Raw genomic sequence first — 55,145 nt, forward strand, 5'->3', positions numbered from 1 at the left:
GGGTTGGCCTCCGGACCGCCGGAGGCCAACCCGTCATCGTCCGGGCGTCAGTACCCATAGACTTTGTGACAACTGAAAGGAGGCGCCTGCATGGCTAGCCAGGACTGGGTCGAGAAGGACTTCTACAAGATCCTCGGTGTCTCCAAGGACGCATCCGATGCGGACATCAAGAAGGCGTACCGCAAGCTCGCGCGGACCCACCATCCGGATACCAACCGGGGGGATGAAGGTTCGGAAAAGAAGTTCAAGGACATCTCCGAGGCCTACTCGGTCCTCTCGGACCCGGGGGAGCGCGAGCAGTACGACGCGATCCGCGCCATGGGCAGCGGTGCGCGCTTCAGCGCCGGGGGACCCGGCAGCGCCGGCGGGCCGGGCGCGGGCGGCTTCGAGGACATCTTCGGCAACCTGTTCGGCCAAAGTACCCGCACCCGCGCCGGCTCCGGGGGCACCGTGCCGCCGGAGTTCGCCGATCTGTTCGGCGGGTTCGGCGGTTTCCCGCAGCAGCAGCAGCCGCCGCGCAGGGGAGCAGACCGCACCGCGACCACCAGCATTTCCTTCGCCGGTTCCATTAATGGAACCACCATCGGGTTGCGCGAGCCCAGCGGCGAGGTGATCGACGTGCGGATCCCGGCCGGGATCAAAGACGGCCAGAAGGTCCGCGTCCGCGGCAAGGGCCAGCCCGGCCCCGCCGGCGCGGGAGACCTGATGGTGACCGTTAACGTCAAGCCCCACCCGTTTTTCCAGCGCGACGGCGACAACATCCGGATCCACGTCCCGGTCACGTTCCCGGAGGCCGCGCTGGGCGCGCAGATCGACGTGCCGACCCTGACCGGTGAACTCGTCAAGGTCAAGGTGCCGGCAGGAACACCCTCCGGCCGGACGCTCCGCGTGAAGGGACGCGGGGTGAAGACCTCGAAGAACACCGGCGATTTGCTCGTGACCATCGACGTGGTGGTCCCGCAGAACCTTGGGAAAGAGGCCCAAGAAGCAGTCAACGCCTTCGCGGCGGCGACTGCCGGGTCCGACCCGCGCGGGAATCTTGCCGCCAAGGCCAGGTTGTAGCGGGCGGAAGTTGCAACCGGCCGGGACAGGCCGGACGGGAAACGCGCGAAGCGCAGGAGGGAGAGCACCATGAGCATCGATATGAATGCGCCGATCTTCGTGATTTCGGTTGCGGCCGAACTGGCGGACATGCACCCGCAGACCCTGCGCCAGTATGACCGTCTCGGCCTGGTCTCTCCGTCGCGCCAGCGGGGCAGGCAGCGCCGCTATTCGCAGAAGGACGTGAACACCCTGCGCGAGGTTCAGCGGCTCTCCCAGGAAGGCGTCTCGCTGGAAGGGATCAAGCGCATCCTCCAGCTGGAAAACGAGGTCGCCGCCCTCAAGGCCCAGGTCCGGGACCTCTCCGAGGAGCTGATGGCCAGGCAGCGCCGGGGCACCGACTCCAGCCGGGTGTTCGCCGCAGGCCTGGCCGGGGACGTGGTGACGTTGGCCCGCGGCCAGCGGCCGCGTCCGCGCAGCCAGGCGCTGATGGTCTGGCGTCCGCAGCGCTGATCCGTTCGGCCGGCGCCCGTGATCGAACGCCCGCAGCTGCCGGTCCCAAGCAGGCGGCTGCGGGCAGGATGGCGGCGTTGAGCTACTTGATCATGTCGCCGTCCGGGGCGACCACGTACCAGACGTCGTTAACGCCCTGGCCGGTGGTGTCTCCCGGGGCCTTGTCTTGGGCCCAGTAGTAGATGGGCATGCCGTTGAGGGTCACCTGCTGCTGCCCGTCGGGGGTGTCGATGAGGCCCACCTCGGCGGTGACACCGTCGAGTTCCGGCTCTTCCTCGGCCAGTACGGGTGGCCACGCGGCCAGGCAGTCGCCCGTGCAGGCGCTTTCGCCGGAGTCCGGGACGTCCTTGGTGAAGTAGTAAACAGTCATGCCTTCGCCGTCCACCACGATTTCGCCCAGGTCGGAATCGGCCGTGGTCAAGGTGGAGGCAGCTCCGGGTGCCTGTGCGCCGCCGGTCTGCCCGCCGTCTGTCTCCGGCGCCGCCGGCGTGGTCATTCCGGGGGTGCCGGCCGTCGGCGTCCCGGCTGCCGGCGGTGCCTCCGGGCCGGCGGGCGTTTCCGTACCCGAACCGCCTCCGCAACCGGCGAGGCCCAGCATGGCAGCGCCCAGCAGGGCTGTCGCTGCTGTCTGTGTGATTTTCATGGGGCTTCCTTTGCCGTCTCCCGGGCGCTGCCCGGAGCGTGGTGCCGCGGGGCGCGGCCCGCTATTGGCAAAGACGCCGGCCGCGCCCACAATGGTTCAACGTTGGGCGAGGAAATCCCGTGGGCTGGATGAACCGGAACGCCGCCGCCGTCGTCGTACCCGGTAGAAAGCCGCGCGGGGACGTTCCGACCGCCGGTGAGGCGGCAGGGGCGCCGGCAGGGAGGAGGCGGCCGTGGCATTGGACGACGAGGCCGTGGCCCGCCTCTACCGCGACCATGCCACGGCGCTGCGACGGTTCGTGCGCGCCGCGACCTCCGACGCGGACCAGGTAGAGGACGTGGTGCAGGAGACGATCCTGCGGGTGTGGAAGCGCGGCCCGGACACCGACAACATGCGCGGCTACCTGTACCAAACCGCCCGGCACGTCATTATCGACGGCTACCGGCGCCGCACCCGGCGGCCGGGCGAGACCGGACTGGGCGAGGACGAGCCGGCCATCGAAGAAGACCAGGTGGAGCGGCTCCTGCTCCGTGTGGTCGTGGAGGAAGCCCTGGCACGGATCAGCCCCGACCACCGCAACATCATCCTCGCCCTGCACTACCAGCGGCTCACCTCGTCCGAAGCCGCCCGGTCGCTGGGCATTCCGCTGGGCACGGTGAAGTCGCGGGCGTTCTACGCGGCCAAGGCCCTGCGGGCCGTACTGGACGAGATGGGGGTGGGGCAGCCGTGAACACCAACGAGGAACAGCACCAACTGCTCGGCCTTTACATCCTGGGTGGGCTGGACCGCCGCGAACGGGCGGGCTTCGAAGAACACCTGGCCTCCTGCGCGGCGTGCCGCAGGGAAGCCGCCGAACTGGAATCGCTGCCCGACCTGCTGGACGCGCTGCCGCGCGACGCAGCGTTGGAGCTGGCGGCGCCGTCGCAGCATGAAGTCGAGGAACGCACCCGGGAACTGGTGGATGAACTGGCCAACCGGCGGCGGAAGGAACGACGGCGGTGGGCCGGGTTGGTGGCGGCCGTGGCGGGCGTCTGCCTGGTCGCCGGGGCGGCCATCGGACCGTTGCTGACCCAGCAGCAGCAGCAGCAGCCGACCGAGAGTTATGTGATGACTGCCGACGGCGGCCTGCAACTGGAGCTGGCGCTGGTACACAAGGCCTGGGGCACCGAGATGCAGGTAGCGGGGGAGCAGCTGCCCCGGGACGGCCTGCTCACGCTGTGGGTGACCGGAGACACCGGCTACACCTACCAGGTGGCCTCCTGGCAGGCGACGCCGGCGGGCCGCGCCACGCTCACCGCAGCCTGCGCCATGGACACCGACGAGATCGTCCAGGTGGAACTGCGCAACGGGGCGGACGCAACGCTGGCGGCCGTGGCCACGGACTGAGCAGAGCAGGCCCGAAAACCCGGTCCCTGCGGATCAGTTCCGGCGGTAGGCGAGGTCGAAGATCATCCGGCCTGCGTCGTGGGCCTTCTGCTCGAAGCTGGTCATGGTGCGGCCGTCGAAGCGGGGTGCCCAGCCGCCGTGCTCGTCCATGCCTTCACCGGTGCTGGCATTGCCGGTACTGACCGGGATCTTGCCTTCACGCACCGGGGCGCCGCCCACCACGCCTTCCACGCCGCTTTCCCAGACCTGGGTCAACGGGCTGTCCTTGCCGGTGCGCTCGCCGGCATGCAGGTTGCGGAAGTCCGGCGAGGCATCCGCGACGCGGCGCATCTGGATCGCGTAGTCGGACCAGTCGGTGGCCAGCCGCCAGATCCCGCCCGGCTGCAGGACGCGGGCGGCAAGGCCCGCGAAGCTCTCCTGCACCAGCCGGCGTTTGTGGTGGCGGGTCTTGTGCCACGGGTCGGGAAAGAACACCCAGAGTTCGGCCACCGAGGACTCGGGCAGCATGGTCGCGAGGGCGTCCGGGGCGTTGACCTGCGCCACACGCACGTTGGACAGGCCGTGCTGTCCGATCCGCAGCAGGGTCTGCGCCAGCCCCGGCCGGTAGACCTCCAGGGCCAGGAAGTTCCACTCCGGGTGCTGCTCCGCGGCATGGCAGACGGCCTCGCCCAGGCCGGAGCCGATCTCCACGACCAGGGGTGCCTCGCGTCCGTAAGCTGCCGCCGCATCAAAGACATAGTTGGGGTCCACGGTGGTGTCGCCGCCGTGTCGCGGGAGGTCCACGGCGAACTTCGGGCCGTATTCGTCCCAGGCCTGCTGGCGGCGGCCCTGCAGCCGTGAGCCGCGGCGCACAAAGCTGACCGGACGGGCGAGGTGGGTGGGCTGCGTGAGGCGCGCACCGTCGTCGTTCACGGAAAAATCAGGGGTGGGGGAGTCGCTGGTCATCCCCACCAGCGTATCGCCCGTGCGCGGGCGGCCCGGACGTGCTGTTAGACTGGTACCACTCGGAGGCGCAGTTTGACGCGTTTCCCTGCGTCGATGAACGCTTTCAATTGCACCGCCGCTATCCGTCTAACGACGTGACCGGACAGATCCGGGCGGTTGGCACTGTCTGATTTTTCTTCGGCGACCCTGGGCTAACCTGCCGCGGGGACACTGACCGGAAGACATTCGCACTTTCTTATGACTACTTTTGTTGCCCTTGGCGTGCCCAAGTCCCTTGCTTCGAAACTCGCTGCCGATGGCATTGAAGCTCCGTTCCCCATCCAGACCGAGACCCTGCCCGATACGCTGGCAGGCCGGGACGTGCTGGGCCGCGGCCGCACCGGCTCCGGCAAGACGCTGGCGTTCGCGCTGCCGCTGGTGGCCAGGCTCGCCGAGCGCGAAGCCGCCCATTTCCGCAAACCCGGACGCCCGCTGGGCCTGGTCTTGGCGCCGACCCGCGAACTGGCCACCCAGCTCAACAACACCATTGAGCCCCTGGCGACCGAGCTGGGCCTGAACACCACGGTGATCTACGGCGGCGTGTCGCAGCAACGCCAGGAAAAGGCGCTGCGCGCCGGCGTCGACATTGTGATTGCCTGCCCGGGCCGGCTCGAAGACCTGATGAAGCAGAAGATCATCACGCTGGAATCGGTGGAAATCACCGTCCTCGACGAGGCCGACCACATGGCCGACTTGGGCTTCCTGCCCGTGGTGAAGAAGCTGCTGGACACCACGCCGGCCGGCGGCCAGCGCATGCTGTTCTCCGCGACCTTGGACAACGGCGTGGACAAGCTCGTGCAGCGTTACCTGTCCAGCCCCCTGACCCACTCTGTGGACGACCCGCAGGCCGCGGTCACCACCATGGAACACCACGTGCTGGTGACCCGCGATGCCTCCGAAAAGAAGCAGGTGCTCAACCGGCTGGCCGCCGGTGCCGGGCGCCGCGTGCTGTTCACGCGCACCAAGCACCACGCCCGCAAGCTGGCCAAGGCCCTCACCGACGCCGGCATCCCGGCGGTGGACCTGCACGGCAACCTGTCGCAGAACGCCCGCGACCGCAACCTCGCAGAGTTCTCCTCCGGAAATGTGCGCGTGCTGGTCGCCACGGACGTGGCCGCCCGCGGCGTGCACGTGGACGACGTGGAACTGGTGATCCACGTGGATCCGCCCACCGAGCACAAGGCGTATCTGCACCGTTCCGGCCGTACCGCCCGCGCCGGTTCCGACGGTACCGTCGTGACCCTGGCGCTGCCGGAACAGCGGCTGGAAGTCGGCAAGCTGATGAAGGCCGCCGGTGTGGACGTAGCCTTCGAAAGCGTCACGGCTTCCTCTGAGCTGCTGGCGAACCTGGTGGGTGAGGTGGCCGCCCCCGTGGATCCGCAGTTGCGGGCCCAGCAGCAGGCAGCGAACCTGCCCCAGCGCGGCGGCGGCACCTCGACCGGCGCCAACGCCCAGCGCAAGCGGGCCATGCGGTCCGGCGGCCGCGGCGGACGGACCCGTTCCGGTGAAGCCCGTTCCGGTGAGGCCCGCCAGGCCTCCGGCGCCGCCCGCGCCGGCGGCCCGGAGAACGGCCAGCGCCAGCCGGCCCGCGGCGAAAACCGCGGCCAGGCCGGCCGGGACGTTGCCGCCCGCAGCCACGGCAGCCACCGCAGCGCCGCAGGTTCGGAGTCCGCCGGACGCCGCGGCCAGTCGGGCACCGCAGCAGGCGGCCGCGGCTCGGGGCCGGCACGTTCCGGCGGCCCGGCCCGAGCGGGCGGCGCACAGCGCACCGCCGGCGGTCCGCAGCGCTCCGCGGCCGGCACCCGGCCGGTCTTCCGGTCGGAGACTCCGGCGGCCGAGCGTCCGGCCCGCCGTGGCCCGCGCCGCGCCACTGCACCGGCTTCGCAGGAAAAGCGCCGGACAAGCTAAGCCGGGCGCACAGCCGAACGCCGCAGGGCGGCCCCCTCCGTACGGAAGGGGCCGCCCTGCGGCCTTTTTGCGTCCGGAGAGGGCGAGGTCCCGTAGTGCTGCTGCCGCGATCCTTCCCCCCCCCCCCCGGTCGCGAGGTCCACGGTTTCCGTCCAAACGACAAACAGGGGGACACTCAGGGGGATCCCGTATGGCGGCCGACCGCCTCACTGGCCAGAATGGTGGGATGAAGGCACTTCTGAACGTTATCTGGCTCCTGTTCGGCGGCATCTGGCTGGCGCTGGGCTACTTCCTGGCCGGCATCGTCTGCTGCCTGCTGATCGTGACGATCCCCTTTGGCATCGCCTCGTTCCGGATCGCGGGCTACGCGTTGTGGCCGTTCGGCCGCATGGTGGTGGACCGCGGCGGGCGCACCTACTTCATGTCCACCGTGGGGAACATCATCTGGTTGCTGGTCGCCGGCATCTGGATCGCGATCGGGCATGTGCTGACCGCCGTGGCGCAGGCAATCACCATCATCGGTATTCCGCTGGCGATCGCGAACCTCAAGATGATTCCGGTGTCGCTGACGCCGCTGGGCAAGGAGATCGTGTCCACCGACCGCGCGTTCCCGGGGTATGTTCCCGGCTATCAGCCGGGCGCCGTTACGTGGCGCTGACCGGCCGAGGATGTTGACCGGCCGAGCTTGTTGGCCGGCGGTCCCAGGGCGGGCTACTCGATCTGCAGGCGGCGGCTGTCACTGAGCCCCGGAATGCGGCGGGCTGAAGCCGGCACCACAAAACGCCGTCCGGTGACCACCGTGGGAACGATGCGGACGAAGTTGTTCTTTTCGCCCGACTGCCACGGGAACAGCGGCAGCATGGCCGATTCCAGGACTTCCTCAATGGTGTCCATCCGCTCGGCGCTGCCGCGCGCCACTGCGCTCCAGGCGACGCCCGTGGTCGGATCAAAGCCGTCCACCTCCAGAACCACTTCGCCGGCAAGGGCGGCATCGAGCTTGGTGCCCGGGGCGGAGCGGAACACGATGCTGCCGTTGTCCACGACGTAATTGACCGGAAAGATCTCCGGGTGGGAATCGACGACGACCCCGAGCCGGCCGAAGTCGGCGCTGCGGAACAATTTCCAGCAATCGGCCACAGGCAGCTGTGTCGTCGATGAAGGCAGCTCGTTCGCGGCGGTCATGGTTTCAGTCTATTGATGCCGCAGCGGCGGGGATAGGGTGCGCATCGCGCCCGCCACGCGCCGCTGCGGGCCGCTGCAGCGGCCCGAAATACACGCGCCGATGTGGTGCAATGCGTCCCATTATGTGTTGCAATTACCACACGAGCCGCACGCGGCTGAAGGGGACGGCCAGGCGCATCCATCTGGCTTTTGGGGAGGGCAGTGCCTGTGCCAGAGGAGGAGCGCTGCCATGTCCGAACTATCTCCTGATCTATCCGGCGAGTGGCGGTTCGATCCGGCGCATACGCGGATTGGATTTTCCACCCGCCATGCCATGGTGACCAAAGTCCGGGGTGCGTTCAACGACGTGGAAGGCATCATCCAGGCCGACGTGGACAACCCGGCGAATTCGTCGGTCAAGGTCACGATCAAGGTTGCCAGCATCGATACCCGCAGCCCGCAACGCGACGAGCATCTGCGCACCAACGACTTCTTCGATGCGCCGAACTACCCGGAGATCACATTCGTCAGCACCCGCATCGACCAGGTGGAAAGCGCAAACTTCATTGTGAACGGCGACCTGACCATCCGGGGCATCACCAAGCAGGTAGCGGTTCCGATTGACTTCATCGGCGTGGAGCGGGACCCGGGCGGGCAGCTCCGGGCCGGCTTTGAAGGCTCCCGGCGCATCGACCGGCAGGAGTTCGGCGTCAAATGGAACACGGCACTGGACTCGGGCGGCATGCTGGTCTCGGACCGCGTGATGCTGGAGTTCGAGGTCTCAGCCGTCAAGGTCGAGGACACAGCCGCGCAGTAAGCAACCGGCGCGATCGGATAATCCGCCCGCACTCAGTTCCCGGCCTGGTAGACCGACACCAGTGCCGCGAAACCGCGCCCGCTGACCTCGGCAGTCCCTGAGCCGACCACGGTGTCGTAGGTATCCAGTGGCCGGGCCGTGCCGTCCGCCGTCGCCTGTGCCTGGCCCTGCAGCAGCACCAGGAACTGTCCGTCGGCCAGCTGCAGCGGCTGTTTCTTGGACAGCTCGACGATCAGCAGGCCGGCGCCCCAGGCCCCGCGGCGGGTCATGACGTTCAGCGCGCGGCACGGTCCCGTGGGCAGGCTGCAGTCCGTGCTGCTCCCGCCGTCGAAGCGGAAGGGGCGGTAGCGTTCCATCCGGTGCTGGCTGCCGTCTACGGTCAGGAAGGCGACGTCGCCGTCCACGACGGTGAATATCCGGTCCACGCCCGGGTATTCGGAGAAGCTGCCGTCCGACGTGATGTCGGCCAGGCTCAACCGCCAGCCGGGGAACCCGTCCGGGCCGACGTCACCGGCCGCCAGATCCCTGGTCACGCCGCCGCCGTTCCGCCACCGCTGTTCCTTCAGCGCGGCTGCGCGAATGATCTCCATGGGACTCCTTGACCGGATGTTAAAGCTGCCGGTCCCAGTTCAACACATAAGCGTCCTGGTAACCGTCCGCGCCGCTGACCGCCGCGGCCGCGTTCCGTTCGAAGCCCAGCGACTGGACGATGCGCAGCGACGCGGTGTTGGCCGGATGGACCAGCGCCAGGATCGGCGGCAGTTCCAAGAACTCGTTGACATGGGCGACGACGGCGGCCACCGCCTCGCGCCCGTAACCGCGGTGCCACAAGGCGGGGTCGAAACGGTAGTAGAGACTGAGCACCGGGCGGCCGTACAGCGCCACGTGCTTGACCCCGGCAAAGCCGATGGGGTCTTCGCGGCCGGGCAGGCGGACGGCGAAGTAGCCAACCCCGTGGTCCTCCCACTGCGCTTCCCAACGCTGGAAAAGGCCCTCGGCCTCCTCGTTCCAGATCAGCGCGTCGGAAGGATTGAACCGCGTGGTGCGCCGGTCGGAGAGGATCCGGAACATGGCGCTGATGTCCTCCGGCGTCGGCTGGTTCAGTAGCAACCGGGCGGTCTCCAGCATGGTTTCCGTCGTGGCCACCTCCGTCCTGCTTCCCGCACGTCCCCGATACAGCCTATTCGCCGGACGCCCTTCCGGGCAGGCCGCCGGAGCGACAAGATGGTTCGTGGGCAAGCAGGCTCCGCAACCTGTGGATAACTTTACTTCCAAACTTGAGTGAGGTAGACTCAACTTAGTTTTCAGGCCAGCACTGAGGGGCTGGCCAGAACCATTCCGGAGCGAACGGAGACAAGAATTGGACGCTAAATTCACCACCAAGAGCCAGGAAGCGCTGTCCGCTGCGGCCATGAACGCCTCGACGGCGGGCAATCCGCAGATCGAGCCCGCCCACCTGCTCAAGGCCCTGATGGACCAGCGCGACGGCGTGGCCGTTGCCGTGCTGAAGTCCGCCGGGGCCGATCCGGACTCGGTGAGTGTCCAGGCGAGCACCGCGATCAAGGCGCTGCCGGCGTCATCGGGCTCCTCCGTGGCGCAGGCGCAGTACTCCCGGGGACTCCTCAAGGCGGTCCAGATCGCTCGGCAGGAGTCGGAGAAGTGGGGGGATACCTATGTGTCCACCGAATTTCTGCTGCTGGGCCTCGCGGCGGACAGCGCCGCCGTCGGAAAGATTTTGCGCGACGCCGGCGCCTCCCATGAGGCGCTCCTCGCTGCCCTGCCGGGCGTGCGCGGCGACCGGAAGGTCACCAGCGCCGATCCGGAGAACACGTTCCAGGCGCTGGAGAAGTTCGGCACCGACCTGACCGCCATCGCGCGTGCCGGGAAGCTGGATCCGGTGATCGGCCGGGACGCGGAAATCCGCCGCGTGGTACAGGTGCTCTCGCGCCGCACCAAGAACAACCCCGTGCTGATCGGCGAACCCGGGGTCGGCAAGACCGCCGTCGTGGAGGGCCTGGCCCAGCGGATGGTGGCCGGCGATGTGCCCGAATCGCTGCGCGGCAAGACGCTGATGTCGCTGGACCTCGCGGCCATGGTTGCCGGCGCCAAGTACCGGGGCGAGTTCGAGGAACGGCTGAAGGCCGTGCTGGAAGAGATCAAGAACTCGGACGGGCAGATCGTCACCTTCATCGACGAGCTGCATACCGTCGTCGGCGCGGGCGCCTCCGAAGGGTCGATGGATGCCGGCAACATGCTCAAGCCGATGCTGGCCCGCGGCGAGTTGCGGCTGATTGGCGCCACCACGCTGGACGAGTACCGCGAGAACATCGAAAAGGATCCGGCGCTGGAACGGCGCTTTCAGCAGGTTTATGTGGGGGAGCCGAGCGTCGAGGACACCATCGGCATCCTGCGCGGACTCAAGGAGCGCTACGAAGCGCACCACAAGGTGTCGATCGGGGACTCTGCCCTGGTGGCCGCCGCCACGCTGTCCAACCGCTACATCTCCGGCCGGCAGCTGCCGGACAAGGCCATCGACCTGGTGGACGAGGCCGCCTCCCGGCTGCGGATGGAGATCGATTCGGCGCCCGAGGAGATCGACCAGCTGCGCCGCGCCGTCGACCGCCTCACCATGGAAGAACTGGCGCTGGCCAACGAGACGGACGCAGCCTCCCGGGAACGGCTCGAGGCGCTGCGGGCGGACATGGCAGACAAGAAGGAGCAGCTGGCGGCCCTGAACACCCGGTGGGAGGCGGAGAAGGCCGGGCTGAACAAGGTGGGCGACCTGAAGGCCAAGCTGGACGAGCTGCGCTCGCAGGCGGACAAGTCCCAGCGCGAGGGCGACCTGGCCGAGGCCTCCCGGATCCTCTACGGGGAGATCCCGACGCTGGAAAAGGAGCTGGCCCAGGCACAGGCAGCCGAGGAGCAGGGCGGCGCCGGCCGGGACCAGATGGTTTCCGAAGAGGTGACCGCCGACGACATTGCCGAGGTCATCTCCGCGTGGACCGGCATCCCCGCCGGCCGCATGCTGCAGGGCGAAAGCCAGAAGCTGCTGCAGATGGAGGAGTTCATCGGCTCGCGGCTGGTCGGCCAGTCCAAAGCCGTTGCCTCGGTCTCCGACGCGGTACGGCGCGCCCGGGCGGGCATCAGCGACCCGGACCGGCCCACCGGCTCGTTCCTCTTCCTGGGCCCCACCGGCGTGGGCAAGACCGAGCTCGCCAAGGCGCTGGCGGACTTCCTGTTCGACGACGAACGGGCCATGGTCCGGATCGACATGAGCGAGTATTCGGAAAAGCATTCCGTTTCGCGCCTGGTCGGTGCCCCTCCGGGCTACGTGGGCTACGAAGAAGGCGGGCAGCTGACCGAGGCCGTCCGCCGCCGCCCGTACTCCGTGGTGCTGCTGGACGAGGTGGAAAAGGCCCATCCCGAGGCCTTCGACATCCTCCTGCAGGTGCTCGACGACGGACGCCTCACCGACGGGCAGGGCCGCACCGTGGACTTCCGCAATGTGATCCTGGTGCTGACCTCCAACCTCGGCTCGCAGTTCCTCGTGGACCAGACGATGGACGCGGACAAGAAGCGCGAAGCAGTGCTGAACGTGGTGAACGCCAGCTTCAAACCGGAGTTCCTCAACCGGCTGGATGACGTGATCGTCTTCGACCCGCTGAGCATCGAAGAACTGTCCCGCATCGTGGATCTGCAGGTGGCGTCGCTGGCTGCGCGGCTGGCCGAACGCCGGTTGACCCTCGAGGTCACGGACGCGGCCCGCGAATGGCTGGCCCTGACCGGCTTCGATCCCGCCTACGGGGCCCGGCCGCTGCGGCGGCTGGTCCAGCGCGAGATCGGCGACAAGCTGGCCCGCGGCCTGCTCGCGGGCGCGATCAGCGACGGCGACACCGTGCTGGTGGATGTACCGGAGATCGACGTCGACGGCGGGGCCGGCGGCCTCACCGTCCAGTCGAAGGTTGGCGCGGTCCGGGGCAGCTGACCCCGAGCCTCGGCCGAGTCCCCCAAAGGAAGTCCGGCGGCCCCGCACAGCGGCGGCCGCCGGACTATTTCATCCCCGGGTCACTGGTCGACGAGCGATCCGGTGATGTCCTGGCCCTCCTCGGCGATCTTGAAGCAGTCGATCCTGCGGTCGCCCTGCGCCCACGTCTCCTTCGAAGGCATGCCGTAGGAGTCCTTGAGATCCGGCTGGTCCGCCGCGGAGTCGTTCAGGGCGACGGCGGTGCAGACCTCCTGCGCCTTGATGTTCAGTTCGTCGGCGCCCGGGAACTCTTCGTCGTCCCCGTAGGAGAAGGTGCCGACCAGCTGCGCCGTATGCGGCGTGTCGCAGGTGACGACCGTCGCTTCTCGCATCACGGCTTCGAATTCGGTGAAGCATTGGCCCTGCTGGAAATCGAACGGCGAGACGTTCTCCGCCACGACGCCGTCCCCGTTGGGCGTCTGTGCGGCGGTTTGCGACGACGCGGGACTGGCCGCCCCGCCGGCGGGCGAGCCGCTGGTCAGGCTGGAAACGATCATGGCGATAATCACGATGGCCACGATGACGACCGCGCCGATGATGACCAGCGGCTTCCAGTCCATTTTCCGCGCCGGGCCCGCGGCGGGATCGCCGGCGTCGTCGCCACCGGCGCCGTTGCGGCGCAGGCCGTTGGCCGCGGTGGTATACCACTTCTTCTCCGGCGCGGAGCCGTCGGTGCCGGGCCGCGCGGAGTCCCAATCCGACGGCGGGACAGCTGGAGCCGGCGACGCCGGTGCCCCCGCTCCGGCGGCGGCCCCATGGGCAGGGGTCCGAGGCGCCGCTGGCTCCGAGGTTTTCGGTGCGCCGGCGTCGTGGGCAGGGGTCGAGGAGGTGTCGGGCTGCGAGGTGTCCGCCGGGCCGGTGACAGGGGTGGCCGGCGCACCGCAAGCCGCGTCTCGGTCGCCGGCTGCTGCACTGTCCGCCGGGACGTGATCGCCCGCGGGTGCTCCCGCAGGCGCGGTGCCGCGGGCCTTGATGGCAGGGTCCTCGCGGGTGCCGCCCACCAGTTGGCCGGCGGCGTCGGCTTCCTTCTCCACCTCTTCGGCTTCGGCGGCAGCCTTGGCCAGGTCGGCCTCGGCCGCGGCATCCTCACTGATGCGGGCCGGGCCCAGTGTCGGCTCGGCCAGCTCTACCTCGTCGGCGCTGACGCGCAGGCTGGGATCGGATACCTCGAGGTCCTCGGGGCGCTCCAGCGGGGGCCTCCCGTCGTCGTCAGGCCGTTTGTCCTGTTCGCTCATGGGGAAACTTGCCTTCCGTGCGTGTTGTCCTCCGGCGGGAGGGGAGAACCGGTCCACGATGACTTTAGCCAACAATCGCGCGTCGCCGCACGATTTCGTCGTATCGGCGACCGGGAGGCCGCCTCGCGGCCACTGTTCGCCTGCCACGAGCGGTCGGGAAAACCATGTACCCTATAGGTACGACAGAATTGATCAATTATTCCGGGGCCTCGTGCGCTAGTCGTGCGACCACTTCCGGATCGACGTACAAAGGGGGTCACGCCATGGGGCGCGGCCGTCAGAAGGCAAAAGCAACCAGGCAGGCCCGGGACATGAAGTATTTCAGCCCGGCCACTGACCTGACTGCTCTCCAGCGCGAACTCGGCGCTGCGAAACGCCATAACTCCGACACGTTTTCCGAGGAGCCATATGAGCCGGACTACTCGGACTACGAGGACAAGTACGCAGATCAATACGACGACGACGAAGGTCGCGGCAGCCGCAGCGTAGGTTAGCCGGCTTCGGTCATTTCCTCCCGAACGGGAGTCTTCCGCCTGCAGCACGTCCCGTGCGCCGATCCTTGTTGACCGCACAGCGGCATGGCAAGCCGCCCCGTCATGCTTCCACCATGACGGGGAACACGCTCATGCCCGCGCGGCGGACAAGCCTTCCACCCTGGCGGTGACAGGCCTTAGAGTTCCTGCAGCAGGATGGGATCGGTGGTCGGCTGGGGCGAGCCCCCGGCTGGTTCTACCGTGAGGCCCACGTGGGTCGCGCCTGAAATGTCCTCCAGCATGTTCATGCTGGTTTGCCCCGTGGCTTGGATAAGACCTGCAGGTATGGCCCCCTCGGCGGAAATCAGCCACAGTTCGTAGGTGCGGTCCTCCGCCAGCGCAGGCAGGCCTTCGGTGATCACCGCTGCTTTGCCGCTCTGGGCCGAGACCGCGATGTTGACCACCGCACCATCCGGCAAGCGGCCCGGTATCACCTTTGCATCCCGGGCCATCAGGACGGACAGGACTTCAGCCTGCTGGTCGGCGAGAGCCTGCAGGTGCTGCTCGGTCCGTGCCTGGTCATTCGCCAGGCCCACGGCCCAGCCGCCCAGGGCAGCCGCGGTGACCAGCAGGATGCCCGCCGCTGCGCCCAGCCAGAGCACCGCCGTCGTACTCCCGGGCGCAGCCTTTTCGCGGCCGGCGCCGGTTTCCCCGGCCTTCCGTCGGTCACCGAGGTCCGTCACGACCTCATTTACCGGCAGCTGCCGGGTGTTCCGGATGGAGGACATGACCTTGTCCTTGAGCTCCGGCGGTGGGGCCACGGCCGGAGTGCCGTAGGCCAGCAGGGCCGCGGTCTCGCTGAGGCCGCGCACCTCCTCGCGGCTGTCCTCGTTGAACAGCGCGTGGCGTTCGAAGGCCGCGCGCTCGTCGTCGTCCAAGGCGTTGAGGGCGTACGCGCCGGTCAACAGATGCAACTGCTCGTCCATCACGCCACTCCCAACTTGTCCCGTAAGCGGATCATTCCGTCCCGGATCCGCGTCTTCACTGTTCCCACCGGAATATGCAGCATGGTGGCCACCTCCCGGTGCGTATGGCCGCCGTAGTAAGCCAGCTTGATGGCTTCGCGCTGGTTGTCCGTCAGCGCATCAAGCGCCTTGGCTACACGTTCAGACTCGAGCCGAAGTTCCACCGTACTGGCGACGTCATCGTAGCTCGCCTGGTATTCCTTGACCCCTTGCCGCAGGTCCCGGTCTGCGCTGGCCTGGCTGGAGCGGACCCGATCCACGGCCCGCCGGTGTGCGATCACCAATATCCACGAGAGGGCCTTGCCCCGATCGGCATCGAATCGTCCGGCCTGCTGCCAGACCTCCACGAAGACTTCCTGGGCAACCTCCTCGCTTTGGGCGGGGTCGCGGACCACGCGCCGCACCAGGCCGAAGATCGTGGGCGCCACGGCATCGTAGAGTGCCTCGAAAGCGGCTTCATCGCCCAGTGCCACGCGGCGGATGAGTTCCTCCTCCGTCGCTGGTCCGGCCGACTCCACCGACCGCAGCCATGGCAATCGCATGGGGTCAAGGTTCTCACGTCCGCCCGCCACGGTGCACCTCCTGACTCCTGGTTTCGGCAGATTATGCCCTGCTGCAGCCGCCTGCTGTTGCCTGGCCAAGGTACGACGGCGGCTTCGGGCCGCCGTCGTACCTTCCCCATCACTCCCCTAAGGGGAGGGCATCGGCCTACTTGGCCGGCGGCATCAGCACCGAGTCGATCAAGTAGACGGTGGCGTTCGCGGTCTGTACGCCGCCGCAAACCACCATGGCGTCGTTGACCATCAGTTCATCGCCGCTGCCGGTCACCTCCAAGGAACCGCCCTGCACGGTGGCGTGCTCGCCGGCGATGTCTTCCGGCGCCAACTGGCCTTCCACCACGTGGTAGGTCAGGATGCTGGTCAACATGTCCGCATCCGCCTTGAGCGTGTCCACCGTTTCGGCGGGAATCTCCTCGAAGGCGGCGTCCACCGGCGCGAAGACGGTGAATTCACCGCTGTTCAGCGTGTCCACCAGATCCACGTCGGGATTAAGCTTGCCGGAGACGGCAGCCGTGAGTTGGGTCAGGATTGGATTGTTGGAGGCGGCGACTGCGACGGGATCGGCGGCCATTCCTTCCACCGAGCCGGCGCCGTCGGGAACCTGTGCTGCGTAGTCGGCGCAGCCGGGTCCGACCAGGTTCGCCATCGGGTCTCCCGTGTCGGTGCCGGAATCCTCCGGCGCCATCGACTCGGTTGTCATGGAGTCGGGGCCGTTGGTCTCTTCGCTGGCGGCGCCGGGAGCATCCGTCTCACCGGAACCGCCGCAGGCGGCCAGTCCCAAGCCTGCAACCGCTACGAGTCCCAGTGCTGCAAACGTCCTGTTGGTGTTCTTCAACATCGCTTTTCTCCTTACCGGGTCGGCGGCAGCTGCCGCCCTGTCCCGGCGGTGAAACCCTCCGGGCTGTCGTCAAGTATTCGGAACGGGACCGGGGCCGGATTGGATATTGAGGAAAAGTTTTCGGCAGGGCAGGGCTCAGGGCTCGACGGTGACGGAGATGGAATGCCAGCCGGAGGCGCCGTTCGGGATGGGGTCTGCCCGTTCCGGGGTCTGCAGCCCCTCGGCGGAATCGTAGGCACGCACCCGCAGGTAATGCTGGCCGGACACCGCCTCCCAGTTAAAGGACCACTGACGCCACGTGTCGACGGTGGCTTCGGCGGCGAGGACGGCCTTCCGCCAGGGTCCGTCATCCACCTGGATTTCAACGCGGTCAATGCCCCGCTGTTGGGCCCAGGCCGTTCCGCCCACTGCCACCTTGCCGGCCGGCACACGGGCGAACGGCCGCGGTGCCTCGATCCGTGACGCCGTCTTGATCGGCGCGCGCTCGGACCACCCGCGGTCCGTCCAGTAGGCGGTCTTGTCCTGGAACCGGGTGACCTCCAGATCCACAACCCATTTGGTGGCCGACACGAAACCGTAGAGACCCGGGACCACCATGCGCACCGGAAAACCGTGCTCCAAAGGCAGCGGCTCGCCGTTCATGCCGACGGCCAGCAGGGCATCGCGGCCGTCCGTCAGCGCTTCCAGCGGAGTGGAGGCGCTGAAGCCATCGGCGCTGGTCGAGAGCACCATATCGGCGCCGGGCAGCGGACGTGCCCGGTCCAGTAGCTGAGCCAGGGGGTAGCCGAGCCACGTGGCGTTGCCGGCCAGCTCGCCGCCCACCGCGTTGGAGACGCAGGTCAACGTCACCCGCGATTCGACGAGGCGGGAGGCCAGCAGTTCGGCGAAGGACAGGGTGAACTCCTCTTCCACCATGCCATGGACCCGCAGCTGCCAGGCCGCCGGGTCCACTTCCGGTACCGCCAGCGCGGTGTCGATCCGATAGAAATCAGCGTTCGGCGTCACGAAGGGGACGACGCCCTGCACCGGTGCCTGCACTCCCGGCGGCAGGGCTTCCGCGGGGAGCGCAGGGGCCGGCAGGCGCAAGGCACGGCGGATCTCCTGGACGCCCCCGCGCACTCCCTTGAGCGCCGCGCCGCCGGCTGCCATGACGGCAGCGCCCACGCTGAGGACGGCGGCGGCGGCAAAGAAGGAGCGCCGGGAGGGCGGCAGTCCGCTACCCGGACCAGTCACGGAGGATTGCGGTGAAAGCCGGTGCACCAGCAGTCGGAGCGCGGCCAGCCCGGCCACGGTTCCTGCCGCCGTCGGCAGCAGATCGGGGAGTTCGGCGCCCGAACGGGTGATCACTGCCAGCGAGATCACGCCGCCCAGCAGCAGCACGGCGGCGGCGCCGTCCCGCCAGCGGCGCCGGGCGAGCAGCCCGACCGCGGCGGCCAGGACGGCCATCACGGTAGCCATCGCCACGATCAGGACGGTCTTGTCAGCCGTGCCAAAGGTGTCCACAGCGAAATTCTTTAGCCACGTTGGCGTGAAATCGATAAACGCTGCTCCCACGGCGACCAAGGGAGAAGCAGCGGGGCGGAACCACGTGCCCACCAGCTGTGCGGTGCCCAGCAGGATGCTGGCGGCAACGATTCCCGCGGTGGCCGCCGGGATGGATCGGGGCAACAGTTTGAGAGTCTTCACACCTCGTATTCGGAGCCGGGGCCGGCGCGTATTGGTCCGGCGCCGCAACCGCCCTGATCCATCCTGCGTTTGCTCCGACTCGGTGTCAGGCCGCCGGCCTAGCGTGTCCGTCCCAAACGGCGACGACCCTCCGGTTCTTCGGATCTCCATCGGGGCGCATGTCCACCAGGGCCGCCTGGCCAACGTGGACTGTGTCGCCGGCGTGGAGGCGGCCTTCTGCCTGATGGCTGACGTGCGGGCGGAAGTTCTCCCGCAGGTGGTGCGGACTCAGCAGGTGGACCTCATCACCCAACGCGTCGAGCAGGCTGTCGTGCAGCAACTGCAGCCGTGGTTCCGGCTCTACCAGCGAGACCGGCACGGATCCGCCCCGCCCGAAGAACGCGTCGGCGCCGATGCGCACGTCAAACCCCAGGCAGCCGGAGAGCGCCGGGCCAACGAGCCCGCCGACGGCCTCGGCCGGCTCCCGGGTATCGAAGCGGGCCAGCGTGATGTGCAGCGGCCACTGGCTGCGCGGGAACAGGTAGCCGGCGCTGACCGGCCTCACGAACGCCACCACTACATACGCACCCATCCGCCCAGTGTGCCACCGGGACCGGCGGGTGGGTATGCGGGAAACAAAGCCGCCCCTGCACCGGCGCGTTCGCGGTGCAGGGGCGGTCCGGTGTCCGGGCGGGCCTAGGCGTAGGAGTTCACCAAGTGGACGGCACCGCCGTCGACGCCCTTGGCGCCCTGGACAAAGTCGATGCCGCCCAGGGCCGGGTCAGCGGGACCCACCTGTCCCATCACCCACGCGGGCACGCCGCGCTCGTTCAGGCGCTGCACGGCGGCATCGGCACTGGCGCCGTCCACAATGGCAACCATGCCGACGCCGAGGTTCAGCGTCCGTTCCAGGTCGGCCTGCGGGACGTTGCCCAGCTCGCCGATGAGCTTGAAGATGGCCGGCAGCTCCCAGGTGGAACGGTCTACCGTGGCCATGAGTCCCTGCGGCAGCACGCGCGCGAGGTTCGCGGCCAGGCCGCCGCCGGTAACGTGGCTGAAGCCGTGGACGCCGGCAGCTTCGTAGCGGGCCAGATCCAGGCAGTCCGCCGCGTAGACGCGGGTGGGCTCCAGGAGTTCCTCGCCCAGCGTCCGGCCGAACTCGCTGACCTGCCGGTCCAGCGCCCAGCCGGCATGGTTGATCACGCGGCGAACCAGGGAATACCCGTTGGAATGGATGCCGGAGGAGGCCATGCCGATGACGACGTCCCCGTCCTTGACCCGCTCCGGGCCCAGCAGGTCGTCGGCTTCGACCAGGCCGGTAGCGGCGCCGGCAACGTCGTACTCGTGTTCGCCCAGCAGGCCCGGGTGCTCGGCGGTCTCCCCGCCCACCAGTGCGGTGCCTGCCACCTCGCAGGCGGCGGCGATGCCGCGCACGATGTCTGCGATCCGCTCCGGAACTACCTTGCCGCAGGCGATGTAGTCGGTCATGAACAGCGGCTCTGCCCCGACCACCACGATGTCGTCCACCACCATGCCGACCAGGTCGAAACCGATGGTGTCGTGGATGTCCATGGCCTGGGCGATGGCCACCTTGGTGCCCACCCCGTCTGTGGAGGTGGCCAGCAGGGGCTTGCGGTACTTCAGCAGTGCCGAAACGTCGTACAGGCCGGCGAAACCGCCGACCCCGCCGATGACATTGGCGTTGTGAGTGGCCTTGATGGCCCCCTTCATCAGTTCGACGGCCTTGTCGCCTGCCTCTACGTCGACGCCGGCGCTGGCGTAGGTGATCTGGCCCTGTTCGGGGGAGGTCATACTCGCTCTTTCTTGTCGTCGGCGGTCAGGAGCTTCTCCAGTTCCGAATCCGGCCCGGGGTCGCACGAGCCGTGTTCCTGTTCTGCGTCGCTGCGTTCCAGCAGGTTCTTGCCCAAGCGGTCCGCGGACGGCAGCTCGATCGGGTACTCGCCGGTGAAACACGCGGTGCACAGCCGCTCGCGGGGCTGTTCGGTCGCCTCGATCATGCCCTCTTCGGAGATGTACCCCAGGCTGTCGGCGCCGAGTGACGCCCTGACATCTTCGACCCCGATGCCGTTGGCGATCAGCTCGGCCCGGTTGGCGAAGTCGATGCCGTAAAAGCACGGCCACTTGATGGGCGGGGACGAGATGCGCACATGCACCTCGGCGGCCCCGGCTTCCCGCAGCATCCGGACCAGGGCCCGCTGGGTGTTGCCGCGGACGATCGAATCGTCGATCACCACCAGCCGCTTGCCCTGCACCACTGACCGCAGCGGGTTCAGCTTCAACCGGATGCCGAGCTTGCGGATGGTCTGGCTGGGCTGGATGAAGGTCCGGCCCACATAGGCGTTCTTGACCAGCCCCTGGCCATAGGGAATGCCCGACGCCTCGGCGTAGCCGATGGCAGCCGGTGTTCCGGATTCCGGCGTCGGAATCACCAGGTCGGCCTCGGCCGGGTGCTCCTTGGCGAGCTTCCGGCCCATCTCCACGCGGGCCGCGTGGATGCTGCGGCCGTTGATGGAGGTGTCCGGGCGAGCCAGGTAGACGTATTCAAAGACGCACCCGGCAGGCTTTTTCTCGGCAAAGCGCTGGGAGCGCAGACCGTTCTCGTCGATGGCAATGAATTCGCCGGGTTCGACTTCGCGGACGAAGGATGCGCCCACGATGTCCAGCGCAGCAGTCTCGGAAGCGACCACCCAGCCGCGCTCCAGCCGGCCCAGCACCAGCGGGCGGACCCCGGCCGGGTCGCGGGCGGCGTACAGCGTGCCTTCGTCCATGAAGGTGAAGCAGAAAGCGCCGCGCAGCTTGGGCAGCAGCTCCAGGGAACGCTCCTCGAGGGTCTGTCCCTCCTCGCCGGCCATGAGCGCGGTGACCAGCGCGGTGTCCGTGGTGTTGCCTTGGGCCAGTTCGCCGCGGTCGGGCTTGCCGAACTTCTCCAGAACCTTCTCGTACAGTTCCGCGGAGTTGGTCAGGTTGCCGTTGTGGGCCAGCGCCACGGTGCCGGTGGCGGTGGCGCCCAGCGTCGGCTGCGCGTTCGCCCAGGTGGAGCCGCCGGTGGTGGAGTAGCGGCAATGGCCGACGGCGATGTGCCCGCTCAGCGTGTTCAGTGTGGTTTCGTCGAAGACCTGGGAGACCAGGCCCATGTCCTTGTAGACATTGATGCGTTTGCCGTCGCTGGTGGCAATACCGGCGGACTCCTGTCCGCGGTGTTGCAGGGCGTACAGGCCGTAGTAGGTCAGTTTTGCAACTTCTTCTCCGGGTGCCCAGACGCCGAAAACGCCACAGGCGTCCTGGGGTCCCTTTTCGCCGGGGAGAAGTTCATGGGAGAGTTTTCCGTCACCGCGTGCCACCCGCCTATTCTCTCATGCGCCCGGCGCGCGGCCTCACCGAGGTGACGGGCATTACGGGCGCCCGCCGGCAGGTTACGCCGTGCGTTCGCCCTCGGCGTCGCCGTCGGTTTCGCCGTCCCGTTCGCGGGTGATGGCGGTGCTTCCGGCCCGGTCACCGGGCGTCTCCGGAAGGTCGGCGGGGCCCGAGGGATCCGCTGCGGGGTCCGCCGAATCTTCCTGCCCCGGTTCGGCAACCGCCGTCACGTGCTTCGCGCGCTTGACGCTGGCCCGGTCGATCAGCAGGAACAGCAGCGATCCCACCAGGATGCCGCCCAAGGCAAACAGCACGGCCAGGAAGGCGAAAACGGTGCCGCGGGTGAACTCCTCGTTCTCCGGCCCGGTGTAAGCGGACACGGCGGCCAGCACGACGCCCAGCACGGCCCAGACAAAGATGAAGGGCGCAAACTTCGGCGCCCGGCGAACGGTGACGTCGCGGCGCTCCGGCTCGATGGGTCTGCGGTCGCGAGCCGGTTCTTGCTCAGAAGTCATACATTCCAGCCTACCGGGCGAAGAGCGGCAGCCTGTCCGCCAGTTCGGCCCGCAGCCCGGAGGCCGCCACCTTGCCCTCGGCGACGGCGGCGTCCCACCCGAGCGCGCCCGTCACGAGGGCCAACCAGGTGGCGGGGTCGGTTTCCACCACGTTCGGCGGTGTGCCCCGGGTGTGCCGGGGGCCCTCGATGCACTGGGCGACGCCGAACGGCGGCACCCGCACCTCCACGCTGTTGCCGGGGGCACGCTCGGCCAGTTCCTCCAAGGCGTACCGCACCGCCGTGGCAGTGGTCTTCCGGTCCGTGGCCCCGCCCCGCCACGCACCCAGGGCGGCGGTGCCCTCCTGAGCCGGGATCCGGCGTCGTACTCCCATCAAAAGGTCCTTCCTCGCTCAGTCCAGCAGCGCGACCATGGGCGGTGCCAGCCGCAACCGGCCGACGGGCTGGCCGCCGCCCAGCACCGGCTTGACCACGTCCTCCAGCACCGCGCCGACCTTCTCCACGTCGACGGCGCCGCAGGCGGCCAGCAGGGTCAGCGCAATCAGCGACGCGGCACGGCCGCTGCCGTCCAGGATCTTCACCGCCACCGAGACGCCGCGGGGTGCGCCCATCACGATCACGCCCTCGGCGCCGGACTTGGCAACGACCCCCAACTCCTCCATCACCACGGTGTTTTCCTGGCCCCAGCCGTGCACCGCCCACGGGTAGTCCAGCATGGCGGTGGCGATAGTGGCGGCGCGGGCATCGGCGTTCTTGTCCGCCGGCGCCTTCGCCAGCTTCCCGACGGCCCGGGCCAGGCCGGTCAACGACACCGCGGGTGCCGGGGCGCCGCAGCCGTCGACGGCGATGTGCTCGATCTTTTCCTCGGCGTACTCCTCGATCACTTCCATCACGCGGCGCTGGAGGGGGTGGTTCGGTTCCAGGTAGGTGTGGGTGTTCCAGCCGTTCTCCACGCAGGCCCAGAGGAAGGCGGCGTGCTTGCCGGAGCAGTTGAAGGACAGCCGCTGCTGGCCGCGTTCGGTGCGGACCAGCCAGCCGCGCGCCTGCTCGTCCTGGGGCCACGCCGGCGGGCAGCGAAGATCGGCTTCGGTCAGGCCGGCGGCCTTGAGCATGCCCTCCACCACGTCCATGTGCTCCAGCGATCCCACGTGGCTGGCGCAGGCCAGGGCCACCTGGTCGCCGCGCAGCGGGACGCCGGACTGCATGGCCGCCAGGGCCTGGAAGGGCTTGAGGGTTGAGCGCGGAAAGATCGGTGCGGTGATGTCGCCGAGTTCGGTCACCACGGTGCCGTCCGCGGCCATGACCACCGCGGAGCCCAGGTGGCGGGACTCGATGAAACCGTTGCGTTCAACGACGGCCAGTTCCACGGCGTCCGCGGCTTTGAATGTCTCGGGCATGGACTTAGTTTAGGGGCCGGTGCAACAACTTCGAGGCTCCGCCCCGCGCCCAGTAGGCTAGTTCCTTGTGAAGGTACTTGTGATCGGCCCCGGCGGCCGCGAGCACGCAATAATCCGTTCCCTGCTGGCCGATCCCTTTGTCACCGAGGTGCATGCAGCCCCAGGCAACGCCGGCATCGCGCAGATCGTGCCCACGCACCCGGTGGATGCGAGCGACCCGGTGGCGGTGACCGAGCTGGCCCGGCGGCTGGAGTCCGACCTGGTGGTAGTGGGCCCGGAGGCCCCGCTGGCCGCCGGCGTGGCCGACCCCCTGCGCGCGGCCGGGATCCCGGTGTTCGGCCCCAGCAAGGAAGCGGCCAGGCTCGAAGGCTCCAAGGCCTTCGCCAAGCAGGTCATGGCCGCCGCGAACGTGCCCACCGCCATGGCGCACGTGGCCACCAACGCCGAGGAAGCGGCCGAAGCCCTGGATTCGTTCGGGGCCCCCTATGTGGTCAAGGACGACGGGCTGGCGGCCGGCAAGGGCGTGGTGGTGACCGAAGACCGCGACGCCGCCCTGGCGCACGCCCAGGCCTGCTTCGATGCCGGCGGTTCCGTGGTCATCGAGGAATTCCTCGACGGCCCGGAGGTCTCCCTGTTTGTGATTTCCGACGGCGAACGCGCCATTCCGCTGGTACCGGCGCAGGATTTCAAGCGGATCTACGACGGCGACGAGGGCCCGAACACCGGCGGCATGGGCGCCTACACCCCGCTGACCTGGCTGCCGCCCGGCTTCGTCGACGAGGTCATGGACCGCGTGGCGCTGCCGACCATCCGCGAGATGGCTCACCGCGGCACCCCGTTCGTGGGTGTGCTGTTCTGCGGGCTGGCCGTCACCGGCCGCGGCGTGCGGGTGATCGAATTCAACGCCCGCTTCGGGGACCCGGAAACCCAGGCGGTACTGGCCCGGCTGCGCACTCCGCTGGGCGGGCTGCTGCTGGCCGCCGCCAAGGGGGAACTGGACGACGCCGAACAGTTGGTCTGGTCCAAGCGGTCTGCCGTAACGGTGGTGTTGGCCTCGGAGAATTACCCGGGAACTCCGCGCACCGGGGACCGGATCCGCGGCCTGAAGAAAGCCAACGCCTTGACCGACGTGCACGTGATCCACGCCGGGACCGCCCTGGACGAGAACGGCAAGGTGGTCAGCGCCGGCGGGCGCGTGCTCGCCGTCGTCGCGCTGGGTGAAGACCTGGTGGAAGCCCGCGAACGTGCCTACGAAGGCATCGAAGCCATCAGCCTGGAGGGGTCGCAGTACCGCAACGACATTGCCCTGTTGGCCGCCGAGGGCAAGATCAAGGTGCCCGCGGCCGGCACGAACTCCCGGGCCGGCGCACAGAGAGACTGAGGACCGTCAAACCATGGCTTTTGCCCCCGAAGTACTCGAACTGCCCGGCTGGAAGCACGTCTACTCCGGCAAGGTCCGCGACCTGTACGTCCCGGCCGCCCAGCAGCAGGTGGAGACGGCCAGTGACGATATTGCCGCCGAGGGCCTGTTGGACCGGCGCAACGACACCGTGCTGGTGGTGGCGAGCGACCGGATCAGCGCCTACGACCACGTGCTGTCCAGCGAGATCCCGGACAAGGGCCGGATCCTCACCCAGCTGAGCCTGTGGTGGTTCGAACAGCTCGCCCAGGGGGACCACCCGGTGGCGCACCACGTGGTGTCCACCGAGGTGCCCGACGCGGTGGCCGGCCGGGCCATGGTCTGCAAGAAACTGGACATGTACCCGGTGGAATGCATCGCCCGCGGCTACCTCACCGGGTCGGGACTGGCCGAGTACCGCCAATCCCGGACCGTGTGCGGGTTGCCCCTGCCCGCCGGCCTGGTGGACGGCTCCCGGCTGGAGCCCGCCATCTTCACCCCCTCGGCCAAGGCCGAAGTAGGCGAGCATGACGAGAACATCACCTACGACGCCGTGGTCCAGACCGTCGGCGCGGAGACCGCCGCCCTGCTGCGCGAGAAGACCCTGCAGATCTACACGCGCGCCGAAGCCATCGCACGGGAGCGGGGAATCATCCTCGCGGACACCAAGGTTGAGTTTGGCGTCGACCCGACGACGGGGGAGACCACCTTGGGCGACGAGGTGCTGACCCCTGACTCCTCGCGCTTCTGGGATGCGGAAACCTATGAGCCGGGCCAGGCGCAGCCGTCGTTCGACAAGCAGTTCGTGCGCGACTGGCTGACGTCACCGGACTCCGGCTGGGACAAGAATTCGAACACCCCGCCGCCGGCCCTGCCGGAGGAGATCGTGCAGAAGACGCGGGCCCGCTACGTCGAGGCCTACGAACGGCTCACCGGCCGGACGTTCAGCTGACCGGCAGCGGCGCCGCCTACGCTTGTTGCTGATGGGGAACGAGGACCCGTTCGTAGATCAGCACCGCGGCGGTGGCGACCGGGACAGCGACGAGAGCGCCGAGGATTCCGCCGAGCGTGGCGCCCGCGATCGCGGCGATGATCACCAAGGCGCCGGGGACCGCAACAGCACGGGCCATCACGCGAGGGGTGAAAACATAAGCCTCGATCTGTGCATAGACCAGCAGGACGAGACCAACGCCGAGAGCCGTGGCAGGTGAAACCATCAGCGTAAAGACCGTGATGACGGCATAGGCCGCTATGGTGCCGACCACCGGAATCAAGGCACCCACGAAGGCCAACAGGGCCAGGAACAGCGGGAATGACGCGCCAAAGAGGCTAAGGACAGTGAACACGAACAGCCCATTGACCAGGGCCAATACCAGTTGGCCTGCTACGTAGCGCCCCACCGTCAGAAAGACTTCATCCGCGAGCTCAGCGGTCCGCTTCCTTCTGGACCGAGGAACAGCCTGGTATGCCTTGTCTAAGGTCGCCGGGAGGGTGGATGTGAAGTACAGACTGAGAATGGTGACCACGATCACCGCCGTCACGCCGTTCACCACAGTGGATCCGATGGACAGCAGGCCGCTGCCGAGCGCAGACAGGTTGCCTGGATCGGAAATGAACGTGACAGCTTGGTCCAGTAGGCCTTCCACATCCACGCTCGACCCGACCCAGTCAATGCCGTCCTGAACCCGCGGCTGGGCAAGGAAGCCGTCGACGATCGACGGGGCCGAGTTGATGAGCAAAAGGATCTGACTGGACAGCGCCGGGACGATGATGAGGAACAGCGCAATCACGGCGGCGATGCTGAGTGTCATGATGCCGAGGACAGCAGCCCACCGGGGAGAACCTTTCGAGGTGGCCCAGCGGATAACGGGCTCGAAGGCCAGCGCAATGAAGAATGCCAGTCCTATATACACCAACACAGACCCCAAGGACATGATGGCGCTCAGCACGGCTGCGCCGGCTCCCACACCGAGGCTGGCAAGGAATGCCCATTTGAAGGGCCTGGTCCGCAGCGCTACCGGCACTACCGGTTGCTTGGGCGGATTTCCCCGCCGGACGCCGGTCCATCCGCGCGAACCGGCGCGGTGATGGGGGCGCCTCATTGGTTAACCTGCCGACCCGCGCGAAAAGCCATGCGCGAGATCATACCCAAAGATGGCACTGCGCCTGCCGGTGCGGGCGACCGTGGTGAACGGGCTTTCCGGCTACCTTCTGTGGCCAGAGGCACGCAGGGCTTCCGCAAGCCGAACCTCGGCCTCGGCGACGGCCGCGGGATAGGCGTTGGCACCGCCGTCGTTAGCGGGCCCCAGGGAACGCAGCGCGTCCGCACGTTTCAGGGCACGAAGCATGGCAGCGGTTTCCGGGCGCGAGACGTCGGACATGTTCGGGTAGTCGATGGCCAGCGCCGGATCCAGTTCGTACGCCAGCCAGCGGGCCCGGAGGGCGTCGTGTTGAGCCGCGGCGCCATGCCAGTCCCGCGTGTCCTGGTAGCGGATGGCGGCGGCGGCTGAACGGCTGATCCGCCAGACGGCGGGCGCGGCGCAGCCGGCGGCGAGCAGCAACCAGAGCGGCACGGCGGCCGGGAAGGCGACCGCGGCGGCGAGTACTACGGCCAGGGCGCAGCACAGCCCGGAGAAGCAGTACCAGAAGGCCGTGTCCGGATCGGGACGGCGGCGCAGGCCGCGTTCAACCGCGTAGGAGGTTAGGAAAACCACGGCGGCAAGCAGGACCGTTGCCACGGCCAGCTGCGCGAACTCTGCGAGGAACATCGACACCCCTGCTGACGGAGTTATCTTCCATTCCAGTACGTGGCGCGGGCAGAGTCAATGGTGAGGGCGCTGCGGCGCCGCCCCGGGTCACTTGTCGACGCGGCCGACGACGTCGTCCAACTGCTTGAAGACCAGGGCCTGCGGCGCCTTGCTCATCAACGTCCGCTGGAGCTTTTGCTTCCACGGTTTCCGCTGCCGTGCCATGCCTGCCATCTTGCGCGAGCGCTCGACGACCTTGGCGGCATGCGGGGCCCGGGCCCGTTCGTAGTTGCGCAGGGCCGTGGTGATGTCCCAGTCGGCGGCCAGCGCGTCGGCCAGCGCGACGGCGTCCTCGAGGGCCTGGCCCGCACCTTGCCCCAGGAACGGCAACATGGGGTGCGCGGCGTCGCCCACCAGAGTGGCGTGGCTGCCGGACCAGACAGCCGCGGGTTTCCGGTCGAACAGTTCGTGCGCCATGATGTCCTGGCTCTTCGTGGCGCCGATGACCGCCCGGACGGCCGGGTGCCAGCCCTCGAAGCGCTGCAGGGCCAGGGTGCGCCAGAGGACTTCGTCGTCCTGCGCCAACGCGTCATTGGGCATGGTGGCGTACCAGTAGATGAGGCCACCGGGCAGCGGGACCATGCCGAAGACTTCCCCGTTGCCCCAGGACTCGCCCCACGGCAGCCAGTCGGGATCCAGATCGCCGATCGGGCAGACCGCCCGCATGGCGGTGATGCCGGAGGCGCGCGGGGCGCCGTCTCCGACCAGGTCGTGGCGGACCAGCGAGCGCAAGCCGTCGGCGCCGATCACCAGGTCGGCGTGGAGGGAGCCGCCGTTGTTCAGCGTGACCGTCCCGCCGTGCGGATCGCGGCGGAACTTCACCGCCTGCAGACCCAGGTGCACCGTGTTGACGTAGAGCGAGTCGTTCAGCAGCGTGGTGAGGTCGGAGCGGTGGATGGAACGCAGCGGGTGGCCGTAGCGCTGCCGCAGGTCTTCGCTGCTGAAAGTGGACAGCACGTTTCCGAACTGGTCGTGCGAGCTGCCGCCGACGGGGAGGGAGGCCCCTTCAAACGCGTCCAGTACGCCGAGGCGCTGCAGGGCGCGCGTCCCGTTGGCCCAGATCGTCAACCCGGTGCCCAGCTGCTGCAGCGTTCCGGCGCGTTCGACCACGTGGACTTTCCAGCCGGTTCGTTGCAAGGCCCGCGCAGTGGCGAGCCCGCCGATTCCGGCCCCTACGATGAGCGCCGAGCGCTGCAATGACCCCATGGGACCATACTTCCCGCTCTAGGGCCGGGTTCACAACTTTCCTCCGGTACAAACCGGTTCCGCGAGCGGAAAAGCAAGAACTCCCGCTGCTCCGATGAGCAGCGGGAGTTCTAAGTGATTGGTCGGGGTGACAGGATTTGAACCTGCGACCTCGTCGTCCCGAACGACGCGCGCTACCAAGCTGCGCCACACCCCGATACCGTTGCCCCGCCGTCGTCGTGACGGCCGCGAAAGCAACTGTTCAAGGATAGCGGAGACAGCCCCCAAAGGAGAAATCGACGGCGGCCCGGCCGGTGTCAGACGAGTGAGTCCTTCCACGCGGCGTGCAGTTGGGCGAAGCGGCCGTCGCCGGCGATCAGTTCCGCCGGCGAGCCATCCTCGACTACCCGCCCCTCGTGGATGACCAGCACCCGGTCGGCGATCTCAACGGTGGAGAGCCGGTGCGCGATGATCAGCGCCGTGCGGTTGCCCAGCAGCGTCTGCAGGCCTTCCTGGACCTGGCGCTCGCTGGGGATGTCCAGCGACGCGGTGGCTTCGTCCAGGATCAGCACGGCCGGGTCGGCCAGGAACGCGCGCGCGAAGGAGATGAGCTGCCGCTGGCCGGCCGAGACGCGGCCGCCGCGCTTGTTCACGTCGGTGTCGTAACCCTCGGGCAGCGACAGGATGAACTCGTGGGCGCCGACGGCGCGGGCCGCGTCTTCGATCTGTGCGCGGCTGGCCTCCGGGTTGCCCAGGGCGATGTTCTCCGCGACGCTGCCGCTGAACAGGAACGCTTCCTGCGTGACCATCACGACGGCGCGGCGCAGGTCTTCGTTGGACAGCTGCCGCAGCTCGATGCCGTCCAGGGTGAGCGATCCGGACGTCAGGTCGTAGAAGCGGGCGATCAGTTTGGCCACGGTGGACTTGCCGGCTCCGGTTTGCCCGACGACGGCGACCGTCTGGCCGGCGGGAATGTCCAGGTTCAGCCTGGGCAGCACCACCCGGCCGTCCCCGTAGCCGAAGACGGCATCACGGAACCGGATCGCGCCGCGGGCGTCCTTGAGCGGAACCGGCCGGGCCGGGGGGACGATGGTCGGCTCTTCTTCCAGCAGCCCGGAGACCTTCTCCAGCGCGGAGGCCGCGGACTGGAAGGAGCTGTAGAACATGGCGATCTGTTCGGTGGGGCGGAAGACCTGCTTGGTGGCCAGCAGCACCGCGACCAGGGTGCCGATGGCAAGGTCGCCGTCGAGCACCCGGAAGCCGCCGATCAGCAGCACCACGGCCACGGTCAGGTTGCCGACGCCGTTCAATACCGGCTGGAGCACGCCGAAGTACTTGATGTTCCTCAGGGTCGCGCCGCGGTAGTCGGCGGCCAGCTCGTTGTAGCGCCCGGAGTTCTCCTGCTCGCGGCGGAAGGCCTTGACCGCCCGGATGCCGGTCATGGTTTCCACAAAGTGCACGATCAACCGGGCGGACACCACCCGGGAGGCCCGGTTGGCCAGCTCGGAGCCCTTTTGGTACCACCGGGTGACGAAGGCAATGGGGATGGCGGCGACCAGGATGATCAGCCCGCTCTTCCAGTCCAGTCCCACGATGCTGACGGCCGTGAAGAGCATGAACATCACGCCGGAGGTCAGCTGGGTGACGCCGTTGTCCAGCAGTTCCCGCAGCGCCTCCAGGTCCGAGGTCTGCCGGGAGATGATCCGGCCGGACGTGTAGGTTTCGTGGAACTCCAGGCTCAGCCGCTGGGTGTGCCGGAAGACCCGGACCCGCAGGGCCAGCAGCATGGCCTGGCTGAGCCGGGCGGTGACGTAGATGTAGGCCGCCAGCAGGGATCCGCCGGCAATTGCGATGGCGGCGTAGGCAGCGCCGACCAACGCCAGGGGAGTGGCGTCGCCGCCGGTGAAGGCCGGCAGCGCATTGTTGATGCCGAAGGCCACCAGCACCGGACCGGCTGCCCGGGCGGCATTGCTGGCCACCACCAGCACAATCGAGAGCGCGAACAGCCGCTTGTGCGGAGACACAAGTTCGCCGAGCAGGCGCAACGAGCGCCGCCTGACGGCTTTGCGGTCGGCCTGGTCCAGGTTGATGTTGTCTTCGCCGGCGACTCCGGTCATGGAACTCATCGGGCTTCCTTCGCGTCCAGGACGTCTTCGACGGTGGGCTCGGCCGCCAGCGAGGCGATCACGTACCGGTAGTGTGTGCTGCTGCGCAGCAGTTCCGAGTGGCTGCCGAGGGCGGCAATCCGGCCGTCCTGCAGCAACGCCACCCGGTCGGCCAGCGCCACGGTGGAGGGCCGGTGCGCCACGATCACGGTGGTGGTGCCGCGCAGCTCTTCCCGCAGCCGCTGCGTCACCGCTTCTTCGGTCCGCACATCCAGGGCCGAGAGCGGGTCGTCCAGCACCAGCACGGCCGGGCGGGCCGCGATGGCCCGGGCCAGCGCGATCCGCTGCCGCTGCCCGCCGGACAGGCTCAGCCCTTCCTCGCCGATCCGCGTATCCACGCCTTGCGGCAGGTCGTAGACGAACCGGGCCTGCGCCACCTCGAGCGCCCGGGAGAGCAGTTTTTCTGGATCTTCGCCGTTCCGATGGGCCCCCAGCAGCACGTTGTCCCGGACCGAGGTGGAGAACAGCGTGGAATCCTCGAAGGCCACCGACACATGGCCGCGCAGCTCGGCCAGCGGGAAACGACGGATATCCGTACCGTCCAGGTGCACGGCGCCGGAGGTGACCTCGTACAGCCGGGGGATCAGCTGCAGCAGGGTGCTCTTGCCCGAGCCGGTGACCCCGACCAACGCCAAAGTTTCCCCCGCACGCACGTGCAGGTCCACGCCTTTGAGGACCGGGGGCGCGTCCGCGGCGGCGTCGGGATAGCGGAAGACGACGTCGGACAGGCGCAGTTCCCCGCGCACGGAGCCGGGCGGCGCCGGTACGTCCGGGTCGGTGATGGTGTTCTTCGTATCCATCACGTCGAAGTGCCGGTCCAGGGCGGTCTTCGCCGTCAGGGTCATGCCCATCAGGGAACCGATCGCTTCCACCGGCCCGGCCACCACGGCGGCGGTGGCAAAAAAGGCGACCAGGTCGCCCACGGTCATGTGTCCGCCGGAGACCTGCATGATGCCGATGACCAACGCGGCGCCCAGCACCAGATCGGGCAGCGAAACAACGGTGGCCAGGAACTTGGACAGCGTGCGGGCCTTGGCCAGTTCGGTCTGGCGCAGTTCTTCGGCCTGGCCGTGGAAGTTTTCCAGCGCGTACTTGCCGCGGCCGAAGGCCTTGAGCACCCGGATGCCGTGCACCGATTCTTCCACCGTGGTGGCGAGGTCCCCGGCCTGGTCCTGGCTCAGCCGGGAGGAAGCGCCGAACGCGGTGCGGAAGCGGAACCCCTGCCAGACAAGGGGTACGGCGGCGACCAGGAAGATCAATCCCAACAGCTGGTTCAACGCGAACATCAGCGCCAGCCCCGCAACCACCGTCACGAAGGAGACCACCAGCATGAGCGACCCGAACGCCAGCCACCGGCGGATTAGGCCCAAGTCGGCCATGGCGCGGGAGAGCAGTTGGCCCGAACCCCACCGGTCATGGAAGGCGGCCGGCAGATGCTGCACGTGCCGGTAGAAGCTGGTGCGCATGCCCATCTCCACGTCCGTGGCGGGGGCGATCGCGAACACGCGCCGCAGGTACACCAGGGCGGCCTCGGCCAAACCCAGAACGGCAATGACGACGGCGGGGCCCCAGACTTCCGAGGGGTGGCCGCCGGTATGGATGGTATCCACCAGGCCGCGCAAGACCTGGGGGATGGCCAGCGCCACCAGGCTGGCACCGAGGGCACTGAAGAATCCCAGGATCAGCCGGGGGAGGATGGGCCGGACATAGTGTTTGAGCCGGGCGATCGAGCGCCAGAGGGATAACTCAGTCATGTGGTCGATTCATCGCAGTGGTTCGGAGGCTTCGTGTACCGCAGCAACTATCCTAGCGACCGGGGTTGAGGCGTCGATCACCGACGGCCCGGCGCGAGCCGACGCGTTGGGAAACCGATGCTCGCTAGTCTGGGCCGAACCATTCACCAACGGGGGAGAGCATGGATCTGGCGGACGTGGTGCACGGCTTCGGGTTGGTCCTGTGGATGTCAATGCTCTTTCCGCTGCTGCAAGTGGTGGCCGTCCTGCTCTTGGCGCTGCGGAAGCAGCCCGGCTGGCTGGTGCTGCTGGTGGAACCGGTTCTGTCCATGGTGTTGATGGGCGTGGCGGGCGCTTTCAGCCTTGCCGTCCTGGTGTTGCCCGCGGTGGCCGCCTACGGATGGTGGCGGTGGCGCCGGCGGTTAGCGGCGGGCGGGGTTCCGGTCCATCCGGTCCAGCGGCCCGATTGGCTGGCCGCGGCCCTCCTGACGGTGCTGGTCCTGGTGTTCTTCGGTATCGAGGTGCTGCCCATGATGCTGACACACATGGCCAGCCCGGGGGACATTGCTGAAGTAGTGGTCGCCAGCCTCCTGACACCGCTGCTGTACCTCGGGCTCGCGCGCGGCGTTATCGAAGCCTGGTGGCTCGGCGTCACCCTCTCGCTGATGGGTTGGCCAGAGTGGCAGCGGGCGCAAACCCGCAGGTCCTCTTTGCACTGGACGGCATCGTCGTCACCGTCCTGCTGGGGGTCCTGTGCCTGTACGGCTGGTCCAAGTGGCGTGCCGGACGCGCGGAGACGGCAGCTTCCGCCTAGCATCGCGCTTCCCTTGGCATCGTGCGCTCGCTGGCTGCTTACCGCCTGTCATTGTGCGTTCGCGGGCTGGTGGCTTTCCAACTGCATCGTGCGCGAGCGGGCTGCTGGTGCGGCCGTCACCCGGAGGCCCAGCTTGCATGATTTTCCGGGCCGCTCCCATTGTTACCGCATGCACTGCCTCTGGGCCGGCACTACTCCTACACAATGGCTCCTTCCGATGGCCGTCGAATGTGTGTACGAATAAAATTGTGGTATGGCTCTTGCACCGTTGGACCGCACCGGGGAGATGGGAACATCCCTGGCCCAGGCGTGTGTCCTGCTGCAGGATGTCGCTGACTGCTTTCCCGCCGAGTGGGCGTCCCTGTCTGCCCGGGATCTGGTTAGTACCGTAGCGGCGGTGGAGGACGTTTCGAAGCTCGTGGAGTTCCTGCAGGCCGTCGGCGCCCAGGCCGTGGAACGGGCGGACATCGCCGCCAACGGGGAACACTCGACGGTGACCGGACCCGGAGCCGGCGCCGAGGCCGGAGCCTGTGCCGGTGCGGGGGCGTCTGGTCCTGCCGGGGCCGGCGCAGGGGCGGCTGCCGTCGCCGGCGCGGAGGCGGGTGCCGGTGCCGTCGCGTCCAGCCCGGCGGGGGCGGGGGAGTGGGCGGATCCGGCGGCGGCGATCAACACCGGCGGCGTGGGCGCCGCGGACCCGGACCTGTCCGGGTCCAAGCAGGCGCCGCGCCGCCGCAAGACGGAGTTTGCCAACAATGCGGAGTATCTGCGCTCAAGGCTGGGATCGGTATTGTCGAGGCGCGGCGCAGGCTGCGGGTCGGCAAGGCGATCACAGCGCCGGTGCGGTTTGACGGGGAACCCGGTGTCCCGGCGCTGCCGGTGTTGGCGGAGGCCATGGCCGGCGGTGAGGTCAGCGGCCAGGCCGCGGCCGTGGTGGTGGATTCGCTGGACCGGGCCCGGCACGCCGGCACGCCGGAGGCGTTGCAGGCGATGGAAGCGTCGCTGGTCCGGCAGGCCGTAGAGGCCGATGCCGATACCCTGGTGATGGTCGCCAGGACGTGGGAAACCGCGGTCGACCAGGACGGTGCCGAGCCGACGGAGGAGGAACTGCGGGCCCGGCAGGGCATGTTCTACCGGGGCCGGCGGCGGGGGCTGCACCAGTTCGTCATTAACACCACCGATGCCCAGTACGAAGCCCTCGCCACCGTGATGAACAGCGCCGCGAACCCGCGGATCCGCCCCGACGCCATCGACACCGCCGCCAACAGCGGAAGTGAAGGTGACACGGCAGGACCCGCCGGCCCCGGCACAGGCGCAGGCGAAGCAGGCGCGACCAGCACAGCGGCAGGCACGGATCATGCCGGTGCGGCCGGGACCGGCGTGGCAAACGCCGCAGCCGCCACATGCGCTGCCGACCCGGAAATGATTCCGGCTGTAGGGGCTGGGTCGGCAGGGGCTGATGGCCGCGGGGCGGTGGATCCGGCCGTGGTGGAGGCGATGGACGATGCCACCCGGGCGCAGAAGCTGCTGGCCGGCCTGGTCGGGGCCTGCCGGATCGCGTTGAACACCGGCAGGCTTCCGGACTCGGGCGGGCACCGGACACAGGTGATCGTCACCGCCGGGTATGACCAGCTGGCCGGACGGCTCTCCGGCGGCGGCAGCGCGGTCTTCACCGGACCTGTCTCGGCCACCACGGTCCGCCGGATGGCGTGCGACGCCGAGATCATCCCGGCGGTCCTCGGCTCCGAGGGCGAAATCCTGGACCTGGGCAGGTCGCAACGGCTCTTCAACCGCGCCATCCGCCGGGCCCTGGTCGCCCGGGACAAGGGCTGCGCCTCCCCCGGGTGCAGCATGCCCGCGTTCTGGACCGAAGCACACCACATCATCCCGTGGTGGGCCGGCGGCCGCACCACCGTCGACAACGGGGTGTGCCTCTGCCTGCTCCACCACGACCTGATCGAGCAAGGCAACTGGGAGATCAACGTCCTCGACGGCATCCCCTGGTTCACCCCGCCGGACTACATCGACCCCCGCCGCAAACCGCTGCGCAACTCCTACTGTCAAACCCACGTCCCACCCCAACCACTCCAAGCCGCACCTTGACCAATCCGGCGCAGGTGGAGCGCGGGCGAACCTGGATGCATGTGCGGGTGGACGCGCAGGGACAGTTGGAACGCATAAGCGGCGTGCTAAGTGGAAAAGCACAGCCTTTGTCGGACAAATGGCACCACAAGCTTCTGTGCTAGCTGATGGGCCTCCGCCGGGAGCGAGCTTCTGCGCGCAGTTGAGCGATGCCTCCGCCGGGAGCGGGCTTCTGCGCGCAGTTGAGCGATGGGCATTCGCCCGGGACGGAGCTTCTGCGCTCAGCTAAGCCCGGGGGCTCCGGCCGGGACTTCGCCGGCCGGAGCCGCCGGTGTCAGCGTCAGCAGCACAGCCTCCGGGCGGCAGGCGAAGCGCACCGGAGCCAGACGGGACGTTCCCAGCCCGGCCGACACATTCAACGGGACGCTACGCCCCTCGTGCTCCCAGTACGTCAGTCCACGAGCGCGCCAAGTGGGCAGATCGCAATTACTGATCAAGGCCCCGTAGCCGGGGATGCAGACCTGGCCACCATGGGTGTGCCCGGCCAGCATCAGGTCGGCGTCGTCGGCAGTAAACCGGTCCAGCACCCGCTGGTACGGGGCGTGGGCCACCGCGATCCGCAGGAATGCGGCTTCATCGGCGGTAGTCGAACCGTTTGGGAACCCCGCATAACGGTCGCGCTGCAGGTGCGGATCGTCCACGCCCGTGAAGTCCAGCCGCACGCGGCCCACCACCAGCGACTGGTGCCGGTTGGTCAAGTCGACCCAGCCGGCGGTGCCGAACGCCGCGTGCATCTCACGCCACGGCAGTTCACGCTCCGCATAGTCCTTGGGCTGAGTGGAGGGGCCGGTGAGGTAGGAGAACGGGTTCTTCATCACCGGAGAGTAGTAATCGTTGGAGCCCGGGACGAACACGCCCGGAACGTCCATCAGCGGCGCAAGCGAGTCCAGCAGGGGCTTTACGGCCTGGTGATGGCTGAGGTTATCGCCGGTGTTGACCACCAGATCCGGTTCCAGCGAGGCCAACTGCCGCAGCCACCTCTGCTTCAGCGTCTGCCCGGGTGTCATGTGGATGTCGGACAGATGCAGGATCTTTAGGGGGCCCCTGCCGACAGGCAAGATGGGCAGCGTTTCTTCGCGTACTTTGAACAGGTTCCGCTCGATAACGGAGCCGTAGACGAGCGCGGCCCCGCCCGCGGCAGTGGCCCCAAGGGCCAGGGTGCCTGCGGTACGGAGCCGTGCTCGCAGCAAGTCAGTGTCCACGGTTAGTCGTCGTCCCCGTTGCCGTTTCCGTTGCCTCCACCGTTGCCGTTGCCGTTTCCATTGCCTCCGCCATTGCCGTTTCCGTTGCCGGGATCGCCGGAGTCACCGCCCGAATCCCCGTCGCCTTCGTCGCTGCTGTTGCTGGAATTCGAGTTGTTGTTCGACTCGGAGGGTGCCGGGGCCTGGACCGGTCGGGGCGGATACATCATGCTGCTCGGCGCGGAGCCGAACTCGCCCGTTTTATACAAGCCGGCGACCTTCTCCATGTAATCGGTCCACTGGCCGCCGGCAATGGTCGCACCGTCCACGTAGCTGCGCGTCACGCCGTTGATCGGAATGTTGTTGATCGACTTGTAGGCGTTCGGATTGCCCACCCAGGAAGCAGTGGAGATGCCCTTGGTGTAGCCCACCGTCCAGGTGTACTCAGACTTGTCGGTCGTGCCGGTCTTGACAGCGGAGGGAACACCAATCGGATGGATTCCGCCCAGCTGCAGGTTGACCAGGTTTTCCAGCGGGACGCTGACGGCAGCAGCGACTTCTTCCGAGATCGCCCGTTCACAGGACTTCTTCGGCACTTCGTACTCGTTGCCCTGGGCATCCGTGACGGAGGTCAGCGCGATCGGCTTGCAGTACACGCCGCCGTTGGCGAACGCCGCGAACGAAGCCGCCATCGTCATCGGGGAAACGTTGGTCGTGCCGATGATGAAGGACGGGTGCTCAATGCTGATCGGCTCTTTGTCCGTCGCCGTGCGAACGCCGAGGCGGGTTGCCGCATCCTGGATGTCGCAGAGGTCCAGCTGCGCGGCCATGGCTGCGGTAGCAGAGTTAATCGACCACGTCAGGCCCTGGCTGGCGGTCATGGTCCGCTCGAAACCGGGCAGCGCATTCTGGAAGTCCCACTCACTGAACCACGCGTCCGGAGGCAGGCAGCTGGCATTCCAGTTGTACTGCGCCGGGTACTCCGTCCGGCGCGCGTCGACCGATGCGTTGAGCGCCTTGCCTGCTTCGAGCCAGGCGACCATTGTGTAGGGCTTCATCGTAGAGCCGGGCTGCCAGCCGTTGCCGCCGCCCATATCCGCGTCGACGTTGTAGTTCAGCTCCGTATTGGCCACGCCGTCTTCGGGGCTGTAGTTGGTGTTCTGGGCCATCATCAGGATGTTGCCGGTGCCGGGTTCAACCGAAACCATGGACGAGCCGACGCCGGACTCATCGCCCACGGGGACTTCCTGCTCGATCTGCTTCTGGCCTTCCTTCTGGAGGCGGGAGTCGAGCGTGGTCTTGATGGTGAGGCCGCCACGGGCCAGAAGCTTCGCCCGCTCCGTGGAATCTGCGCCGAACGCATCGGACTGCATGATGGCGTGCTGCACGTAGCTGCAGAAGTAGTCGGCAAAGTTCGCCGCGACACAGCCGGAACGCACCGGCTTGAGGTTCAAGCCCAGGTCGCTGGCAACGGCCTCGTCGTACTCCTCTTGGGTGATCTTGCCCGCGCTAAGCATGGCGGACAGCACCGTATTGCGCCGCTCCACCGTCGCTTCCGGATTGTTCACCGGATTGAAGTAGTTGGGCGACTGCACCATGCCGGCCAGCATGGCCGACTGCTGGATGTTCAGCTTGGCCGCGGGAACACCGAAAAAGGTCTTCGCCGCAGCTTCAATGCCGTAGACCTGGCCGCTGAACAACACGATGTTCAGGTAGCCCTGCAGGATCTCTTCCTTGCTGAATTCCTTTTCGACGGCGATGGCCAGCTTCGCCTCGCGCAGCTTGTCGCCGATGTCCTTGGTGCCGCTGATGGTCAGCTCTTCGGCGCCCTTGCCCGCGGAAGCACCGGCGTCGATCAGCACGTTGTTGACATACTGCATGGTCAGCGTGGAGGCGCCCTGCAGGTCCCCGCCGGCCATGTTCGTCACCGCGGCGCGCATGATGCCCTGGGGGTCCACACCGTTGTGCTCGTAGAAACGAACGTCCTCGATGGAGATGATGGCGTCCTGCATGTGCTGGGAGACCTTGTCCAAGGTCACCGGGACGCGGTTTTCGGCGTAGAACGTGGCAATCAATTTGCCGTCGGCGGAGAGGATCCGCGACGGCTGGGCCAGCGGCTGCGTCTGCAGTTCGTCCGGCAATTGGTCGAAGTATTCGATCGATGAGGTGGCCCCGACACCGGCTACGGCTGCGGCCGGAACCAGCAGGCCGGCTGCGAGAACGCCACAGAGCGCACTGATACCCAAGAAGCCAACGATCTTGCCCAGGGTGGTCGCAGTGTCGAAGAAGGGGGATTTGCGAGCGGCCATGGGGTTCAGTTTACAAGCAAGCGCTACCCTTTGAGTTATGACCAAATGGGAATACGCGACAATTCCGCTCATTATCCACGCGACCAAGCAGATTCTGGACCAGTGGGGTGAGGACGGCTGGGAGCTCGTCCAGGTGTTCCCCGGACCGAACGGAACCAATCCGGTTGCCTATTTGAAGCGGGAGAAGCAGTAGCCATGACGGAAACGACAGAGGCGCGGAAGTCCAACGTCGAAGAGCGGCTGGCCGGTCTGGGCCTGTCCCTGCCGGACGTGGCAGCTCCGGTGGCCGCCTACGTACCGGCGGTTGTCTCCGGGAACTATGTGTACACCTCCGGGCAGCTGCCGTTCGTCAACGGCGAACTTCCGGCCGCCGGCAAGGTGGGCGACGGTGCCGGCCTGGTCAGTGCCGAGGAGGCCAAAAACCTGGCCGCGACGGCCGCCGTGAACGCCTTGGCCGCAGTCAAGAGCGTCATCGGTGACCTGGACCGGATCACCCGGGTGGTCAAGGTCGTCGGTTTCGTGGCCTCCGATCCGGGATTCACCGGCCAGCCGGGTGTGATCAACGGCGCCTCCGAGCTGCTGGGGCAGGTCCTCGGCGAGGCCGGCGCCCACGCCCGGTCCGCCGTCGGCGTGGCCGTGCTGCCGCTGGATTCGCCGGTCGAGGTAGAACTGATTGCCGAATTCAGCTAGTCCGCTTCGCGAGGAGCAGCGGCTCTTCCCCGTGGCGCCGGACCAGCTGGGCGCGGCCCACAGCTGGTTCCAACACGGAGAACGCACGCCGCGGAAGCCCCGGCTGGCGTCCTCCGTGGTCCTGGTGCGGGACGGGCCAGCCGGCACGGAAACCTACCTTGGCTACCGGACGGGTTCCTCTCCGCTGGGCACGGTGGCCTTTCCCGGCGGCAGCGTGGAGGAGACCGACGGCGACCCGGTGACCTGGTACGGTCCCTCGCCGACCAAATGGGCCGAGATGCTCGGGCTGGACGACCACCGCCTGGCCCACGCGCACGTGGTGGCGGCCATACGCGAGCTGTTCGAGGAAACCGGCGTGTTGCTGGCCGGCCCGGACGAGTCCACCATGCCGGAATCCACGTCCGGCGCCGACTGGATGCGGACCCGGGAGGCCGTGGCCGACCAGGAAAAGTCCTTCGGCGAAGCGCTGGGCAAGCGCGGACTCGGCGTCCGCACGGACTTGCTCAAACCCGTGTCCCACTGGCTCAGCCCGGACTTCGCTCACCGACGCTTCGATACGCGCTACTTCGCTGCGGCCCAGCCGGCCAACCAACGGCCGTCCCTGCTGGAAAGCAAGGGCGTGTGGGCCTCGTGGCTGCCGGCGCAGGAGCTGGTGGCCGGGCGGAACACCACGGCGCTCGGCGATCTCGTGGACCAACCCGACACCCGCGGGCTGACGTTCAGCGAAGTGACCTCGCCGGCGGTGGAGATCATCGTGGAAAAGATCGCCGGCGCCCGCGGCTGCATTGCCTACCTCTCGCACAAGCGCCCGCAGCGGCTCTACCACCCCGAACTGATCCAGGTTGAGGGTGTGCCCATGCTGCAGGTCGCGGCCAACTCCGCCACCGAAGGCGGCGCCGCCCAACGGGGACGCTGAGCCCGCTCCGCCGACACTGAGCCCGCTCCGCCGACATGGATCCCGCTCGCCGCGTTGGACCCGTGGCCGGGGACCTAAATCCATCCTCCCGACCACAACGACGACGGCGGGGGCTCACCATCGGTGAGCCCCCGCCGTCGTACTTTTCAGCCGAAAATCAGCGCGAACGCTGGCGCAGCCGCTGGATGTCCAGGATGACTACGGCGCGTGCCTCCAGTCGCAGCCAGCCGCGCTGGACGAACTCGGCCAGCGCCTTGTTGACGGTTTCGCGGGAGGCGCCAACCAGCTGGGCCAGCTCTTCCTGCGTCAGTTCGTGCGCCACCAGGATGCCGTCCGTGGCGGGGCGGCCGAAGCGGTCGGCCAAATCCAGCAGTGCCTTGGCCACACGGCCCGGAACGTCGGAGAAGACCAGATCGGCCAGCGAGTCATTGGTGCGGCGGAGGCGGCGGGCAAGGGCCTGCAGCAGCTGCGCCGATACCTCGGGACGGGTCTCCAGCAGGCCGCGCAGGTTCTCGTTCTTCAACCCCGCGAGGCGGGTTTCGGACACGGCGGTGGCGGAGGTGCTGCGCGGGCTCGGGTCGAAGAGGGCCATCTCGCCGAAGAGCTCGCCCGGGCCGAGGATGGCCACCAGGTTCTCGCGGCCGTCGGCAGCGGTGCGGCCCAGCTTGATCTTGCCGGAGACGATGAAGTAGAGCTGGTCGCCCTGGTCACCTTCGCGGAACACCGATGCGCCGCGGGACAGATCGACCTCGGTCAGCTCGTCGGTCAGCGCGGCGAAAACGTCGTCGTCAAGGGTGGCAAAAAGAGGTGCGCGGCGAAGGATCTCTACGTCCATGAATTCTCCAAGTTAGTACTGTTCGGCTGGGGTTCAAGCTGCCCGCCCGTGGGGGCACTGCTCTCCATTTTGCCGCATGTAAAGCCCCTGTGACATCTTCCACAAGGCTTTTCGCTCCCAGAGGAGGAAAGCGCCGGCATCGGGCACCGACACGGGCTGCCGGAAGTGACAACCGGTAACGGCGGTTAATAATTCCCGCGGTCGGACCGCCTAGACTTATGCACATCCCACCGCAACGGAGAATGAGTGATTTTCGGCCTGACCATCTTGGACATCGTCCTGCTGCTGATCCTCTTGGCGTACCTGGTCTCAGGTCTGCGCAAGGGCTTCCTGCTCACCCTCGGCGGCATAGCCGGCATCGCCCTGGGAGCGGTGGCAGCCTTCTTCGCCATCCCGCTGGTCAGCGAATGGGTTCCGGACAGCGCCTGGCGGCTGACCGCAGCCATTGCCGTGGCCATGTTGCTCGTGGTGCTCGGGCACGCCCTGGGGACGGGAATCGGCGGAGCCATCCGACGGCGGATGGACTTCCCGCCGCTGCGGCCGCTGGACCGGCTGCTGGGCGGCGTGATGAACCTGGCCGTGACCGCGCTGGTAATCTCCATGCTGGCGTTCAGCCTGGGCACCATGGGCGTGCCATTCATCTCGCAACAGATCGCCGCCTCCAAGGTGATCGCTTCGATCGAAAACCTGACCCCGGATCCGGTAAAGGCGTGGGCGGCGCAGGTGCGCTCCATCGTCGTTGCGGACGGCATCCCGCTGGTCCTCGACCCGCAGGTGCCGCAGGAATCGACGCAGGTTCCCGACGCCAGCACCGATACCGCGGCCCTGAACGAGGCGGCGGCCTCCGTGCTGCGGATCGCGGGGACGGCCTTCCAATGCGGGCAGAACCAGACCGGGTCCGGCTTTGCGGTGGCACCGGACCGCGTGCTGACCAACGCCCACGTGGTGGCCGGCGTCAACGAACCGGTGGTGGAAATCCCCGACGGACGGGTGCTGCCCGGCCGGGTAGTGTTCTTCGACCCGGTGCGTGACCTGGCCGTCCTGGCCGTGGACGAGTTGGACGTGCGGCCGCTGCCGCTGGGAGGGGAACTGTCCGAAGGCGACCTGGCGGCGTTCCAGGGCTACCCGGCCGGCGGTCCCTTCCAGAGCAAACCGGCCACCGTGCAGGGCCGTTCGCAGGTGCTGGTGCAGAACATTTACGGCGCGGACCCGTCGTCGCTCGAGGTCTACACGCTGGCGGCGAATGTGCAGCAGGGCAATTCCGGCGGACCGCTGCTGGATGCCGACGGAAACGTGGCGGGCGTGGTGTTCGCCAAGTCCACGGAGAACGTCCCGGTGGGCTACGCCCTGACCTTGGATGAGGTCCAGCCGGTCGTCGACCAAGCCCTCGGCTATCAGGAGACCATCTCCGCCGGCCAGTGCGTGACCCGCTAGCTGTTGTCCTGACGGAGCCAGTCCAAGAACTGGCCGTGCGGGCCGCTGACGGCCACAGGTTTCCCGTTGTGCGAGAGCAGGAAGCGGCCCCGCTGGGTCCGGTCGTTTAGGCCCGGAATGCCGGAGTCGTCTTCCGGCAGCGGCATCACCCCGGGTCCTTCGTGCGCGAGCCAGTGCACGCCCCGCTCCCGGATGAGCCCCTCCACCAGGGTGCGGAACCGCCGCCGGTCCGGCTCGGGCAGGTAGGCAAGCACCGCCGAATGGAACACGACGACGGCGGCATCCTCAGGTGCCTGGGCCACCAGCGCGGGCAGTTGCTCGGTGAGGTCGCCGGCCACGAGCCGGACCGGTGTGCGGCGGGCCACCTCGAGGGCCCGGTGCAGCCGGAGGACGCGGAACTCCTGCCCCGGCCAGATCAAGGCCTCAAGCCAGGCGACATCGCCGGCATCGGTGATGTCCGGCGGATTCAGGTCGATTCCGGCGCGCCAGCAGACTTCGGGCAGCGACCCGGGCAGCGGCGGGCGGCCGGAGGTGGAGCATTCCAGCAGCGGAGGCTCCGGTGCGGCACCGCCGGCAGGGGCAGCCTCCGGCGCTTCCGCCCCGGCCCCGGCGGCAGGTGAGGGCCGCGGCGCGAGGACCGCACCGCCGTCGTACTGGTAGCGGTACAGGTCGGGATAGAGCAGCAGCCCCGCCGAGGCGCCCACCTCGATGAGCGCCAGCGGCTTGGATTCGGAGGCGGCGATGGCCGCCAGGGACGGCAGGAAGACGGCGCAGCGGCCGGGTTCATTGGTCTGCGTGGTGCGGGCCAGTGCCACCGCCCGGGCCGAGTCCCACCGCGAGAGCAGGAAGTCGCGGAAGCCCGCGTATCCGGCGGCGCCGGCGCCAAGGGAGCGGGCTGCCGCCAAAACCAGGTTGGGCTGGCGCTTCGACGCGGGCAGGGTATCGATCAGCGCCAGGACCTCGGGATCGTCGCTGATGCCCAGGGCCCACTCGACGTACACCGGGGACTGGCCTGCGGCCTCGTACAGGCCGAAGTTCCGGTACCAGCCGGCGGTGTCCCCTCGCTGTCCGCCCATCGTCCCGTGGCCGTCCCGCTACAGGGCCTCGGCGAGGTATTCGACCGCGAGCCGGTAGCCCGTGATGCCCGCGCCGGCGATGACGGCGTCCGCGACGCCGGAGACGTAGGAGTGGTGGCGGAACTGTTCGCGCCGGTGGATGTTGGAGATGTGCACCTCGACCACCGGGAGGGCCACGCCGGAGAGCGCGTCCCGGAGCGCCACGGACGTGTGGCTGTAGCCGCCGGGGTTGATGATGATCGCATCGGCCGTGCCGCGGGCAGCATGGACCGCGTCGATCAGCGCCCCTTCGTGGTTGGACTGGACGCACTCGGCGGTCCAGCCGCGGGCGGCCGCGGCGTCGGTGGCGAGCTGCTCGACGTCGGCCAGCGTGGCGGTGCCGTAAACGTCCGGTTCGCGCGTGCCCAGCAGGTTCAGGTTGGGGCCGTTGAGGATCAGGACGCGGCGGGTGCCGGGGATATCTGCAGTCATGCCTTTTACTATGCCTCAATCACGTTCCGGTGGAGCTGACCTGTTGCAGGCGGGGCGTCCCCGCCCCCCGAAGCATGATGCCGGGCCCTCCCGCGCCAGGGGCGGCGGGAGGACCCGGCATTCAGACGGCTGCCGGGCGTCAGGCCTTCAGCGAGGTTGCGATCTGCTGCATGACGGTGTTGTCGGCCAGCGTGGTGGCGTCGCCGACTTCGCGTCCTTCGGCCACGTCCTTGAGCAGCCGGCGCATGATCTTGCCCGAGCGGGTCTTGGGCAGTTCCGGCACCACCAGGATGGTGCGCGGCTTGGCGATGGGCCCGATTTCCTTGCCGACGTGGGCGCGCAGCGTGGCAACGATGTCCTCGTTGGATCCGTGCCGGGTGGCTGCTTCGCCGCGCAGGATGACGAACGCGACCACTGCTTCGCCGGTCGTTTCGTCCTTGGCGCCGACGACGGCGGCCTCCGCCACGGCGGGGTGGGAGACCAGCGCCGACTCAATCTCGGTGGTGGAGAGCCGGTGGCCGGAGACGTTCATGACGTCGTCCACCCGGCCGAGCAGCCAGATGTCGCCGTCCTCATCCTTCTTGGCGCCGTCGCCGGCGAAGTACATGTTCTCGAACCGGGACCAGTAGGTTTCCTTGAACCGTTCCGGGTCGCCCCAGATGCCGCGCAGCATGGCCGGCCAGGGCTCGCGGATCACCAGGTAGCCGCCGTGCCCGTCGGGGACGGAGGCGCCGAGTTCGTCCACGACGTCGACGGCGATGCCCGGGATCGCGACCTGCGCGGAACCGGGTTTGGCGGCGGTGATTCCGGGCAGCGGGGCGATCATGTGCGCGCCGGTTTCGGTCTGCCACCAGGTGTCCACGATGGGTGCCTTGTCGCCGCCGATCACCCGGCGGTACCACATCCAGGCTTCGGGGTTGATGGGTTCGCCCACGGAGCCGAGCACCCGGATGGAGGACAGGTCGTACTTGGCGGGGATGTCTTCGCCCCATTTCATCATGGTGCGGATCGCCGTCGGGGCGGTGTAGAGGATGGAGACCTTGTACTTTTGAACGATTTCCCACCAGCGGCCCTGGTGCGGGGAATCGGGGGTGCCCTCGTACATCACCTGGGTGGCGCCGTTGATCAGCGGCCCGTAAGTGACGTAGGAGTGGCCGGTTACCCAGCCGATGTCCGCGGTGCACCAGAACACGTCGGTCTCCGGTTTCAGGTCGAACACCACCTTGTGCGTGTAGGCGCACTGCGTGAGGTAGCCGCCGGTGGTGTGCAGGATGCCCTTGGGCTTTCCGGTGGTGCCGGAGGTGTAGAGGATGAACAGCGGGTGCTCGGCGTCGTGCGGCACGGGGGTGTGTTCGGCCGACGCGGTCTCCACGGTGTCCGCCCACCACAGGTCGCGGCCCTCGTGCCAGTCCACCGGTTCGCCGTTGCGCTTGACCACCACCACGTTGGAGACCGTGTGTCCGGGGGCGGAGAGCGCCTCGTCCACGGCCGGCTTCAGCGGGGACGGCTTGCCGCGGCGCCAGGTGCCGTCGGCGGTGACCACGAGCTTGGCCTCCGCGTCGTCGATCCGGGAACGCAGGGCGTCGGCGGAGAAACCGCCGAACACCACCGAGTGCACGGCGCCGATCCGGGCGCAGGCCAGCATGGTGATCACGGCCTCCGGGATCATCGGCAGGTAGACCGCGACCCGGTCGCCCTTGGCCACGCCGAGGGACTCGAACGCGTTCGCGCACCTTTTCACGTCCTCGGTCAACTGGGCGTAGGTGTAGGTGCGGGTGTCGCCGGGTTCGCCTTCGAAGTGGATCGCCACCCGGTCGCCCAGCCCGTTCTCCACATGCCGGTCCAGCGCGTTGTAGGCGGCGTTCAGCTCGCCGCCGACGAACCACTTGGCAAACGGGGCGTCCGACCAGTCCAGCGCCTGGGTGAAGTCCTTGTCCCACGACAGGACCTCGCGGGCCTGCTTGGCCCAGAAGGCCGGACGGTCCGCCTCGGCTTCCGCGTAAACGTCCTGTTTGGCCACCGCGGCGGCGGCGAATTCAGCGCTGGGCGCAAACCTGCGGTTCTCGTGAAGCAGGTTTTCCAGGGCGTCGCCGGTGGCGGCGGTCGACTGCGTTCCGTTGGCTTCAGACATGTGAAGGCCCCTTCGTCTTGCTGGGTCATTGGCGTGCACCCGGCCTCGTCGGCCGGGCGCACCTGCTGCTTGCCAGCCTAATCCTTCGCGCGCCGACTGCAGTGTGCAGCGTCACACTGTGCGATGTAAATGGAGGTGAATCTGCGGTGAACGGCACGCGGCACCGCCTTCGCCCGCGGGAATCCGGCTAGTGAAGGGTGGGTTCCTTGACTACGCTGAGACCAGCGCCCGAACGTTGCACGGCGGGCCCGGCCCGCGGTGCGACCCTTACGACCCATGGCGGGCCCGGCCCGCGCTGCAACCGTAACAACCGGAGGATCGAAGATGTCCCAGAGCTCCCAGACCCACGGCACGGCAGGAACTGCGGTGGCCGGCCCGTTCACCGTGCGAGACACGGTGGTGGGCGCCGGCGTCGTCCTGCTTTTCCTCTCGTCGGTGATGCCCCTGCAAGTTCTCCAGGGCATCGGCGTGAACCTATGGAACTCGGGCGGCCTGTTCCAACTGGGGCTGGGCATCCTGCTGCCGGCGGTGGTGCTGGTCCTGTTCGTCGTGCGGCGGCTGGCACCGCAGACGCCGCTGCGGGTCGGCTCTTTGTCGGTCGACCAATTCGCCTCCGTGGTCGCTTCCCTGGCCTTGGCCTTCTACTTCCTGACCATCGTCACCGTCTTCAGCGTCAGCGGAGTCATCGGATTTATCGGCGCGCTGGTGCTCTTTGCCGGAACCGTTTGCGCACGCTGGATTCCGCAGCTTGCCGCCGATTTCGCGGGACGCCCCGAAGCCGTCGCCCACCCCGTGGCGCGCGACGCTGTTCCGGCTGCGCCCCGGCCGAGGCAGCCCAAGCCCGCCACCGGGCAGCCGGCCGCCCATGAGGGAGCCGCCGGCAAGGGGGGCGCCCGGGCCGGTGCCGTCCGGATCGACGAGGCGACGCCGGGAACGGCCGGCGCTGGAGCCCGCGCCGGTTCCGCAGCCCATTCTCCGTCCGGCGCGCACCAAACCGGAGCGCAACAACCGTCTACCGGGCAGTTCGCTGCGCCCTCCGGCAACGGCGCAGCCGGGGTGGCAGGCGCTGCCGCAGCCGCCCAGGCCACGAACTCGTCCGCACCCGGCGCCGGTACCGCGACGATTGCCTCCGGACGTGATACCGACGCCAGCCCGATCAGCACTCAGCGGGCCGAAGACCTTGAGCCGGACGATTCCGTGTCGCCGGGGGCGGCAGACGGGGAGGCCGTAGGCATTCCGGTGACGGCCGATGCGAGCGGATCCGCAACTGCGCGCGCTGCCGCGTCCTCGGCGGGCGGCGTGGCCCGGGATGTCGGCTACTCTGCAAGAACGGTGGTGGGAGGTTCCGCCGCGGCGGCCGGCGACCGGCAGTCCCAGGAGCCTGCCGAAACGGGTCACACCGGAGCCGGGGATCATTCCGACGGCACACAGGAGCACAGCACAGGGGAGCACGGTGCAGCCGACCGGGCGGCAGGGGCGGCCGTTCCCGCCGGCGGGGCCGTCGGCGGTGCAGCCGCCAAGCCGACCGGGGCCGGAGCCAGCGCGACTCCCGCTGCCGCCGGCCAGGCGACAACAGCCACCACGGCCATGCCGTCAGTCGGGGAGACCGGCACCGCGCGCGCCGTGGCCGACGCTGCCTCGGCGTCTTCGCCCATCAGCGCCACCAGGGAACACTACGAGGAAGCCGAAGGGGAATACGAAGCCTTTTGGTTCGCCGTCGGGCGCACCCGCCCGGTGCTGGACGAGAACACCGGTAAGGTCATGTTCACGGTGGAGCCGGGGTCATGGATCCTGGCGCTGCAGGACCGCGGCGACGAATTCCTGGTGCAGCACACGGACGGCCGGGTGGGCGTCCTGAGAGACCTGACAAACATTGAGCGTGCCTGACCGGGCGCCGGCCGCCCGCCGGCGCAAAACCGAAGAGTCCCTGCTGGCACGCAAGCGCCGGGCCCGGCGGATCAACAAGGAGCTGGCCGAACACTACCCGTATGCGGTGGCGGAACTGGATTTCTCCAATCCCTTCGAGCTGCTGGTGGCGACCATCCTCTCCGCCCAGACCACCGACGTCCGGGTCAACATGACCACTCCGGTGCTCTTCGACCGCTACCCGGATGCCCGTGCGCTCGCCGCCGCGGATGAGACCGAACTGCAGGAGCTGATCAAGCCCACGGGTTTCTTCCGGGCCAAGTCCCAGAGCCTGCTGAAGATGGCCAACCAGATCGTCGACGAGTTCGACGGCGAGGTCCCGGGAAACCTGGACGACCTGGTCAAGCTCGCCGGGGTCGGCCGCAAGACCGCCAATGTGGTGCTGGGCAATGCGTTTGGCATCCCGGGCATCACAGTGGATACGCATTTCCTCAGGTTGTCGCGCCGCTTCGGCTGGACCGAGTCGACCGACGCGGTCAAGGTGGAATTTGATGTCGCGGAGCTGTTCGAGCCCAAGGACTGGACCATGCTCTCCCACCATGTTGTCTTTCACGGCCGCCGGGTGTGCCACGCCCGCAAGCCGGCGTGCGGCGCCTGCCCCGTGGCCCAATGGTGCCCGTCCTACGGGGAGGGAGAGGTGGACCCGGAGAAGGCGCGGAAACTGTTGAAGTACGAACTGGCGCCGGGGCGCGAAGAACTGCTGGCCCGGATGATGGCCGGTGAGACGAGGCGGGAGCTTCGCGCAGCCGGCTTCCCGCTGGGAGCATGACGGTGAGCGCCAAGAAGGACCTGCAGCGGCTGGTGGAGCTGCCGATGGACCAGCGGCTCTCCGTCCGCGAACGGGAGCGCTGGTACGACGTCACCCTGGACCAGGAAGCGGCCCGGCCGGCCGCGGTGCTCCTGCTCTTCGGCGCCTTGGACGACGCACCGGCGCACTTCCACGATTCGGCCGTCCCGGATGACCTTGACGTGCTCTTCGTGGAACGCGCCGCGGGCCTCTCCTCGCATCCGGGGCAGGTGGCGTTTCCGGGCGGCAGCATTGATCCCGACGACGACGGACCCGCCGCCGCCGCAGTCCGCGAAGCGGTCGAGGAGACCGGTCTGGATGCGGCCGGCGTCGAAGTCCTGGGGGTCCTGCCGGACATCCCGCTGTCGGTCAGCAACTTCCTGGTGACGCCGGTCCTGGCCTGGTGGGCCGCTCCCTCTCCCGTCGCCGTGGTCGACTTTGCCGAGTCGGCGCAGGTCTTCCGTGTGCCGGTCGCCGACCTGCTGGACCCTGCAAACCGGCGCATGTCGGTGCTCCGCCGCGGTGGACAGGACTTCCGCAGCCCCGCGTTCCTGGTCCACGGAGTGGTGGTCTGGGGCTTTACCGCCATTTTGCTCAGCCATCTTTTTGACGACCTGGGCTGGTCGTTGGACTGGGACAGGTCGCGCGAGATTCCGGCACCGATCGCCCCGCGCCCCGCAGCCGGCTGACGGATTATGGTCCGGCCGGCCGGCCACCCCGGCGGGGGAGGCGCGCTGGTTTACTTGGCGTCTTTACTTGGCGTCGGCGTAGGAATCGACCACTGCCACACTGACCGGGAAAGCCACAGGGATGTGGCCGAAGACCAGACGGGTGGCGGCAGCAGCCGACTCTTCGACCAGCCGGCAGGCCAGTTGCGTCCGGTCCTCGCGGACGTGCAGCATGACCTCGTCGTGGAGGAAGAACACCATCTCCCCCACGGGGGTTCCTTCGGCAGCGCAGACGCGCAGCCGCCGTCGTAGTTCCGCAAGCCAGCACAGCGCCCACTCGGCGGCCGTGGCCTGCACCACGAAGTTGCGCGTGAAGCGGCCGCGGCTGCGCGCCAGGGTATCTGCCCGTCGCTGCTCTTCCGCGGTGGCGGTCCGCTGGGAGGCCAGCCAGCGTTCCGACGGCGGAGGGCAGCTGCGGCCCAGATAACTGCTGACCACCTGTCCCGCTTCGCCGGCCCGGGCCGCGCGCTCCACCACGGCGATGGCCTGCGGATACGTCCGGGTGAGCTGCGGCATCAGCCGGCCGGATTCACCGGTGGTGGCACCGTACATGGCCCCGAGCATCGCGATCTTCGCCTTGGCCCGATCGCCGCCGAATCCGGTGTCGGCGATGCCCTGATAGAGATCCTTGCCGCGGCCGGCCGCTGCCAGCGCCCCATCCTGCGCCAGCGCCGCCAGCACCCGGGGTTCCAGCTGGGCGGCGTCCGCGACGATGAGCTTGCGGCCGGGATCGGGGCGGACGGCGTCACGGATTTGGCCGGGTATCTGCAGGGCACCGCCGCCGCGGGAGGCCCATCGCCCGGTGACCACGCCGCCCACCATATACTCGGGCCGGAAGCGGCCATCCTGCACCCAGGCGTCCAGCCACGCCCAGCCGTTGGCCGTGAACAGGCGGGCGAGCTTCCGGTAGTGCAGCAGCGGCTCGATCGCCGGATGGGAATGCTGCTTCAATTCCCAGGAGCTGGTGGTTTTGACCTCGATGCCGGCCCGGTGCAGGGCGCGGATGAGCTGCTGCGGGGAGTCGGGGTTGAACGTGGGATTGGCCAGCTCCTGTCCGAGCCTGACGGCGAGGACCTCCAGCTTTTCCGGCCGCTGGCCCTCCCGCGGACGTGCACCCAGTTGGTCCGAAAGGATGCGCAGGTGCACGTCCTCGCGCCAAGGCACGCCGGCATGTTCCATCTCGGTGGCGATCAGGGCGCCGGCCGATTCGGCGGCCAGCAGCAGTTGCAGCCGGCCGCGGTGGGCCGATGCGGCCACGGCCGCCAACTGGTCCTGCAACTCGGCCACCAGGTCCTCCAGCTCCGTCCCGCCGGCCCGTGGTTCGTCAAAGAGGGTGAACTGGTCCGGGGACTGCTGCACCGGCGGCAGTTGACGGGGCAGCTCTTCATCCTGATGCCGGGACGGTGCCTCCCGCAGCGCGCGGATATACCCGGTGTCCGGGGCATGGACCGACAAGGCCAGGATGTTGCGGGCCAGGGCGAGATCGTGGCTGCGGTCCACGTCGGTGCCGGCAGCCAGCAGCGGCAGGTACACGGCACGCGTGGCTTCGAAGACCCAGCGGGGTCCCTCGCCATCGAGGCTCCGGACCGTCGCGGCCAGTTGTCCCTGGGGCACGACGACGGGCGGCCCGGAGGGGGTGCCGTGCGCGTCGGTGCGCTGCAGGTACGCGACGGGTTCCGTGCCCTCCGGCACGGAAATGTTCCGCGCAGCGGAGGCCAGGACCATGTACACACCTCAATTCTCCACTGACCTGTCCTCCACACGGGCCAAGCCGTCCGCCGCGGCCCACATCCGGCGCCCCCTCGGCCGGCGCCGGGCCGGAGCTCCGGGGACGATCGGAGCATGCCAGGACACCACGCCGCCGCCGAACGGTCCCGCTGGAAGCCCGCGGAAGCGGCGGACGTCGTGCTCGTCGGCGGCACCGACCGGCTACGCGATGAAGTTGCCCGGATCGCGGCGGCGGCCGGGCTTGCACTTCGGCCCGACGGACCGCCGGGAACGCTTGCCGCTGTCGGCGGAGCCCCGCTGCTGCTGGGAACCGCCGGGTATCACCGGGTGCAGAGGACCGACGGGGAAATCATCGTGGTCGGATTTGTTGAGGAGGCACCGGCCCTCTGGGACTTGGCGGCCTCCACGGGGGCCGGCCGGGTGGCAGTGCTGCCCGACGGGGCTGCATGGCTGGCGGAATACCTGAGCCGGACCCGGCGGCGGGACACGGCCGGGAAGGTGGTTGCCGTGCACGGAGCCAGCGGTGGAGTAGGAGCCTCGGCCCTGGCCGGATGGCTGGCCGGGGCGGCAGCCCGTTCGGGAACGGCCACGGTGTTGGTGGACGACGACCCGCTCGGCGGTGGGCTCTCGGCGGCCCTGGGCGCCGCCGACGTCCCGGGCCTGGCCTGGCCGGACCTGGCAGCAGTGCAGGGAACCGTGAACCCGGTCCAACTGGCGGCCTCGCTACCGGCGACGGGCGGATTCTCCCTGCTGTCATGGCCCGGGTCGGGGGATCCCGCCCTGCACGACGTCCCGCGGGATGAGGTGGCGGCGGAGATCATGTCGGCCGCGGCAGGTGCCTTCGGTTTGGTGGTCGTCGACGCCGGACGGCTGGGAAGGCCGCCCGAGACCGGACCGGCGGCGGACGACATCGTGCTGCTGGCCCGTACGGATAGCCGTTCGCTGCGGGCAGCCGCAGCCGCAGCCGCAGCCGCGGCAGCGGCGGCAGCGGCCGGCGCCGGAACGAACATGCACCTGGTGGTCCGGGGACCGCTGCCGGCGGGAGCCGACGAACAGCTGATCGCCGACGAGCTCGGGGTGCCGTTGGCCGGCTACGTGCCGTACCTGCGCGCGGTCCCCGCTGCACAGCGGGCAGGCCGCCTGCTGGACCTGGCATCGAACAGGCGGATCCGCGCGTTGTGTGCCGGCCTGCTGGAGCGCCTAAACCCCGTACCGGGGCCGGGCAACAGGTCATGAACGGCTCGGAACGCAGGCACCGGGCTGCCCCGGCAGCGACCCCCGGCATCGGCCTTGAGCCCTTCCGCCGCGCCGTGCTCTCCGATCCATCGCCGGTAACGGGAGCCCGACTGGCAGCAGCCGTTCAGTCGAGCGGCCGTTTACTGGGAACGGCCGGTACGCTGCGGGCGGTGGACTCACTGGCCGCGGAGTTGCGCGGACTGGGGCCGCTGCAACCCCTGGCGGACGCGGGAGCCACGGACATCCTGGTGAATGGCCCGCAGGACATCTGGACCGACGGCGAAAGCGGCCTGCGCCGCGCCCCCGTCGCTTTTGCCAACGACGCCGAGGTCCGGACGCTGGCCGCACGTCTGGTCGCGGCCGGCGGGCGCAGGCTCGACGATGGAAACCCGTGCGCGGACGTGCGCCTTGCGGGTTACCGGGTCCACGCGGTGCTGCCGCCGGTTTCGACCGGCGGGACACTGCTCTCGATCCGGCTCCACCGTCCGCGCCGCTTCACGCTCGCGGAACTGCTCGTCGCTGCACCGCAGTGGCAGCCCTACCTCGAGGCCGTCGTCGTGCAGCGCCTGAACTTCCTGATCTGCGGAGCCACCGGGTCAGGCAAGACGACCTTGCTTTCGGCGATGCTGGGGACCGCCGGCCCGCGGGAACGTATGGTCTTGGTCGAGGATGCCGCCGAACTGGACCCGGACCATCCGCATGTGGTGGGCCTGCAGAGCCGGACCAGCAACGTCGAGGGCACCGGATCGATCGGCATGGTGGAGTTGGTTCGGCAGGCCCTGCGAATGCGGCCGGACCGGCTGGTGGTGGGAGAGTGCCGGGGAGCGGAGGTCCGCGAGTTCCTCGCGGCGATGAACACCGGTCACGCGGGAGCCGGCGGCACCATCCACGCGAACTCTGCCGCGGCGGTTCCGGCCAGGCTGGCGGCCATGGGCGCGCTCGCCGGGATGAGCGCCGAAGCGGTCGTGCTGCAGGCGGCGAGCGCACTGGACCTGGTGATCTCGATGCACCGCACAGGGGAAGGGCGTTGCGTGCAGGAAATCTGCCTGCTGCGGCGCGATCCCGCGGGTGGCTTGCAGACCATCCCGGCGCTGGCCGCTGACGGAGCAGGGTTCAGGTACTCGCCGGGCTGGGACGAACTTCACGGACGGTTGTTCCCATGACCGGCCTCGCGGTGTTCCTGCTGACTGCGGCCGCCTGCCTGCTGCTGTTGCCGAGGCCAAGGCACCGTCCAGCCGGGCCACACCGCCGCTCCTGGCAAGGGTCAGCCGGCGACAGGGCGCGGCGGCGGTCCGCCGCCAGCGAATTGGACCAGTTGCCCCTCTTCGTGCGGCAGATGGCCGCGCTGTTGGGTTCCGGGCGCACACCGGCCCAGCTCTGGCCGGATATGCTCTCGGTCTACGCTGCGCCGGAACAGCCTGACCGGTCCCCGCCGGGCGCACGGCAGCGGGATGGAACGGGCCCAGCATCAGGTGCGGCGGCGCGAGAACGTGGGCTGCTGGTCCCAACCCTCGAGGCGGCAGCACAGGCCGCGGAACTGGGACTGGGAATCGGACCGGTTCTGCGGAGGCAGGGGCCGGGGAGCGGCCGGCGGGCACACCCTGAGGCCGCCGCCGTGCAACGGATGTGGCATGATCTGGCTGCCTGCTGGGAGGTTTCCGAGAGGACCGGGGCACCACTGGCATTGCTGTTGGAGAATTATGCCGGGCACCTGCAGCATCGGCTTGATGCCAGGGCTGCGCGCCGGACCGCGCTGGCGGGGCCGAAGGCCACCGCGGCCCTGCTCGGGTGGCTGCCGCTGCTGGGACTTGGACTCGGCGCTGCCATGGGTGCCGACCCCGTCGCCACGCTGCTGCTGTCACCGACGGGGTGGCCGGTCCTGGTCACCGGGGTGGC

51 protein-coding genes and 1 tRNA gene (1 of these 52 cut by a window edge) are annotated in these 55,145 nt (G+C 68.6%); 23 read left to right on the top strand and 29 right to left on the bottom strand.

The window, feature by feature from the left end; translation table 11 throughout:
• Positions 1–90: 90 nt before the first annotated feature.
• Both AC5RVS_RS05925 and AC5RVS_RS05930 read left to right on the top strand, forming a co-directional pair.
• Positions 91–1,062 (top strand): DnaJ C-terminal domain-containing protein, encoded by a 972-nt coding sequence (locus AC5RVS_RS05925; protein WP_494107498.1) that lies wholly within the window; start codon positions 91–93, stop codon positions 1,060–1,062.
• A 69-nt stretch (positions 1,063–1,131) separates the two neighbouring features.
• Entirely contained in the window at positions 1,132–1,554 is a 423-nt protein-coding gene (locus AC5RVS_RS05930) for a heat shock protein transcriptional repressor HspR (protein ID WP_493978112.1), read from the top strand.
• A gap of 82 nt (positions 1,555–1,636) precedes the next feature.
• Here the strand turns inward: AC5RVS_RS05930 and AC5RVS_RS05935 are convergent, their stop codons facing one another.
• The gene (locus AC5RVS_RS05935) at positions 1,637–2,197 is read right to left on the bottom strand and encodes a COG4315 family predicted lipoprotein (RefSeq protein WP_494107499.1); all 561 of its coding nucleotides are present in this window, start codon (positions 2,195–2,197) and stop codon (positions 1,637–1,639) included.
• Between the two features lie 232 nt (positions 2,198–2,429).
• Here AC5RVS_RS05935 and AC5RVS_RS05940 point away from each other — a divergent pair, with 232 nt between their 5' ends.
• Positions 2,430–2,927 carry a sigma-70 family RNA polymerase sigma factor gene (locus AC5RVS_RS05940; protein ID WP_493989572.1) on the top strand — a complete coding sequence of 166 codons (498 nt, stop codon included), beginning with the start codon at positions 2,430–2,432 and terminating at the stop codon, positions 2,925–2,927.
• Positions 2,924–3,583, top strand: a complete 660-nt coding sequence (locus tag AC5RVS_RS05945; protein WP_493989571.1) for an anti-sigma factor family protein — start codon at positions 2,924–2,926, stop codon at positions 3,581–3,583. Before AC5RVS_RS05940 ends, AC5RVS_RS05945 begins: the two co-directional genes overlap by 4 nt.
• A 33-nt stretch (positions 3,584–3,616) precedes the next feature.
• On the opposite strand, the gene trmB is transcribed toward AC5RVS_RS05945, so the two are convergent.
• Complete coding sequence (gene trmB / locus AC5RVS_RS05950) at positions 3,617–4,528, bottom strand: tRNA (guanosine(46)-N7)-methyltransferase TrmB (protein WP_493989570.1); 912 nt, start codon at positions 4,526–4,528, stop codon at positions 3,617–3,619.
• A 237-nt stretch (positions 4,529–4,765) separates the two neighbouring features.
• On the opposite strand from trmB, the gene AC5RVS_RS05955 reads away from it, so the two are divergent.
• Positions 4,766–6,475 carry a DEAD/DEAH box helicase gene (locus AC5RVS_RS05955; RefSeq protein WP_494107500.1) on the top strand — a complete coding sequence of 570 codons (1,710 nt, stop codon included), beginning with the start codon at positions 4,766–4,768 and terminating at the stop codon, positions 6,473–6,475.
• A gap of 226 nt (positions 6,476–6,701) precedes the next feature.
• A complete protein-coding gene (locus AC5RVS_RS05960; protein WP_493989568.1) occupies positions 6,702–7,133 on the top strand; it encodes a YccF domain-containing protein in 432 nt (143 codons plus the stop codon).
• A 53-nt stretch (positions 7,134–7,186) separates the two neighbouring features.
• On the opposite strand, the gene AC5RVS_RS05965 is transcribed toward AC5RVS_RS05960, so the two are convergent.
• On the bottom strand, positions 7,187–7,657 hold the full coding sequence (locus AC5RVS_RS05965) for a pyridoxamine 5'-phosphate oxidase family protein (protein WP_494107501.1): 471 nt from the start codon (positions 7,655–7,657) through the stop codon (positions 7,187–7,189).
• Between the two features lie 229 nt (positions 7,658–7,886).
• On the opposite strand from AC5RVS_RS05965, the gene AC5RVS_RS05970 reads away from it, so the two are divergent.
• Positions 7,887–8,453, top strand: a complete 567-nt coding sequence (locus AC5RVS_RS05970) for a YceI family protein (RefSeq protein ID WP_493989566.1) — start codon at positions 7,887–7,889, stop codon at positions 8,451–8,453.
• A gap of 32 nt (positions 8,454–8,485) precedes the next feature.
• Here the strand turns inward: AC5RVS_RS05970 and AC5RVS_RS05975 are convergent, their stop codons facing one another.
• A complete protein-coding gene (locus AC5RVS_RS05975; protein WP_494107502.1) occupies positions 8,486–9,043 on the bottom strand; it encodes a HutD/Ves family protein in 558 nt (185 codons plus the stop codon).
• A 19-nt stretch (positions 9,044–9,062) separates the two neighbouring features.
• Complete coding sequence (locus tag AC5RVS_RS05980) at positions 9,063–9,599, bottom strand: GNAT family N-acetyltransferase (RefSeq protein WP_494107503.1); 537 nt, start codon at positions 9,597–9,599, stop codon at positions 9,063–9,065.
• A gap of 214 nt (positions 9,600–9,813) precedes the next feature.
• Here AC5RVS_RS05980 and clpB point away from each other — a divergent pair, with 214 nt between their 5' ends.
• Positions 9,814–12,438, top strand: a complete 2,625-nt coding sequence (gene clpB, locus AC5RVS_RS05985; RefSeq protein WP_494107504.1) for an ATP-dependent chaperone ClpB — start codon at positions 9,814–9,816, stop codon at positions 12,436–12,438.
• A gap of 80 nt (positions 12,439–12,518) precedes the next feature.
• Here the strand turns inward: clpB and AC5RVS_RS05990 are convergent, their stop codons facing one another.
• Positions 12,519–13,712, bottom strand: coding sequence for a septum formation family protein (locus tag AC5RVS_RS05990; protein ID WP_494107505.1), 1,194 nt, complete (start codon positions 13,710–13,712; stop codon positions 12,519–12,521).
• Between the two features lie 263 nt (positions 13,713–13,975).
• On the opposite strand from AC5RVS_RS05990, the gene AC5RVS_RS05995 reads away from it, so the two are divergent.
• Positions 13,976–14,206: a DUF3073 domain-containing protein gene (locus AC5RVS_RS05995; protein ID WP_494107506.1), complete on the top strand. Its 231-nt coding sequence runs from the start codon at positions 13,976–13,978 to the stop codon at positions 14,204–14,206.
• Between the two features lie 176 nt (positions 14,207–14,382).
• On the opposite strand, the gene AC5RVS_RS06000 is transcribed toward AC5RVS_RS05995, so the two are convergent.
• From AC5RVS_RS06000 to AC5RVS_RS06045, 10 genes are all read right to left on the bottom strand, one after another.
• Positions 14,383–15,171, bottom strand: coding sequence for an anti-sigma factor (locus tag AC5RVS_RS06000; protein ID WP_494107507.1), 789 nt, complete (start codon positions 15,169–15,171; stop codon positions 14,383–14,385).
• Positions 15,171–15,752, bottom strand: coding sequence for an ECF RNA polymerase sigma factor SigK (gene sigK, locus AC5RVS_RS06005; protein ID WP_493989652.1), 582 nt, complete (start codon positions 15,750–15,752; stop codon positions 15,171–15,173). The genes AC5RVS_RS06000 and sigK overlap by 1 nt, the downstream gene beginning before the upstream one ends.
• A 166-nt stretch (positions 15,753–15,918) precedes the next feature.
• Positions 15,919–16,608: a fasciclin domain-containing protein gene (locus tag AC5RVS_RS06010; RefSeq protein ID WP_493989559.1), complete on the bottom strand. Its 690-nt coding sequence runs from the start codon at positions 16,606–16,608 to the stop codon at positions 15,919–15,921.
• A gap of 135 nt (positions 16,609–16,743) precedes the next feature.
• The gene (locus tag AC5RVS_RS06015) at positions 16,744–18,294 is read right to left on the bottom strand and encodes a molybdopterin-dependent oxidoreductase (RefSeq protein WP_494107508.1); all 1,551 of its coding nucleotides are present in this window, start codon (positions 18,292–18,294) and stop codon (positions 16,744–16,746) included.
• 85 nt (positions 18,295–18,379) lie between these two features.
• The gene (locus AC5RVS_RS06020; protein WP_494107509.1) at positions 18,380–18,865 is read right to left on the bottom strand and encodes a 2'-5' RNA ligase family protein; all 486 of its coding nucleotides are present in this window, start codon (positions 18,863–18,865) and stop codon (positions 18,380–18,382) included.
• A 104-nt stretch (positions 18,866–18,969) separates the two neighbouring features.
• On the bottom strand, positions 18,970–20,085 hold the full coding sequence (purM, locus tag AC5RVS_RS06025) for a phosphoribosylformylglycinamidine cyclo-ligase (RefSeq protein ID WP_494107510.1): 1,116 nt from the start codon (positions 20,083–20,085) through the stop codon (positions 18,970–18,972).
• Positions 20,082–21,635 carry an amidophosphoribosyltransferase gene (purF, locus tag AC5RVS_RS06030; protein ID WP_493989555.1) on the bottom strand — a complete coding sequence of 518 codons (1,554 nt, stop codon included), beginning with the start codon at positions 21,633–21,635 and terminating at the stop codon, positions 20,082–20,084. The genes purM and purF overlap by 4 nt, the downstream gene beginning before the upstream one ends.
• A gap of 72 nt (positions 21,636–21,707) precedes the next feature.
• Entirely contained in the window at positions 21,708–22,163 is a 456-nt protein-coding gene (locus AC5RVS_RS06035; RefSeq protein WP_494107511.1) for a hypothetical protein, read from the bottom strand.
• Between the two features lie 10 nt (positions 22,164–22,173).
• Positions 22,174–22,536 carry a sterol carrier family protein gene (locus AC5RVS_RS06040; RefSeq protein WP_493989553.1) on the bottom strand — a complete coding sequence of 121 codons (363 nt, stop codon included), beginning with the start codon at positions 22,534–22,536 and terminating at the stop codon, positions 22,174–22,176.
• An 18-nt stretch (positions 22,537–22,554) separates the two neighbouring features.
• On the bottom strand, positions 22,555–23,559 hold the full coding sequence (locus tag AC5RVS_RS06045; protein WP_494107512.1) for an asparaginase: 1,005 nt from the start codon (positions 23,557–23,559) through the stop codon (positions 22,555–22,557).
• A 67-nt stretch (positions 23,560–23,626) separates the two neighbouring features.
• Between AC5RVS_RS06045 and purD the strand changes: the two genes are divergently transcribed.
• Together purD and AC5RVS_RS06055 are read left to right on the top strand one after the other, a co-directional pair.
• Positions 23,627–24,940, top strand: a complete 1,314-nt coding sequence (gene purD, locus AC5RVS_RS06050; protein WP_494107513.1) for a phosphoribosylamine--glycine ligase — start codon at positions 23,627–23,629, stop codon at positions 24,938–24,940.
• Between the two features lie 13 nt (positions 24,941–24,953).
• Entirely contained in the window at positions 24,954–25,910 is a 957-nt protein-coding gene (locus AC5RVS_RS06055) for a phosphoribosylaminoimidazolesuccinocarboxamide synthase (RefSeq protein WP_494107514.1), read from the top strand.
• 16 nt (positions 25,911–25,926) lie between these two features.
• On the opposite strand, the gene AC5RVS_RS06060 is transcribed toward AC5RVS_RS06055, so the two are convergent.
• The 6 genes from AC5RVS_RS06060 to AC5RVS_RS06085 form a co-directional block, all read right to left on the bottom strand.
• A complete protein-coding gene (locus AC5RVS_RS06060; RefSeq protein WP_494107515.1) occupies positions 25,927–26,982 on the bottom strand; it encodes an AI-2E family transporter in 1,056 nt (351 codons plus the stop codon).
• A gap of 180 nt (positions 26,983–27,162) precedes the next feature.
• Positions 27,163–27,726, bottom strand: a complete 564-nt coding sequence (locus AC5RVS_RS06065; RefSeq protein ID WP_494107516.1) for a hypothetical protein — start codon at positions 27,724–27,726, stop codon at positions 27,163–27,165.
• Positions 27,727–27,813: 87 nt separating this feature from the next.
• Complete coding sequence (locus tag AC5RVS_RS06070) at positions 27,814–28,971, bottom strand: FAD-dependent monooxygenase (RefSeq protein ID WP_494107517.1); 1,158 nt, start codon at positions 28,969–28,971, stop codon at positions 27,814–27,816.
• A gap of 119 nt (positions 28,972–29,090) precedes the next feature.
• Positions 29,091–29,167: transfer RNA gene (locus AC5RVS_RS06075), tRNA-Pro, on the bottom strand.
• A 100-nt stretch (positions 29,168–29,267) separates the two neighbouring features.
• A complete protein-coding gene (locus AC5RVS_RS06080; RefSeq protein WP_494107518.1) occupies positions 29,268–31,076 on the bottom strand; it encodes an ABC transporter ATP-binding protein in 1,809 nt (602 codons plus the stop codon).
• Positions 31,073–32,869 carry an ABC transporter ATP-binding protein gene (locus AC5RVS_RS06085; protein ID WP_494107519.1) on the bottom strand — a complete coding sequence of 599 codons (1,797 nt, stop codon included), beginning with the start codon at positions 32,867–32,869 and terminating at the stop codon, positions 31,073–31,075. The genes AC5RVS_RS06080 and AC5RVS_RS06085 overlap by 4 nt, the downstream gene beginning before the upstream one ends.
• A 161-nt stretch (positions 32,870–33,030) precedes the next feature.
• Between AC5RVS_RS06085 and AC5RVS_RS06090 the strand changes: the two genes are divergently transcribed.
• Both AC5RVS_RS06090 and AC5RVS_RS06095 read left to right on the top strand, forming a co-directional pair.
• Positions 33,031–33,906: a nicotinamide mononucleotide transporter gene (locus AC5RVS_RS06090; RefSeq protein WP_494107520.1), complete on the top strand. Its 876-nt coding sequence runs from the start codon at positions 33,031–33,033 to the stop codon at positions 33,904–33,906.
• Between the two features lie 398 nt (positions 33,907–34,304).
• Positions 34,305–35,762 carry an HNH endonuclease signature motif containing protein gene (locus AC5RVS_RS06095; RefSeq protein ID WP_494107521.1) on the top strand — a complete coding sequence of 486 codons (1,458 nt, stop codon included), beginning with the start codon at positions 34,305–34,307 and terminating at the stop codon, positions 35,760–35,762.
• Positions 35,763–36,022: 260 nt separating this feature from the next.
• On the opposite strand, the gene AC5RVS_RS06100 is transcribed toward AC5RVS_RS06095, so the two are convergent.
• Positions 36,023–37,003 (bottom strand): metallophosphoesterase, encoded by a 981-nt coding sequence (locus tag AC5RVS_RS06100; protein ID WP_494107522.1) that lies wholly within the window; start codon positions 37,001–37,003, stop codon positions 36,023–36,025.
• Between the two features lie 2 nt (positions 37,004–37,005).
• Positions 37,006–39,291 carry a transglycosylase domain-containing protein gene (locus AC5RVS_RS06105; protein ID WP_494107523.1) on the bottom strand — a complete coding sequence of 762 codons (2,286 nt, stop codon included), beginning with the start codon at positions 39,289–39,291 and terminating at the stop codon, positions 37,006–37,008.
• Positions 39,292–39,328: 37 nt separating this feature from the next.
• Between AC5RVS_RS06105 and sp36 the strand changes: the two genes are divergently transcribed.
• The 3 genes from sp36 to AC5RVS_RS06120 are packed head-to-tail and all read left to right on the top strand — an operon-like array spanning position 39,329 to position 40,897.
• Positions 39,329–39,484, top strand: a complete 156-nt coding sequence (gene sp36 / locus AC5RVS_RS06110) for a Sp36 family protein (RefSeq protein WP_493978079.1) — start codon at positions 39,329–39,331, stop codon at positions 39,482–39,484.
• Between the two features lie 2 nt (positions 39,485–39,486).
• The gene (locus AC5RVS_RS06115; protein WP_494107524.1) at positions 39,487–39,981 is read left to right on the top strand and encodes a RidA family protein; all 495 of its coding nucleotides are present in this window, start codon (positions 39,487–39,489) and stop codon (positions 39,979–39,981) included.
• Positions 39,965–40,897, top strand: a complete 933-nt coding sequence (locus AC5RVS_RS06120; RefSeq protein ID WP_494107525.1) for an NUDIX hydrolase — start codon at positions 39,965–39,967, stop codon at positions 40,895–40,897. The genes AC5RVS_RS06115 and AC5RVS_RS06120 overlap by 17 nt, the downstream gene beginning before the upstream one ends.
• A gap of 157 nt (positions 40,898–41,054) precedes the next feature.
• On the opposite strand, the gene AC5RVS_RS06125 is transcribed toward AC5RVS_RS06120, so the two are convergent.
• Positions 41,055–41,732 (bottom strand): Crp/Fnr family transcriptional regulator, encoded by a 678-nt coding sequence (locus AC5RVS_RS06125; protein ID WP_493966729.1) that lies wholly within the window; start codon positions 41,730–41,732, stop codon positions 41,055–41,057.
• A 249-nt stretch (positions 41,733–41,981) separates the two neighbouring features.
• Here AC5RVS_RS06125 and AC5RVS_RS06130 point away from each other — a divergent pair, with 249 nt between their 5' ends.
• Entirely contained in the window at positions 41,982–43,166 is a 1,185-nt protein-coding gene (locus tag AC5RVS_RS06130; protein WP_494107865.1) for a MarP family serine protease, read from the top strand.
• On the opposite strand, the gene AC5RVS_RS06135 is transcribed toward AC5RVS_RS06130, so the two are convergent.
• The 3 genes from AC5RVS_RS06135 to acs form a co-directional block, all read right to left on the bottom strand.
• On the bottom strand, positions 43,163–44,242 hold the full coding sequence (locus AC5RVS_RS06135; RefSeq protein WP_494107526.1) for a DUF2332 domain-containing protein: 1,080 nt from the start codon (positions 44,240–44,242) through the stop codon (positions 43,163–43,165). The genes AC5RVS_RS06130 and AC5RVS_RS06135 overlap by 4 nt on opposite strands.
• 18 nt (positions 44,243–44,260) lie before the next feature.
• The gene (gene aroQ, locus AC5RVS_RS06140; RefSeq protein ID WP_494107527.1) at positions 44,261–44,713 is read right to left on the bottom strand and encodes a type II 3-dehydroquinate dehydratase; all 453 of its coding nucleotides are present in this window, start codon (positions 44,711–44,713) and stop codon (positions 44,261–44,263) included.
• A gap of 139 nt (positions 44,714–44,852) precedes the next feature.
• Complete coding sequence (gene acs, locus AC5RVS_RS06145) at positions 44,853–46,844, bottom strand: acetate--CoA ligase (protein ID WP_494107528.1); 1,992 nt, start codon at positions 46,842–46,844, stop codon at positions 44,853–44,855.
• Between the two features lie 324 nt (positions 46,845–47,168).
• Between acs and AC5RVS_RS06150 the strand changes: the two genes are divergently transcribed.
• The 3 genes from AC5RVS_RS06150 to AC5RVS_RS06160 are packed head-to-tail and all read left to right on the top strand — an operon-like array spanning position 47,169 to position 50,246.
• Entirely contained in the window at positions 47,169–48,731 is a 1,563-nt protein-coding gene (locus AC5RVS_RS06150) for a hypothetical protein (RefSeq protein ID WP_494107529.1), read from the top strand.
• Positions 48,724–49,539, top strand: coding sequence for an endonuclease III (gene nth / locus AC5RVS_RS06155; protein ID WP_494107530.1), 816 nt, complete (start codon positions 48,724–48,726; stop codon positions 49,537–49,539). Before AC5RVS_RS06150 ends, nth begins: the two co-directional genes overlap by 8 nt.
• A gap of 2 nt (positions 49,540–49,541) precedes the next feature.
• Positions 49,542–50,246 (top strand): NUDIX hydrolase, encoded by a 705-nt coding sequence (locus tag AC5RVS_RS06160; RefSeq protein ID WP_494107531.1) that lies wholly within the window; start codon positions 49,542–49,544, stop codon positions 50,244–50,246.
• Positions 50,247–50,309: 63 nt separating this feature from the next.
• Here the strand turns inward: AC5RVS_RS06160 and AC5RVS_RS06165 are convergent, their stop codons facing one another.
• Entirely contained in the window at positions 50,310–52,010 is a 1,701-nt protein-coding gene (locus tag AC5RVS_RS06165) for a bifunctional 3'-5' exonuclease/DNA polymerase (RefSeq protein WP_494107866.1), read from the bottom strand.
• Positions 52,011–52,127: 117 nt separating this feature from the next.
• Between AC5RVS_RS06165 and ssd the strand changes: the two genes are divergently transcribed.
• The 3 genes from ssd to AC5RVS_RS06180 all read left to right on the top strand — a co-directional run.
• The gene (gene ssd, locus AC5RVS_RS06170) at positions 52,128–53,249 is read left to right on the top strand and encodes a septum site-determining protein Ssd (RefSeq protein WP_494107532.1); all 1,122 of its coding nucleotides are present in this window, start codon (positions 52,128–52,130) and stop codon (positions 53,247–53,249) included.
• Complete coding sequence (locus AC5RVS_RS06175; RefSeq protein WP_493989530.1) at positions 53,246–54,412, top strand: TadA family conjugal transfer-associated ATPase; 1,167 nt, start codon at positions 53,246–53,248, stop codon at positions 54,410–54,412. The genes ssd and AC5RVS_RS06175 overlap by 4 nt, the downstream gene beginning before the upstream one ends.
• A gap of 452 nt (positions 54,413–54,864) precedes the next feature.
• Positions 54,865–55,145, top strand: the 5' portion of a protein-coding gene (locus AC5RVS_RS06180) for a hypothetical protein (RefSeq protein WP_493989529.1). 70 nt of this gene lie beyond the right edge of the window; the window shows 281 of its 351 coding nt (coding positions 1–281); its start codon is at positions 54,865–54,867; the stop codon falls past the right edge of the window.

This window comes from Arthrobacter sp. Y3221048, from assembly GCF_059092685.1.

What these genes read in the sequence shown, in the direction of transcription:
- AC5RVS_RS05925 (WP_494107498.1), top strand. Translation starts at nt 91, where the DNA reads ATGGCTAGCCAGGACTGGGTCGAGAAGGACTTCTACAAGATCCTCGGT.
- AC5RVS_RS05930 (WP_493978112.1), top strand. Translation starts at nt 1,132, where the DNA reads ATGAGCATCGATATGAATGCGCCGATCTTCGTGATTTCGGTTGCGGCC.
- AC5RVS_RS05935 (WP_494107499.1), bottom strand. Translation starts at nt 2,197, where the DNA reads ATGAAAATCACACAGACAGCAGCGACAGCCCTGCTGGGCGCTGCCATG.
- trmB (WP_493989570.1), bottom strand. Translation starts at nt 4,528, where the DNA reads ATGACCAGCGACTCCCCCACCCCTGATTTTTCCGTGAACGACGACGGT.
- AC5RVS_RS05955 (WP_494107500.1), top strand. Translation starts at nt 4,766, where the DNA reads ATGACTACTTTTGTTGCCCTTGGCGTGCCCAAGTCCCTTGCTTCGAAA.
- AC5RVS_RS05960 (WP_493989568.1), top strand. Translation starts at nt 6,702, where the DNA reads ATGAAGGCACTTCTGAACGTTATCTGGCTCCTGTTCGGCGGCATCTGG.
- AC5RVS_RS05965 (WP_494107501.1), bottom strand. Translation starts at nt 7,657, where the DNA reads ATGACCGCCGCGAACGAGCTGCCTTCATCGACGACACAGCTGCCTGTG.
- AC5RVS_RS05970 (WP_493989566.1), top strand. Translation starts at nt 7,887, where the DNA reads ATGTCCGAACTATCTCCTGATCTATCCGGCGAGTGGCGGTTCGATCCG.
- AC5RVS_RS05975 (WP_494107502.1), bottom strand. Translation starts at nt 9,043, where the DNA reads ATGGAGATCATTCGCGCAGCCGCGCTGAAGGAACAGCGGTGGCGGAAC.
- AC5RVS_RS05990 (WP_494107505.1), bottom strand. Translation starts at nt 13,712, where the DNA reads ATGAGCGAACAGGACAAACGGCCTGACGACGACGGGAGGCCCCCGCTG.
- AC5RVS_RS05995 (WP_494107506.1), top strand. Translation starts at nt 13,976, where the DNA reads ATGGGGCGCGGCCGTCAGAAGGCAAAAGCAACCAGGCAGGCCCGGGAC.
- AC5RVS_RS06000 (WP_494107507.1), bottom strand. Translation starts at nt 15,171, where the DNA reads ATGGACGAGCAGTTGCATCTGTTGACCGGCGCGTACGCCCTCAACGCC.
- sigK (WP_493989652.1), bottom strand. Translation starts at nt 15,752, where the DNA reads ATGCGATTGCCATGGCTGCGGTCGGTGGAGTCGGCCGGACCAGCGACG.
- AC5RVS_RS06010 (WP_493989559.1), bottom strand. Translation starts at nt 16,608, where the DNA reads ATGTTGAAGAACACCAACAGGACGTTTGCAGCACTGGGACTCGTAGCG.
- AC5RVS_RS06020 (WP_494107509.1), bottom strand. Translation starts at nt 18,865, where the DNA reads ATGGGTGCGTATGTAGTGGTGGCGTTCGTGAGGCCGGTCAGCGCCGGC.
- purM (WP_494107510.1), bottom strand. Translation starts at nt 20,085, where the DNA reads ATGACCTCCCCCGAACAGGGCCAGATCACCTACGCCAGCGCCGGCGTC.
- AC5RVS_RS06035 (WP_494107511.1), bottom strand. Translation starts at nt 22,163, where the DNA reads ATGACTTCTGAGCAAGAACCGGCTCGCGACCGCAGACCCATCGAGCCG.
- AC5RVS_RS06040 (WP_493989553.1), bottom strand. Translation starts at nt 22,536, where the DNA reads ATGGGAGTACGACGCCGGATCCCGGCTCAGGAGGGCACCGCCGCCCTG.
- AC5RVS_RS06045 (WP_494107512.1), bottom strand. Translation starts at nt 23,559, where the DNA reads ATGCCCGAGACATTCAAAGCCGCGGACGCCGTGGAACTGGCCGTCGTT.
- AC5RVS_RS06055 (WP_494107514.1), top strand. Translation starts at nt 24,954, where the DNA reads ATGGCTTTTGCCCCCGAAGTACTCGAACTGCCCGGCTGGAAGCACGTC.
- AC5RVS_RS06065 (WP_494107516.1), bottom strand. Translation starts at nt 27,726, where the DNA reads ATGTTCCTCGCAGAGTTCGCGCAGCTGGCCGTGGCAACGGTCCTGCTT.
- AC5RVS_RS06070 (WP_494107517.1), bottom strand. Translation starts at nt 28,971, where the DNA reads ATGGGGTCATTGCAGCGCTCGGCGCTCATCGTAGGGGCCGGAATCGGC.
- AC5RVS_RS06080 (WP_494107518.1), bottom strand. Translation starts at nt 31,076, where the DNA reads ATGAGTTCCATGACCGGAGTCGCCGGCGAAGACAACATCAACCTGGAC.
- AC5RVS_RS06085 (WP_494107519.1), bottom strand. Translation starts at nt 32,869, where the DNA reads ATGACTGAGTTATCCCTCTGGCGCTCGATCGCCCGGCTCAAACACTAT.
- AC5RVS_RS06090 (WP_494107520.1), top strand. Translation starts at nt 33,031, where the DNA reads ATGGATCTGGCGGACGTGGTGCACGGCTTCGGGTTGGTCCTGTGGATG.
- AC5RVS_RS06105 (WP_494107523.1), bottom strand. Translation starts at nt 39,291, where the DNA reads ATGGCCGCTCGCAAATCCCCCTTCTTCGACACTGCGACCACCCTGGGC.
- sp36 (WP_493978079.1), top strand. Translation starts at nt 39,329, where the DNA reads ATGACCAAATGGGAATACGCGACAATTCCGCTCATTATCCACGCGACC.
- AC5RVS_RS06115 (WP_494107524.1), top strand. Translation starts at nt 39,487, where the DNA reads ATGACGGAAACGACAGAGGCGCGGAAGTCCAACGTCGAAGAGCGGCTG.
- AC5RVS_RS06125 (WP_493966729.1), bottom strand. Translation starts at nt 41,732, where the DNA reads ATGGACGTAGAGATCCTTCGCCGCGCACCTCTTTTTGCCACCCTTGAC.
- AC5RVS_RS06135 (WP_494107526.1), bottom strand. Translation starts at nt 44,242, where the DNA reads ATGGGCGGACAGCGAGGGGACACCGCCGGCTGGTACCGGAACTTCGGC.
- aroQ (WP_494107527.1), bottom strand. Translation starts at nt 44,713, where the DNA reads ATGACTGCAGATATCCCCGGCACCCGCCGCGTCCTGATCCTCAACGGC.
- acs (WP_494107528.1), bottom strand. Translation starts at nt 46,844, where the DNA reads ATGTCTGAAGCCAACGGAACGCAGTCGACCGCCGCCACCGGCGACGCC.
- AC5RVS_RS06150 (WP_494107529.1), top strand. Translation starts at nt 47,169, where the DNA reads ATGTCCCAGAGCTCCCAGACCCACGGCACGGCAGGAACTGCGGTGGCC.
- AC5RVS_RS06165 (WP_494107866.1), bottom strand. Translation starts at nt 52,010, where the DNA reads ATGGTCCTGGCCTCCGCTGCGCGGAACATTTCCGTGCCGGAGGGCACG.
- ssd (WP_494107532.1), top strand. Translation starts at nt 52,128, where the DNA reads ATGCCAGGACACCACGCCGCCGCCGAACGGTCCCGCTGGAAGCCCGCG.
- AC5RVS_RS06175 (WP_493989530.1), top strand. Translation starts at nt 53,246, where the DNA reads ATGAACGGCTCGGAACGCAGGCACCGGGCTGCCCCGGCAGCGACCCCC.